Source organism: uncultured Bifidobacterium sp. (genome assembly GCF_959020145.1).
GTDB lineage: Bacteria > Actinomycetota > Actinomycetes > Actinomycetales > Bifidobacteriaceae > Bifidobacterium.
Genome location: NZ_CAUEQY010000010.1, coordinates 1 through 53,659, shown reverse-complemented (window position 1 = coordinate 53,659; position 53,659 = coordinate 1). Strand labels below are relative to the sequence as shown.

At 60.7% G+C, this 53,659-nt stretch carries 64 protein-coding genes, 2 tRNA genes, 1 pseudogene and 1 riboswitch (1 of these 68 cut by a window edge); of the genes and pseudogenes, 22 read left to right on the top strand and 45 right to left on the bottom strand.

The window, feature by feature from the left end:
* The 33 genes from Q5H33_RS05020 to Q5H33_RS04860 all read right to left on the bottom strand — a co-directional run.
* Nucleotides 1–1,164: the 5' portion of a hypothetical protein gene (locus tag Q5H33_RS05020; RefSeq protein ID WP_302423347.1), read on the bottom strand. It extends 54 nt beyond the left edge of the window; only the first 1,164 of its 1,218 coding nucleotides appear in the window; the start codon lies at nucleotides 1,162–1,164; its stop codon lies beyond the left edge, outside the window.
* Nucleotides 1,046–2,566, bottom strand: coding sequence for a phage portal protein (locus Q5H33_RS05015; RefSeq protein WP_302423345.1), 1,521 nt, complete (start codon nucleotides 2,564–2,566; stop codon nucleotides 1,046–1,048). Before Q5H33_RS05015 ends, Q5H33_RS05020 begins: the two co-directional genes overlap by 119 nt.
* Nucleotides 2,567–3,220 carry a terminase gene (locus Q5H33_RS05010; RefSeq protein WP_038444727.1) on the bottom strand — a complete coding sequence of 218 codons (654 nt, stop codon included), beginning with the start codon at nucleotides 3,218–3,220 and terminating at the stop codon, nucleotides 2,567–2,569. It abuts the gene before it with no gap.
* 1 nt (nucleotide 3,221) lies between these two features.
* On the bottom strand, nucleotides 3,222–3,545 hold the full coding sequence (locus tag Q5H33_RS05005) for a hypothetical protein (protein WP_148304133.1): 324 nt from the start codon (nucleotides 3,543–3,545) through the stop codon (nucleotides 3,222–3,224).
* Between the two features lie 44 nt (nucleotides 3,546–3,589).
* The gene (locus tag Q5H33_RS05000) at nucleotides 3,590–4,192 is read right to left on the bottom strand and encodes a DUF4417 domain-containing protein (protein ID WP_302423339.1); all 603 of its coding nucleotides are present in this window, start codon (nucleotides 4,190–4,192) and stop codon (nucleotides 3,590–3,592) included.
* Nucleotides 4,193–4,318: 126 nt separating this feature from the next.
* Nucleotides 4,319–5,437: a hypothetical protein gene (locus tag Q5H33_RS04995; protein WP_021913322.1), complete on the bottom strand. Its 1,119-nt coding sequence runs from the start codon at nucleotides 5,435–5,437 to the stop codon at nucleotides 4,319–4,321.
* A gap of 1 nt (nucleotide 5,438) precedes the next feature.
* Nucleotides 5,439–5,990, bottom strand: a complete 552-nt coding sequence (locus Q5H33_RS04990) for a hypothetical protein (RefSeq protein ID WP_021913321.1) — start codon at nucleotides 5,988–5,990, stop codon at nucleotides 5,439–5,441.
* Between the two features lie 348 nt (nucleotides 5,991–6,338).
* Nucleotides 6,339–6,731, bottom strand: coding sequence for a hypothetical protein (locus Q5H33_RS04985; protein WP_085462041.1), 393 nt, complete (start codon nucleotides 6,729–6,731; stop codon nucleotides 6,339–6,341).
* Nucleotides 6,732–6,917: 186 nt separating this feature from the next.
* Nucleotides 6,918–7,062 (bottom strand) — tRNA-OTHER (locus Q5H33_RS04980).
* Between the two features lie 140 nt (nucleotides 7,063–7,202).
* Nucleotides 7,203–7,970 carry a hypothetical protein gene (locus Q5H33_RS04975; RefSeq protein WP_085462042.1) on the bottom strand — a complete coding sequence of 256 codons (768 nt, stop codon included), beginning with the start codon at nucleotides 7,968–7,970 and terminating at the stop codon, nucleotides 7,203–7,205.
* A gap of 37 nt (nucleotides 7,971–8,007) precedes the next feature.
* Entirely contained in the window at nucleotides 8,008–8,160 is a 153-nt protein-coding gene (locus Q5H33_RS04970; protein ID WP_302423335.1) for a hypothetical protein, read from the bottom strand.
* 106 nt (nucleotides 8,161–8,266) lie between these two features.
* Nucleotides 8,267–8,638: a DUF3310 domain-containing protein gene (locus Q5H33_RS04965; RefSeq protein WP_085462043.1), complete on the bottom strand. Its 372-nt coding sequence runs from the start codon at nucleotides 8,636–8,638 to the stop codon at nucleotides 8,267–8,269.
* Nucleotides 8,631–8,786, bottom strand: coding sequence for a hypothetical protein (locus tag Q5H33_RS04960; protein ID WP_021913200.1), 156 nt, complete (start codon nucleotides 8,784–8,786; stop codon nucleotides 8,631–8,633). The genes Q5H33_RS04965 and Q5H33_RS04960 overlap by 8 nt, the downstream gene beginning before the upstream one ends.
* Nucleotides 8,783–9,190, bottom strand: coding sequence for a hypothetical protein (locus tag Q5H33_RS04955; RefSeq protein WP_302423330.1), 408 nt, complete (start codon nucleotides 9,188–9,190; stop codon nucleotides 8,783–8,785). Before Q5H33_RS04955 ends, Q5H33_RS04960 begins: the two co-directional genes overlap by 4 nt.
* Complete coding sequence (locus Q5H33_RS04950) at nucleotides 9,187–9,468, bottom strand: hypothetical protein (protein WP_302423329.1); 282 nt, start codon at nucleotides 9,466–9,468, stop codon at nucleotides 9,187–9,189. The genes Q5H33_RS04955 and Q5H33_RS04950 overlap by 4 nt, the downstream gene beginning before the upstream one ends.
* A complete protein-coding gene (locus Q5H33_RS04945) occupies nucleotides 9,465–9,635 on the bottom strand; it encodes a hypothetical protein (protein WP_021913197.1) in 171 nt (56 codons plus the stop codon). Before Q5H33_RS04945 ends, Q5H33_RS04950 begins: the two co-directional genes overlap by 4 nt.
* Nucleotides 9,616–10,089 carry a hypothetical protein gene (locus Q5H33_RS04940; RefSeq protein ID WP_302423327.1) on the bottom strand — a complete coding sequence of 158 codons (474 nt, stop codon included), beginning with the start codon at nucleotides 10,087–10,089 and terminating at the stop codon, nucleotides 9,616–9,618. Before Q5H33_RS04940 ends, Q5H33_RS04945 begins: the two co-directional genes overlap by 20 nt.
* Nucleotides 10,090–10,123: 34 nt before the next feature.
* The gene (locus Q5H33_RS04935) at nucleotides 10,124–10,252 is read right to left on the bottom strand and encodes a hypothetical protein (protein ID WP_302423325.1); all 129 of its coding nucleotides are present in this window, start codon (nucleotides 10,250–10,252) and stop codon (nucleotides 10,124–10,126) included.
* Nucleotides 10,249–10,548, bottom strand: a complete 300-nt coding sequence (locus Q5H33_RS04930; RefSeq protein ID WP_302423324.1) for a MazG nucleotide pyrophosphohydrolase domain-containing protein — start codon at nucleotides 10,546–10,548, stop codon at nucleotides 10,249–10,251. The genes Q5H33_RS04935 and Q5H33_RS04930 overlap by 4 nt, the downstream gene beginning before the upstream one ends.
* A gap of 24 nt (nucleotides 10,549–10,572) precedes the next feature.
* Nucleotides 10,573–10,866: a hypothetical protein gene (locus Q5H33_RS04925; RefSeq protein ID WP_302423323.1), complete on the bottom strand. Its 294-nt coding sequence runs from the start codon at nucleotides 10,864–10,866 to the stop codon at nucleotides 10,573–10,575.
* Nucleotides 10,863–11,366, bottom strand: coding sequence for a hypothetical protein (locus Q5H33_RS04920; RefSeq protein WP_021913192.1), 504 nt, complete (start codon nucleotides 11,364–11,366; stop codon nucleotides 10,863–10,865). Before Q5H33_RS04920 ends, Q5H33_RS04925 begins: the two co-directional genes overlap by 4 nt.
* 138 nt (nucleotides 11,367–11,504) lie before the next feature.
* Complete coding sequence (locus tag Q5H33_RS04915) at nucleotides 11,505–12,077, bottom strand: exonuclease domain-containing protein (RefSeq protein ID WP_302423322.1); 573 nt, start codon at nucleotides 12,075–12,077, stop codon at nucleotides 11,505–11,507.
* 1 nt (nucleotide 12,078) lies between these two features.
* The gene (locus tag Q5H33_RS04910) at nucleotides 12,079–12,432 is read right to left on the bottom strand and encodes a hypothetical protein (RefSeq protein ID WP_302423320.1); all 354 of its coding nucleotides are present in this window, start codon (nucleotides 12,430–12,432) and stop codon (nucleotides 12,079–12,081) included.
* A 19-nt stretch (nucleotides 12,433–12,451) separates the two neighbouring features.
* Nucleotides 12,452–12,718 carry a hypothetical protein gene (locus Q5H33_RS04905; protein ID WP_038444744.1) on the bottom strand — a complete coding sequence of 89 codons (267 nt, stop codon included), beginning with the start codon at nucleotides 12,716–12,718 and terminating at the stop codon, nucleotides 12,452–12,454.
* Nucleotides 12,715–13,683 carry a hypothetical protein gene (locus tag Q5H33_RS04900; protein WP_302423319.1) on the bottom strand — a complete coding sequence of 323 codons (969 nt, stop codon included), beginning with the start codon at nucleotides 13,681–13,683 and terminating at the stop codon, nucleotides 12,715–12,717. Before Q5H33_RS04900 ends, Q5H33_RS04905 begins: the two co-directional genes overlap by 4 nt.
* Before the next feature lie 20 nt (nucleotides 13,684–13,703).
* Nucleotides 13,704–14,111 (bottom strand): hypothetical protein, encoded by a 408-nt coding sequence (locus Q5H33_RS04895; protein WP_021913280.1) that lies wholly within the window; start codon nucleotides 14,109–14,111, stop codon nucleotides 13,704–13,706.
* Nucleotides 14,111–14,656 (bottom strand): single-stranded DNA-binding protein, encoded by a 546-nt coding sequence (locus tag Q5H33_RS04890; RefSeq protein ID WP_302423360.1) that lies wholly within the window; start codon nucleotides 14,654–14,656, stop codon nucleotides 14,111–14,113. Before Q5H33_RS04890 ends, Q5H33_RS04895 begins: the two co-directional genes overlap by 1 nt.
* Before the next feature lie 8 nt (nucleotides 14,657–14,664).
* The gene (locus Q5H33_RS04885; RefSeq protein WP_021913278.1) at nucleotides 14,665–15,267 is read right to left on the bottom strand and encodes a hypothetical protein; all 603 of its coding nucleotides are present in this window, start codon (nucleotides 15,265–15,267) and stop codon (nucleotides 14,665–14,667) included.
* 303 nt (nucleotides 15,268–15,570) lie between these two features.
* On the bottom strand, nucleotides 15,571–15,828 hold the full coding sequence (locus Q5H33_RS04880; RefSeq protein ID WP_038444751.1) for a hypothetical protein: 258 nt from the start codon (nucleotides 15,826–15,828) through the stop codon (nucleotides 15,571–15,573).
* The gene (locus Q5H33_RS04875) at nucleotides 15,825–16,019 is read right to left on the bottom strand and encodes a hypothetical protein (RefSeq protein WP_021913276.1); all 195 of its coding nucleotides are present in this window, start codon (nucleotides 16,017–16,019) and stop codon (nucleotides 15,825–15,827) included. The genes Q5H33_RS04880 and Q5H33_RS04875 overlap by 4 nt, the downstream gene beginning before the upstream one ends.
* A 1-nt stretch (nucleotide 16,020) precedes the next feature.
* Nucleotides 16,021–16,221, bottom strand: a complete 201-nt coding sequence (locus Q5H33_RS04870; RefSeq protein ID WP_302423317.1) for a hypothetical protein — start codon at nucleotides 16,219–16,221, stop codon at nucleotides 16,021–16,023.
* Between the two features lie 20 nt (nucleotides 16,222–16,241).
* A complete protein-coding gene (locus Q5H33_RS04865; protein ID WP_021913274.1) occupies nucleotides 16,242–16,451 on the bottom strand; it encodes a helix-turn-helix domain-containing protein in 210 nt (69 codons plus the stop codon).
* A gap of 14 nt (nucleotides 16,452–16,465) precedes the next feature.
* On the bottom strand, nucleotides 16,466–16,708 hold the full coding sequence (locus Q5H33_RS04860) for a hypothetical protein (protein WP_021913273.1): 243 nt from the start codon (nucleotides 16,706–16,708) through the stop codon (nucleotides 16,466–16,468).
* 121 nt (nucleotides 16,709–16,829) lie between these two features.
* On the opposite strand from Q5H33_RS04860, the gene Q5H33_RS04855 reads away from it, so the two are divergent.
* A complete protein-coding gene (locus Q5H33_RS04855; protein WP_021913272.1) occupies nucleotides 16,830–17,189 on the top strand; it encodes a hypothetical protein in 360 nt (119 codons plus the stop codon).
* Nucleotides 17,190–17,274: 85 nt separating this feature from the next.
* Complete coding sequence (locus tag Q5H33_RS04850) at nucleotides 17,275–17,934, top strand: hypothetical protein (protein WP_021913271.1); 660 nt, start codon at nucleotides 17,275–17,277, stop codon at nucleotides 17,932–17,934.
* Nucleotides 17,935–17,974: 40 nt separating this feature from the next.
* Here the strand turns inward: Q5H33_RS04850 and Q5H33_RS04845 are convergent, their stop codons facing one another.
* On the bottom strand, nucleotides 17,975–19,243 hold the full coding sequence (locus tag Q5H33_RS04845) for a site-specific integrase (protein WP_038444753.1): 1,269 nt from the start codon (nucleotides 19,241–19,243) through the stop codon (nucleotides 17,975–17,977).
* A gap of 385 nt (nucleotides 19,244–19,628) precedes the next feature.
* Nucleotides 19,629–19,742: riboswitch (TPP riboswitch) on the top strand.
* Between Q5H33_RS04845 and Q5H33_RS04840 the strand changes: the two genes are divergently transcribed.
* From Q5H33_RS04840 to Q5H33_RS04795, 10 genes and pseudogenes are all read left to right on the top strand, one after another.
* On the top strand, nucleotides 19,733–20,617 hold the full coding sequence (locus tag Q5H33_RS04840; RefSeq protein WP_302423316.1) for a hydroxyethylthiazole kinase: 885 nt from the start codon (nucleotides 19,733–19,735) through the stop codon (nucleotides 20,615–20,617). It overlaps the preceding riboswitch by 10 nt.
* Nucleotides 20,618–20,760: 143 nt before the next feature.
* Nucleotides 20,761–21,510: pseudogene (locus Q5H33_RS04835) on the top strand (thiamine phosphate synthase); the annotation flags it as partial.
* 134 nt (nucleotides 21,511–21,644) lie between these two features.
* Nucleotides 21,645–22,487, top strand: a complete 843-nt coding sequence (thiD, locus tag Q5H33_RS04830; protein ID WP_003810900.1) for a bifunctional hydroxymethylpyrimidine kinase/phosphomethylpyrimidine kinase — start codon at nucleotides 21,645–21,647, stop codon at nucleotides 22,485–22,487.
* A gap of 97 nt (nucleotides 22,488–22,584) precedes the next feature.
* Complete coding sequence (locus Q5H33_RS04825) at nucleotides 22,585–22,950, top strand: thiamine-binding protein (protein ID WP_003810902.1); 366 nt, start codon at nucleotides 22,585–22,587, stop codon at nucleotides 22,948–22,950.
* A 102-nt stretch (nucleotides 22,951–23,052) separates the two neighbouring features.
* Complete coding sequence (locus Q5H33_RS04820; protein ID WP_033499933.1) at nucleotides 23,053–24,096, top strand: LacI family DNA-binding transcriptional regulator; 1,044 nt, start codon at nucleotides 23,053–23,055, stop codon at nucleotides 24,094–24,096.
* A 346-nt stretch (nucleotides 24,097–24,442) separates the two neighbouring features.
* The gene (locus Q5H33_RS04815; RefSeq protein ID WP_302423315.1) at nucleotides 24,443–25,774 is read left to right on the top strand and encodes an MFS transporter; all 1,332 of its coding nucleotides are present in this window, start codon (nucleotides 24,443–24,445) and stop codon (nucleotides 25,772–25,774) included.
* Between the two features lie 202 nt (nucleotides 25,775–25,976).
* Complete coding sequence (locus Q5H33_RS04810) at nucleotides 25,977–27,533, top strand: glycoside hydrolase family 32 protein (protein ID WP_302423314.1); 1,557 nt, start codon at nucleotides 25,977–25,979, stop codon at nucleotides 27,531–27,533.
* A 326-nt stretch (nucleotides 27,534–27,859) separates the two neighbouring features.
* A complete protein-coding gene (locus Q5H33_RS04805) occupies nucleotides 27,860–28,663 on the top strand; it encodes an ABC transporter permease (protein WP_021913263.1) in 804 nt (267 codons plus the stop codon).
* A gap of 270 nt (nucleotides 28,664–28,933) precedes the next feature.
* The gene (locus tag Q5H33_RS04800; protein WP_021913262.1) at nucleotides 28,934–30,001 is read left to right on the top strand and encodes an ABC transporter substrate-binding protein; all 1,068 of its coding nucleotides are present in this window, start codon (nucleotides 28,934–28,936) and stop codon (nucleotides 29,999–30,001) included.
* A gap of 171 nt (nucleotides 30,002–30,172) precedes the next feature.
* Nucleotides 30,173–31,501, top strand: coding sequence for a nucleoside hydrolase (locus Q5H33_RS04795; protein ID WP_302423311.1), 1,329 nt, complete (start codon nucleotides 30,173–30,175; stop codon nucleotides 31,499–31,501).
* A 157-nt stretch (nucleotides 31,502–31,658) separates the two neighbouring features.
* Here Q5H33_RS04795 and Q5H33_RS04790 read toward each other — a convergent pair whose 3' ends face one another.
* The 6 genes from Q5H33_RS04790 to Q5H33_RS04765 all read right to left on the bottom strand — a co-directional run bounded on the left by Q5H33_RS04790 (nucleotide 31,659) and on the right by Q5H33_RS04765 (nucleotide 39,259).
* Nucleotides 31,659–32,450 (bottom strand): isoprenyl transferase, encoded by a 792-nt coding sequence (locus Q5H33_RS04790; protein ID WP_021913260.1) that lies wholly within the window; start codon nucleotides 32,448–32,450, stop codon nucleotides 31,659–31,661.
* Between the two features lie 5 nt (nucleotides 32,451–32,455).
* Nucleotides 32,456–33,196: a DNA repair protein RecO gene (gene recO, locus Q5H33_RS04785; protein ID WP_080863114.1), complete on the bottom strand. Its 741-nt coding sequence runs from the start codon at nucleotides 33,194–33,196 to the stop codon at nucleotides 32,456–32,458.
* A gap of 83 nt (nucleotides 33,197–33,279) precedes the next feature.
* Nucleotides 33,280–34,905, bottom strand: a complete 1,626-nt coding sequence (locus Q5H33_RS04780) for a S9 family peptidase (RefSeq protein WP_003810918.1) — start codon at nucleotides 34,903–34,905, stop codon at nucleotides 33,280–33,282.
* 190 nt (nucleotides 34,906–35,095) lie between these two features.
* On the bottom strand, nucleotides 35,096–36,295 hold the full coding sequence (ispG, locus tag Q5H33_RS04775) for a flavodoxin-dependent (E)-4-hydroxy-3-methylbut-2-enyl-diphosphate synthase (RefSeq protein ID WP_003810920.1): 1,200 nt from the start codon (nucleotides 36,293–36,295) through the stop codon (nucleotides 35,096–35,098).
* Between the two features lie 64 nt (nucleotides 36,296–36,359).
* A complete protein-coding gene (gene dxr / locus Q5H33_RS04770) occupies nucleotides 36,360–37,538 on the bottom strand; it encodes a 1-deoxy-D-xylulose-5-phosphate reductoisomerase (RefSeq protein WP_003810922.1) in 1,179 nt (392 codons plus the stop codon).
* A gap of 167 nt (nucleotides 37,539–37,705) precedes the next feature.
* A complete protein-coding gene (locus Q5H33_RS04765) occupies nucleotides 37,706–39,259 on the bottom strand; it encodes a DivIVA domain-containing protein (RefSeq protein ID WP_021913258.1) in 1,554 nt (517 codons plus the stop codon).
* Nucleotides 39,260–39,467: 208 nt separating this feature from the next.
* On the opposite strand from Q5H33_RS04765, the gene Q5H33_RS04760 reads away from it, so the two are divergent.
* Nucleotides 39,468–39,541: transfer RNA gene (locus tag Q5H33_RS04760), tRNA-Val, on the top strand.
* 198 nt (nucleotides 39,542–39,739) lie between these two features.
* Here the strand turns inward: Q5H33_RS04760 and Q5H33_RS04755 are convergent.
* Together Q5H33_RS04755 and Q5H33_RS04750 are read right to left on the bottom strand one after the other, a co-directional pair.
* Complete coding sequence (locus Q5H33_RS04755) at nucleotides 39,740–40,165, bottom strand: DUF3052 domain-containing protein (protein WP_003810925.1); 426 nt, start codon at nucleotides 40,163–40,165, stop codon at nucleotides 39,740–39,742.
* A 109-nt stretch (nucleotides 40,166–40,274) separates the two neighbouring features.
* Nucleotides 40,275–41,180: a PDZ domain-containing protein gene (locus Q5H33_RS04750; protein WP_033499924.1), complete on the bottom strand. Its 906-nt coding sequence runs from the start codon at nucleotides 41,178–41,180 to the stop codon at nucleotides 40,275–40,277.
* 62 nt (nucleotides 41,181–41,242) lie between these two features.
* On the opposite strand from Q5H33_RS04750, the gene Q5H33_RS04745 reads away from it, so the two are divergent.
* Nucleotides 41,243–42,802: a zinc-dependent metalloprotease gene (locus tag Q5H33_RS04745; protein WP_038444814.1), complete on the top strand. Its 1,560-nt coding sequence runs from the start codon at nucleotides 41,243–41,245 to the stop codon at nucleotides 42,800–42,802.
* Here the strand turns inward: Q5H33_RS04745 and Q5H33_RS04740 are convergent.
* Nucleotides 42,785–44,293: an ATP-dependent helicase gene (locus Q5H33_RS04740; RefSeq protein WP_039775520.1), complete on the bottom strand. Its 1,509-nt coding sequence runs from the start codon at nucleotides 44,291–44,293 to the stop codon at nucleotides 42,785–42,787. The two genes, Q5H33_RS04745 and Q5H33_RS04740, sit on opposite strands and share 18 nt — an antisense overlap.
* Before the next feature lie 125 nt (nucleotides 44,294–44,418).
* Here Q5H33_RS04740 and Q5H33_RS04735 point away from each other — a divergent pair, with 125 nt between their 5' ends.
* Nucleotides 44,419–45,969, top strand: a complete 1,551-nt coding sequence (locus Q5H33_RS04735; RefSeq protein ID WP_302423305.1) for a phosphotransferase — start codon at nucleotides 44,419–44,421, stop codon at nucleotides 45,967–45,969.
* Between the two features lie 51 nt (nucleotides 45,970–46,020).
* Nucleotides 46,021–46,245: a DUF3107 domain-containing protein gene (locus Q5H33_RS04730; RefSeq protein WP_003810939.1), complete on the top strand. Its 225-nt coding sequence runs from the start codon at nucleotides 46,021–46,023 to the stop codon at nucleotides 46,243–46,245.
* 125 nt (nucleotides 46,246–46,370) lie between these two features.
* On the opposite strand, the gene Q5H33_RS04725 is transcribed toward Q5H33_RS04730, so the two are convergent.
* Nucleotides 46,371–47,273 (bottom strand): PHP domain-containing protein, encoded by a 903-nt coding sequence (locus tag Q5H33_RS04725; protein WP_085382640.1) that lies wholly within the window; start codon nucleotides 47,271–47,273, stop codon nucleotides 46,371–46,373.
* Nucleotides 47,274–47,430: 157 nt separating this feature from the next.
* Here Q5H33_RS04725 and Q5H33_RS04720 point away from each other — a divergent pair, with 157 nt between their 5' ends.
* Nucleotides 47,431–48,057: a vitamin K epoxide reductase family protein gene (locus Q5H33_RS04720; RefSeq protein ID WP_035011206.1), complete on the top strand. Its 627-nt coding sequence runs from the start codon at nucleotides 47,431–47,433 to the stop codon at nucleotides 48,055–48,057.
* An 88-nt stretch (nucleotides 48,058–48,145) separates the two neighbouring features.
* Here the strand turns inward: Q5H33_RS04720 and dapF are convergent, their stop codons facing one another.
* On the bottom strand, nucleotides 48,146–49,045 hold the full coding sequence (gene dapF / locus Q5H33_RS04715) for a diaminopimelate epimerase (RefSeq protein ID WP_003810944.1): 900 nt from the start codon (nucleotides 49,043–49,045) through the stop codon (nucleotides 48,146–48,148).
* A 96-nt stretch (nucleotides 49,046–49,141) separates the two neighbouring features.
* Here dapF and murI point away from each other — a divergent pair, with 96 nt between their 5' ends.
* From murI to Q5H33_RS04690, 5 genes are all read left to right on the top strand, one after another.
* Nucleotides 49,142–49,918 (top strand): glutamate racemase, encoded by a 777-nt coding sequence (murI, locus tag Q5H33_RS04710; protein ID WP_039775526.1) that lies wholly within the window; start codon nucleotides 49,142–49,144, stop codon nucleotides 49,916–49,918.
* A gap of 74 nt (nucleotides 49,919–49,992) precedes the next feature.
* On the top strand, nucleotides 49,993–50,841 hold the full coding sequence (locus Q5H33_RS04705) for a patatin family protein (RefSeq protein ID WP_117320147.1): 849 nt from the start codon (nucleotides 49,993–49,995) through the stop codon (nucleotides 50,839–50,841).
* Nucleotides 50,842–50,996: 155 nt separating this feature from the next.
* Nucleotides 50,997–52,223, top strand: coding sequence for a MalY/PatB family protein (locus Q5H33_RS04700; RefSeq protein WP_070122507.1), 1,227 nt, complete (start codon nucleotides 50,997–50,999; stop codon nucleotides 52,221–52,223).
* A gap of 200 nt (nucleotides 52,224–52,423) precedes the next feature.
* Complete coding sequence (locus tag Q5H33_RS04695) at nucleotides 52,424–52,969, top strand: DUF805 domain-containing protein (protein WP_011743501.1); 546 nt, start codon at nucleotides 52,424–52,426, stop codon at nucleotides 52,967–52,969.
* Between the two features lie 158 nt (nucleotides 52,970–53,127).
* The coding region (locus Q5H33_RS04690; RefSeq protein WP_368043741.1) for an ABC transporter substrate-binding protein at nucleotides 53,128–53,659 on the top strand (532 nt) is incomplete at its 3' end.

Sequence of the window (53,659 nt, the reverse complement as noted above, 5' to 3'; positions counted from 1 at the left end):
CGCTCTGGCCAGCACGTCAGGCGTGACCGGCGAATCCGGCTGGTACGGGTTGCGGCCGGCGAGCGCTGCTTCGTAGCGGAGTCGTGCGTTCTGGAGGCGTTTCTGGGCGGCGGTCTGTTCTTCGTGTCTGCCTTGGCGCCATTCGTTGTTGTGGAGCCATTGCTGGCGTCGGAGCGCTGGGACTTGGGTTCTCCAGTTGTCGGGGAGGATGTAGCCCTCGCGCTTCAGGAGTTCGATGGTCTGTTCGCGCGGGAGGTTGAAGCTGTAGATGCCTTCGGGTGTGAGTCTGCGGTGTTGCTGTTGTCCGTATTGGTATTTGCGAATCATGCGGCTCCATCCGTAGCGGCCAGTGCCTTCGGACGTGGTCATGTGGACGTTGCCGTGTCCGATTGGCCGCATGCCGCGGTGGGCGTTGACGACCTGGTAGATGTCGGCGCCGTCTCTGATTGCCTGTGCGTCGGCATGTCCGAAGACCTTGTCCTGCTCCTCTTCGCTCATATTGTTGAAGCGGTCCATCGGACTGGTGATCCAGCCTTGTTTCTCGGCCTTTTCCTTGCCTTTGCAGGGGATGGTGCGGCCGTGGCATTTCGGGTGTCGGAGGAAGTCGTTGTTGTGCCGGAAGTATTTTCCGGCGAGGATGGCGCATCGTGGGCAGCAGTCGGGTGATTCGACGCGCACGTAGCCGACGCCTGCCCTTTGTGTGATGCTGACGCCCATCGCGCTGATTGACGTGTCCTCGATGGCCTGCATGGCCATCTGGCGGAGCGTCGCGCGTCCAGCCTGCATGGCATCCGATTCGTCCATGCCGGACTTGATGGCCGACAGGGTGTGCGTGACCGGGATGCCGAAATACGATTCGAGGTCGATGCCGCTCGGCGCGAAGCCGGTTCCGAATGCGAGAGGATTCGCGATGCCGCCGTCTGGCTGGATGTAATCGCTCTGTTCGGCGAGCATCAGCGTGGATGAGTCCATCGCGTCGGCGGCGGCGCGCGTCTGCAGGGTGGCGAAGAGCGTCAGGAAGTCGGCGTTCGTCCGATTCCAGCTGTCACGCACCCGTCGCGGATCCACGCCCTTCCATGTTTTGTCCGCCGCCTTCACAGCCAGCAGGCATAGTCTGGCCAGGGTGTGCCGGCTGTCCGACAGGCTGTCCATCGTCACCGTCATCAGATGCACCTCCGACCTGCAGGGTTCGCGCTATCTCGGCCATCTCCGGGTCGCTGTTCTCCTCGTCGATCATGCGCATGATGCGCTTGATGTCCTCGGGGCTCTGGCCCATCTGTTCGGCGATCCACTGCAGCGGGTAGCCGAGCCGCCTGTATTTGAGCATCGCGTCGGCCATGAGGGCCTCGCTGCGGTACTGCGGCGTGGCGAACACGACCTTGGAGTCCTCGAGGATGCGCGCTGACTGCTCGTCGTCCTCGAGCGTCATGGCCATCTCGCACAGCTCACGCACCGGCTGGCGCATGAAGCTGATGCGCTCCAACGTCTTGCTGACCAATCCGGCTTCGGCGACCTCGTAGCCGGTGGCGGGCACCTCCGCGTTCGTCAAAAGATAATGGCCTGGCGTGCGCGTCTCGGCGGCGATGTGCTCGACCGCCTTCTGGATGATCGGAAGGAAGGCCTGCAGGTTGCTTGCCGTCCATTCGCCGATCGACACGTTGTCGCCGGTGATCTGCATGATGCGCTCCATGACCTGCTTGTCGAGGTTCACGGGACGTTCGCCCACCTGCTCTCCGGTGGCCTTGTCGAACACCGGTTCGGACAGGCTGTCGCCGCCGAGGATGACCCTCGCGGGCATGGACGCGAAGTCCAATGCGTTCAAGGTGTATGCCCAGCAGACGTTGACGGCGTCCTGCATGGATTCGACCTGCTCGACGTCGCTGATGGGAAGGTTGTCCAGGAGCATCTGGTTGCGGAATTCGACCAGTGGGACGCGGCCGAGCGGGTTCGGGCGGACGGAGTCCGGCAGGAACATCCATCCCTCGACGCCCGGCGGCAGACGGTCTCGTTCGTCGTCTCCGCCCGCGCGGACGCGCACCACGTCGAAGACCACGTCGGGCAGCAGCAGCGTGCCGAATTCGTGCTCCTCGTCGTATCTGACCAGGAGGCCGGCGTCGACCTCGCCGGTGAGCGGATCGTAGTGGACAGCCGCCGAGTCGGGGTGTTCGAAACTTATGCGCGCCCTGCCGTCCGGCATCGAGGTGACCAGGCCGAAGGCTCTGCCTGTGGTGGTCATCATCAGGGCGGTCTCCTGCAGTTTGCGGTCGCAGTCGTTGCGCTCCCACACGCGCATCACGTGCGAGTCGAGTTCGACGTCGCCGTATGGGATGAAGCCTCGGAAGTGGATGCGTTCCACGGGCGCCTGCGCCACAGGCAGGCACCAGTTATCGGCGAATCCGCTGAAACGATCCGACATGTAGCGTTTGAATTCGTCGGACGCGAATTTCAGGGTGCCACGCTTGCCGCGCACGTAGTCCGTGTGCTTCCTAATGTCCGAGCGTCGCTGCTCTATCTTCATGGCGAGCAGGTTCGCCATACGGTTCACGTCCGCGGCGGTGCGAATCATTCAGAATCCCCTTGTTGTCGAGCCGGTCAGCAGGTAGGCCTTGCGTTTCCTGCCCCAGCCGGCGGCGCGCGCGTCGCATGCCGCCTCATGTGCGAGCACGCTGGTGACCGCCGCGTCGATTTTCCTTGTCTGTTTTGGCTTGCCGAGCCCGTACCGTTCGCCGGACTTGGCGAAGCGTCTTGCGTTGCGCATGTGCGTGATGGTGATCGGACAGCCATCCTGGGTGATGGCGTGGTGCTCGAGGTCGGATTCGAAGCGTTTCAATGCCTCCCAGACGGCGGTGATGCGGCTGGAGCCGCTCATCGACCAGGGAATGTACTTCTTCGGCCCGTATTGGGAGTCCCATGCCTCGATCTGCGACTCCCACGACACCTCGTCGCGGAATCCGGGGTCGCAGTAGGCGCGCACGATCTTGTACCGGTCGTTGAGCTCGTCCATGGCGGCGTTGACCTCGCTGCGCGGGATTCGACCGCCCCATGTCTTCGGGTTCCAGATGGTGGGACGCCGGTCCTCGCCGTAGCGCGGAGTGAAGATGAAGCCCTCGCGTGTTTCGGCCTTGATGCATGTCCAGTCGTCGTTCTCGGAGCCGTCGAAGCCGAGGCACACCTCGGTGCCCTTCGACGGGTTCTCAAGCCAAAGCTCATGCTCGGACACGCTAATATCCCATGTTCCTCAAGACCGATTTTGACAAACTCTTCTGCGAGCGCTGGTAGTTCTGGTTTGTGATCTCCCTTGTTGTCGCTTCGCCGAAGGAATTGACGAATGCGTGGCTTGTGCCGCTTGATTTTGGTTGGCGTCGGATCTGTTCGTCGGAGATTCTGTCGCGCTGTGCCCTGGCGGTGCGGAATGCCTTGGAGGCTGCCCGGTATTTGTCGTAGTTCGCCTTGGTTGCCTCTGGAAAGACGCTTTCCGGCATGCGCTGGTTGTATTGCGTGGCTCCGTGCGCGGTTCTCTGCATGATTTCCGATGCGGTGTCCATGCGGTTTCCCGCGTCGCGCATCATCTTGGTGAGATCCGTGTCGCTTACGGATGAAAGGTCAGAGGAAGAGCCTCCCCCTCCGCCGCCATGTCCGCCACGTCCTGCGCCTGAGCTTGATCCTCTTCCGCCCATTTTTTCATCCTTTCCGCATTGCTGTTTTTGTATGTGACCACTTCGATGCCACTGAAGTCGAAAAACGGAATGGCATCTCCGTAGAGGAGAATCTTTTCCGGTGCGAGCCTGTCGATCGCGTATCGCATGCCGAGCCGCCAATAGAGTTCTGCCGTCGGATTGTCGTTCGTTCCGACCGTGCTTACCGCGACGGTGGAGTTGTTTGGAATGCCTGAAAAGCAGTACGGGAATGACTCTGGGCCCGCCCATTGAAGTGTTGGGATGACTTTCAGTCCGCAGGCCTGCCAGTATGCTCCGATCAGACGGCTTCGGAAGACGTTATAGATCTTCATCGCTTCCGGCATGTCCATGTATGTGCTGAAATCAGGTGTCAGCACGCACTGGAAGCGTTTGAGCGGTGCGATGTATCTGTCCGGCTGGTTCCAGACTCTCTGGAACTGGTAGTCATCGATGAAGAAATGGATTCCGCAATGCTTGACTGTCTTTTTGCCGGTCGCGTAATTGAAGCCTATCAACGTGTCAGGGGGGTGACGTCCTGTTTTGCAAGCATTGGCATGTCGTATCGGCCAACTGTCCGCACCTTTTGCAGCAGCGGAAGATTGTATTGCCTCATCGTCCGCATCCTTGATTTGTTGAGTGGTCTATTGTCCCGCATAGCAGCTCTCCCATAGTCCGTCCTCGAGCCATGCGCCGCCGCCCTGCACCATGCGGTTGCCAAAGAAGCGTTCCGCCTGCGCGGGATCCTTCTCCATGAGGGCCTCGGCCTCCGCCTCGACGGAATCCAAGGGCACCCAGGGGCTGCCGGCGTACACCCATTCGAGGATCTTGCGGCGTTCGCGCCGGTTGTTGAAGCTGTATGGCGTACCGTCCTTGTGGCGCAGGTCCGGGTTGAGGTCGGGGTTGCGGTAGAAGATCCACACATCCGATGCCGATGTCTCGAATTGCTGTTGGGCATAGGAATTTTCGCCGGGGTCGTAGGCGTTGGTCCAGAAGTGCGTTCTGCCGCCCATGCCGGCGGCGCCGCGGCGTTGGGTGTCGGCCACGTCGAGCATGCCGTTCGACTTGGTGTACAGGCCGGCCTCGTCCTGTTCGGCATCGCTGATCGGGTTGCCCAGACGGCTGGTGGCCGATGCGGTCACCACATCGATGCGGTCAAGGTCGAGATCGTCATCGTCCAAGTTGATTCCGGGGCGCAGGATGCGGATGAAGCCCTCGCGCACCTTGAGCAGCTGCTTCAACGGGCCGAGCCGGATCATCGCGACGAGTGGACGGTAGGCGTTGCGCACCTGGTCCTCGGAGTTCGCGGTCAGCTGGATGAGTGGCGAAGGGTGACGCATGCCTTTCGGTTCGCCCGGATTGTAGTGGTAGACCCATCCGCAGGGGCAGCCGTTGTCGGAGCATCGGTACACGTCGCCGGGCTTCGCCCAACCGGCGAACACGACGGGCCCGCAGGCCTCGAGTATCGCGCATGAGGCCTCGGTCGGTCCCTTGCCGGTCTTCTGTGGTCCGATGCATCCGGTCAGACGGTATTGGAAGGCCTGGTTGAGGACGAGCGGATTGTCTACCGTGACCTCCTCGGGAGGCACGAATTCCGCGTCCTCGCGCACACGCCAGCGGTGCGCGGCGTACCAGAATTGCCAATCGGACCAGCAGAATGGCTTGCCGCGGAGGATGCCGTCTGGCTGGCGCACATGCCGCTGCACCCACGCGTCCTGCAGGTCGGCCAATGTCGGGAAGTCGATGATCCAATCGTCGGCCATGTCACGCCCTCAGGCGTCGTGGGAACTGGACGATCTTGGTGTCCATTCCGCTGGCGGCGGCCTCCACGTCCGTGGCGGACACCTCGTGGGCGGCCATGTCGACGTTGTCTTCGGAGATCTTCCAGCCGAGCGCCTGCAATCCGGCCTCGGACAGGCCGATGCGATCCTCAAGCCTGATCTTCACGGCCACGTCCGCGGCCTTCGCCAATGAGCTCTCGCAGATCACACATTCGCGCACGTACGAGGCAATCTGGTAGTGCAGGTACTTCAGCTGCGGCTGTTTCCATGCGCGCGCCTGCGGCAGACGCCACAGCTGTTTCCACAGTTCGGCCTCCCGATTGTTCCAGGATTCCGAACCGGCGGTGTCCTCGACCCACTCCTGCGACTCCTTGTCGAAATCGCGGAGCACATACGGTGGTAGCGGGAATTTCGGCGGCCGGCCCTTGTATTCGGTGTTGGGCAGGCTGCGCAAAGTGTATCCCCTGCGTTCGCTCGCTCCGCTCGACGGATCCGGCATCGGACCGGATCTGACGCGTTTTCCTCCTCTTGGCATGTCTCCTCCATCGTCGGACGGCCTCGCGCCGTTCCTTCGCTGTCGGCGGCCGGGCCTTTCGCCCGACCCCCTCTGAAACCTTTGAACCCTCCGCACCTCGGAGACAGCTCTCCGGCGGTTCTAGCCACCAACCCGTTAGGGGGTACCCCCGTGGGTGTTTCGGCGGGTTGATTTCGTTGATTTTCCAACGTTTTCCAATGCCGCGCGTTCGGCTTCGCGGCGGGCTGCGAACCGAATTGAAAAAGACTTGATCGCTTTTGTCTTCCGCTTCGTCTCACGTTTGCGGCGCGCGTTGGACGTCGTCGGCTCGGCTCGACGGCATGCGTTCGTGGCGTCGATAGTGATGAATCAGCGAAGGCTTCGTCCGTTGAAGCCTGAAGGTTTCGTTCTTGCCGTCTTGCTGTCGTGGCAACGCTTGCACAGGCCGCGCATGCGTGTCGGGTCGTTGGGGTCCAGTCCGGCTTCGATGAGCTCGACTCGTTCGAGCGGCCAATGGTCGGCGATGGTGCTGGGGGCGCCGCACAGGCCATGGTGCCTGCCGCATCCGTCGGGTCCGTCACCTGGGCAGACGCATCGCGGATCCCTCGCCAGCACACGGGCACGTGCGAGCCGATGGGCTTTCGAGGTGTATGGATTGCGGCCGCGCGAGCGGCGCTTGTCCTTGGCTTTCCTGCACTCGTCGCACAGGGAGCCGGAGGAGACCAGATGCGGGCAGCCGGAGGTGGAGCATACCTTGTACATCGAATCCCCCATTGGTGGAGAAGGTCCGGCATGTCGGGGTACCCGCACCTCGAAAGCTCCCCCGCAAACCACTGCCAGATTCGCCATTCTCAAGCACATCAGGTGAACCACCCCATGGATGTGGCGCTGACGAGCCCTGGTGGCCGGTTCTACTAGTGGACCATGCCGGACACGGATAATCATAAGCGCTTCGGGCTGGAGTCGAACCAGCGACCCGCGGGCCGGCACATATCGTTGACGGGCAATTGAGAATTGGAAACCATGACCGGTTAGAGGTCCGCTCATTGGAATCCGTGCCGTCCCGCAGCTCTACCGCTGAGCCTACCGAAGCACGAAGGCCACCCGGCAAACGCCGGATGGCCTCCAATCACGAAAGGGCACGAACAAGGCAACCTGTGGCCACCCACAATTCGCGCTCACCATACACATTAAACGGCGAGCGGACATCGAACAAATGTTCGGCGTGTCGCATCAGCCGACATGCGACGCCGCATCAAGCAACTCACCCGCCACCACACGCCACCTGCCCGAGCCAAGGCGCTCGCAGCCATGCAGCCTGCCCGACCGCAACAGCCACTCGACCTGCTTGCGCGACACGCGCCGTCCGATGACATTGGAAAGCCACGACGCCAACTCGGCCGGACTGCCGTCCACGGTGCGCGAACGCGCGTCCCGCTCATGCTCCGTGACCAACGCCTCCAAATCCAGGCGAACGCCACAGGACGGACAGTCACCGGCCCTCATGCCGAACGGGGCCGCTATCCGCTGGCCGCACTCCGTGCAGGAGACCACCGTCACACGAGGATCGCGCTCGCGCATCATGCCGTCGAAATCGATGAGCGTGGCGTGCAGGTCGAGCATGAGGTCCGGCGTCCTGCCGCTGGCCGCCAGGCTGTTGCGGTTGGAGATGGCCTTGCGCCATGCCTTGCGCCATGATTCCGGCCTGAGCAGGCTGTAGCGGATGTCGACGGTGGAGGCGATGTCGAGCATGAGGCGCGAGGCGCGCTCCCACTGCTCCTGCCAGTGGGTGCTGATGGGCAGTGGCGCGACTCCGCGCGATGGCGCGTGCGAGCGTCCACCGATGCGGGCGGTGCGGTCGGCCAGCGCGCGGAGTGCCGGAATCACGTGGGCCAGCGAGCCGATGTCCTCGATATACCGGCGCAGGCAGGATTGGCAGATGGCCCATCCGGCCGTGGTTGGATTGCCGCAGTTCGGGCATGGCGTCTCAGTGTCCCTCATGACTTCCTTCGGTTCGAACGGATGTTCTGCTTAGATTCTACCGTCGGCGAGCGCCGTTTTCGGTGGGATGGTTGTTGATGACGGCGGTTATCTCGTCGGTGGTGCATTGCGGCATGATCCGGCGGATTTCAGCCACCGTGTATCCGCGCTCATGCCATCGGATGATGTCGTGTTCGGTGGATTTCCTCATTTCCGCCCTCGTCTCCTTTCACGGTGTTCGATGATGGCGAGCGCCAGGTAGATGGAGAGGAGCGCTGGGATCATGAGTATCTGCCTGATGGTCTGGATGATTCGTCTCATGATTCCTCCTTCGTCCGTCCGTTTTCGATTTCGGCGATTTTGCGTATGAGGATGGTCAGGGCATGCTGTCTGCATCCTCCTGCCATGACGGCCCATACGTCTCTCAGGTCGGCCCAGTCCGCTTCGGCGAGTGTGGATAGCAGGGCGACGACTTCGTCCCTGTGGCCTTCGTCGGTGAGCGGGACGCCGTGCATGATGGCGTCCTTGGCGTACCATACGGCCTTGTCCAGGTCTTCGATGCCGTTCTTGCCTTTCCATCTGAAGCAGTATTTGACCACGTTGCCCCATTCGAAGCTGAGCAGGCGCGTCAGCTCGATGCATTCGAACGGGCCGTTGCGGTAGTGGTCCGGATTGATGCTGTCACTCATCGGCGTCCTCCTTGAATGGATTGTCGGCGGTGTGTGGAGGGAAGTCGCATTGCTGATCGGTCCATCCGGCGGAGTATCCAGCCTCCCATGCCTGCGCGAGCTGCCGGCGGCGCTCGCCGGATTCGATGAGGTCGTACATGTCGCTCATGCGTCCTCCTCCGCGCCGGCCGGCCCTTCCTGGAGCCCGAGCCTCCTCTTGCAACGCGAGATGGCCGCGTAGAACGCGTCCATGCGTCCGAGACAGAACTGCAAGTCGCACATATCACTCCGATGCTGGATCAGATCGATGTACTCCTCGGTGGCCTCGCCCTCGAGCTCGGAAATCAGTCCACTCATCTCCGCCATGTCCCGTCGTTCTGCGCTCGCCGGCGGCTCCTTCGGTTCGAACGGATGTTCGGCGGCGATGGCGTCTCGTACCGCTATGGCGGTCTCGTCATCCTCGAAGACGAGGTCCACGCATCCGGTTTTGGCGCTCACGGTCGGCGTGCGCGAGCAGTTGGTGTCGATGATGCTGAGCATGTGGTTTCGCTTCGTGTATTGCGCTTTTATCACGATTCCTCCTTTTCGAGCGCCTCCGCCATGGCCGAGCACATGCCGGCCACCGCGAACTTCGCGGCCATGATGGTGATGCCCTCGCGCAGCAGTCCCTGGCGGAGCAGGTATCTGAGCGCGGCGGCCACCTCCACGTCCGACGGCTGGCGCAGGCTCCCGGCCGTGTAGCCGTCCGCGTACGCCTGGATGACCGCCTCGGCGATCGGCGAGCGCAACGACGGCGCCCTGCCGCGCAGGGTCTCCTTCTCGCGCCTGACTTCCTCTTCCAATCCGTTCATCGGCGATTCCCCTTTCTTGCTTGTTTGATGATGGTGCGTCTTCCGGTGACGAGATCAGCGATTTCGACCTTGCCCGCATGTTCGGCGAGCGCCTTGGCTTTGGCGAGCGCCTCGTCCATCTCGGTGAGGATGTCCACCAGCTCGCCGTCAACGATCAGATAGATCATCGGAGCACCTCCCCGCAGTCGGATGCTCCGACACCCAGCGCTCATACCGCCAATACGTCGCGAGCGGCACCGTCCTGACCGGCCTGAATCCAAGCCTCCACATGCAGTCGGCGCACACTTCGGACGCCACCCTGGACTGGTCCGCGTAGCACAGGCACACGCGGTACACGGGACCCGAACACCACCGGCCGCACAAATCGCAGGTGTGCATGTCCTGCGTGACCAACTCGTCACGCCGGGGCAGGAAAGGATTCCCCGCATCCCGCTCCTCCACGGCATCAGCGAGCGCCTCTTTGATCTTGTCCCTGGCGAAGGCATAGGCGTTGGATCTGGTCGTCGCGCATTCCTCGAGGGGCCTATTGCCTTGACAACTTCCGGCGCGTGCGGCCTTGAGTTCCTGGGTGATGAGTTTGTTGAGCGTGTTGATGGCGATGTCTGCGTCACTGTCTCTCATTGTTTTCCTTCCTTTTCCTGCGGTATTCGCGTTTTCATTCGGCTTCGTGGGCGAGTCTGATTTCGAGTGGCTGTTTGCCGTATCGCTTCTCGGTCTTCGTCCGCATGGCCGTGATGTCGTCCGCGAAATACCCGATGATCCATTCGGCGGATGGAGCGCTCATTCCGTGTCCTCGCTTTGATGGCCCTGCAGCGCGTTGCGCTTGCGCTGCCGTTCGGTCTTGCGGTCGATCCATGCGTGGACGTCGGCGTCGTCGACGTCGTACATGCGGGACAACTGGTAGAGGCAGACCGTCACGTCGGCCATCTCCTCGGCGAGGTTGTCCTCGATGTCGAGCTCGCCGCGCAGGCGTTTGCTGATCGCTTTGATGAGTTCGGAGCATTCCTCCATGCAGACGACGCTCTGTATTGCGACTCCGTTGAGCTCGATCGTCTTGTCCCAGACTTCGTGGTTGGTCATTTCCTTGTCCTTTCGTGGTTGGCGTCAGTCATCGCCGGCGATGATGAGGTTGTGGCATCCGTCGACGACGAATTCCCTGCATTCGGTCTTCCGCATGCGCGCCCTGCCGACCGCCCGCCATCCGTTGATGGCGAACAGCACGGTCAGCAGCAGGAACAGCAGGGACAGCAGCCAATGGCCGCCGGCGAGCGCCATTCCCGTGGCGGCGCCTTCCAGGCCGATGGAGATGGCTGTGAGGGTGTATGGTTTTGGGTCCATGTCGGCGTCTTCGGTGATGGTCATGATGATTCCTTTGTGTTCCGTGTCGTGGTCGGTCATCGGATGCTCCTTTCGGCTTGGCGCATGATGTGCATGGTGTCGGCGGCGGAGCGTTGGATGAATTTTTCGACCATCTGCGGGGTGGCGTTGCGTGGCAGTGGGTTGATGCAGGGGCCGTCGTCCAGGCGTTGCATGAGGCGGATGACCTTGCGGCGGCGTTTGGGCGTGAGGGTAACGTGTCTTTCGACGGCTCTGACGATCACCAGCCGGTCGCACCGGTAGCAGCCGTCGAAGTCCTCGTCGGAGGCTTCGAGTTCTCCGACTGGGCGCACCTGGTACACGTCGCCCTTGCCGTACATTGACGCGTAGAGGGCGGCGTAGTCGCGGTATCTGGTGCAGTACACCTGTTCGGGGTGTCCGGTGCCTTCGATGGCGTCCGCGCCTTTTTCGCGTCTGGCGCGGCAGATCGGGCAATCGTCGTAGTTGTCGCGGCTGTGGCCTGGTTCGATGCTGTCGCCGGGTTGGAGGTCGGGGGCTCCTCCGTGGTAGAGCACGCTCATTGTGTTTCCTTTCGTGGTTGGTGTCATTTCCGTGGTCCCGCAGGGCCGTCGTGGTCTCCGCCGAGCCATGCGATGAAGACCGCGGTGAGCAGGATGAATGCGGCTAGTCCGTCCATCGTCCGCGAGCGCCTTTCCGTTTCATTTGCCGCTGTCCTTGAGTTGGATGGTTTCGAGGTAGTGGCGGTAGTCGTGGATGTCTCTGGTGATGCAGTCCTCGACGCGGTGGCGTCCTTCGTGGTGGCTGGTGTATGGGTCGGGGCCTCCGAGGATGGCGACGAGGCGTCTGATGGTGGTCAGGTCGAGTTTTCGGCGGCTGAGCGGGCTGGTGTCGATGGCGAGGAGTCCGAGGAATCCGAGGTCGAAGTCGACGTTGGTGCCGGTTGGTACGAGCTGGAACCGTTGTTCGAGTGATTCGAGGTATTCCTCCGCGGCGTTGCCTACGGCGGCTGGGCCGTTCTGGCGCGTGCTGGCGGCGCGGACTTCGGCGATGAGGCCGTTGGCTGTGTGGTGCTCCCATGCCCAGGGTGTGATGCGGCTGATGTCGAGGATGTCGGGTTTGACGATCGCGTGGAAGGCGCCGTAGTCCTGGGTGGCGGTGCTGTCGGTGCAGGCCATGCCGATTTCGAGGATCTGCGCTGTGGTGCGGTCGGGGCCGGTGGTCTCCACGTCGATCCATAGGAGCGCTTCCGGCTTGGTGCTGGTGGTGGTCATGCTAGTCGTCCTCTCCGTCGAGCGGGATGGTGAGGATGTGGTCCATGAGGCTTTTCCTCTTGGCCTTCTCGGCGAGGAGACGGTCGGGTTGTTCGAGGTTCTCGCATGCGTTGCGCATGCTGTGCGCCCTGTCGGTGACCTTGCGGTTGAGGTGCAGGATGAGGCTGGCGGCCTCGTCGACGATGATGTCGTCGCTGCCGATGAGCGATGCCGCGTACGCGTCGAGGCGTCCGGCGGCCTGCTGCAGGCCGGTGACCAGCCTGTCGAGCTGGGCGGCCGCGTCGAGGCGTCCGAGGCTCCTGTCGAGGTCGGCCGCGGCCTGTCCGGATTCGGTGGTCTTGTTCTGTTCTTCCATGGTGTTTTCCTTTCGGTGTTCAGGATTTCCGTTCGAGCGTGAGGATCGATTCGAATGGCGGCAGGAGGATGTTGTCCCTGTCGGGCGCGGTCAGCAGGATGACCGGGAAGCCGATGGCCTCGTCGACCAGGTATGGCATCGGCAGGCCGTTGCGCGTCGGCATGGGCGCGAAACGTCCGTCGACCACTCCGGTCGGCGTGTATGCGACGTACCGCATGCCGTCGAGCTGGGATTCGTCCATGCGCCGCCAGTCGACGTGGGCGAACACGTGGCCGTTGCCCCTCATGCTCCGCCTCCCTCCGGCACCGGTGCCGCCATGTCGGCGAGCGCCTTGGATGCCTTGTCTGGGTCGAGGCCGTTGTTGAGCATGTCGGCGAGGGCGCAGGCGGTTTCGTCGGGTGTGGCGGTGGTGTCGGTGCGGTCGAGCAGGCCGAGGACGTGGCCGCATGCCCAGGTGTGCGTGTGTGGCTTCGGCTCGGGGGCGGGTTTGCCGGAGTGGGCGGGTCGGCCTTCGGCGAGTTGTCGGGATTCGCTGCGAATCCACTCGAAGAAGGCGTTGTCGAGTCCGTCGAGCGTGGAGCGGTAGCCGTAGTGTTCCAGTCCTTTGGCGTGGAGCTTGAGACGGAAGGTGGTGGCGAGTTCGTCGAGGTCGACGCGTGGCCTGCCCTGGGCGGCGAGTTCGTCTGCGACTCCCTGGTGGGCTTCGGTGGGCGTCCACGTGTCGATGAGCTCGCGTTCCTTGCGTTCCTGTTCGGTTTCGTTCACGGGCGCGCACTCTCTCACGACGTTAGGAGTGAGAGAGTTTTGGTTTTGGTTTTGGTTTTGGTTTTGGTTAAAGGTCACGCGTGAGTCACATGTGACCTTGGTTTCGGTCACGTGTGACTGCGTGGCTTCGGTGGTTTCGGTGTTCCTGCGGCGGCTCCTGGCCTTGCGCTGGCGTGCGTCCTCCTTGGATTTCTCCACGTCCGCCTTGCTGTTCTGCAGGTCGAGATAACCGTGGATGGTCCAGCCGTCATCGTCCTGGTCGAGCAGACCGAGGCCGACGAGCCTGCCGATGGACTCCTCGTCGAAGCCGAGGTTGAAAAGCATGTCGTCCTCGGTGAGTCGTCCGTCGGTGAGCTTGTCGCTGCAGAAGCTGATGGCCATGATCCAGTCGGCGAGCGCCTGTGGGTCCTTTCTGGCGATCTTGCGGATCTTGGTGTTGCGCCAGAGGCCGTTGGACAGGCGTGCGTATCCTTCGTTGTTTGCCATGTCGTGTCCTTTCGTGCCCGCTACCGGTGGTCGGCCTGTTCGATGCGGATGGTGATGTGGTAGGTGGTCTTGTCCGGGCTTGGCGTGCCGGGCCGGTAGTCGGGGCCGATGATGTATTCGGCGTTGTCGTCGGGCCACATGCCGGCCTGGGTTCCCGCGTCGAGGATGGCCTTGACCATCGGGGCGGCGTTTTCGGGGTCGAATCTGCCGTGTGTGAGCGGGTGGATGATGGCGGTGACGTGCACCGGCCAGTCGGTCTCCGTGTCCGCCGGACGCTTGCCTCCGTTCCGGTTGATGTGGTCGAGGAAGATGAGATGGGCGATGCGTTTGACGGTTTTCTTCCGCTGGTATGGCGTCACCCATGTGCGGCTTCGGCGGTTCTGGGTCCACCAGATGTGCCTACTGATCGGGATGTCGATTTCGATCATCAGAATTCGGGCTCCTTCTCCACGTCGTCTCCTGGAGTGCCGAAGGCTCCGAAGGCGGCTCCTCCGTCGGTGGGCTGTCCCCATGGGTCGGTGGCTGGAGCCTGCGGGCCGGCAGTCGGCACCGTGGCTCCGAAGGACGCGCCTCCGGTGTATCCGCCCGCCGGCTGGTGGCCCTGCTGACGGCTGATGCGGGTGACCTGCGCGGTGGCGTAGCGCAGGCTTGGCCCGATCTCGTCCAGCTGCATTTCGATGACGGTGTGGTTGGCTCCCTGCTCGTCCTGCCATGAGCGTTGCGTGAGCCTGCCTTGTGCTATGACGCGCATGCCTTTTGACAGGGTCGAGGCGATGTGCGTGGCGAAATCCCCCCACGCGGTGCAGCGCAGGAAGAGCGCCTGCCCGTCGGTCCACTGGTTCGTCTGCTTGTCGAAGACGCGTGGCGTGGACGCGACGGTCACGTTGCATACCTGCTTGCCGGACTGGGTGGTGCGCAGTTCGGGATCCGCGGTGAGGTTGCCGACGATGGCGAGTGTGGTTTCTCCGGCCATGGTGTCCCTCACGCCTCCATCGGACGGCAGGACGCGTAGACGAGCGTGGGTCCGTCCGGTTCCGGTGTGGTGATGACCGCATCGAAGCGTCCGCTCGGACGGAAGGCCGCGAGCTTGCCGGTGCGGATGCGCTGGCGCATCTGGCGGGCGCGTTCGCGCGGGTCCTTCTGGTCGGCGAAGGTCTTCACGCACGCCCACCGTCCGGCGTGGCGGCGGAGCTGCTCGGCAACGCCGAAGTAGCGTGGATTCGGCGTCCTGTTGGGCTGCATGTCGCGTGGGATCTGGTCGAAGTCGACGAACACGAGCTCATCCCCATCCCCGCCGAGCGGCTCATGCTCGGGTTCGGCGGTGACGACGATCGGCTCATGACGCTCCGGAGCCGGATACGGCACGGGCTTCGAGGCGTCCACCCGTCCGCCGGTCACCTTGGCGATGGCCTCGTCGATGCTGAGACGGTCGTTCTTGGCGATCGCCAGCGACGCATGCGCGGCCACGCTGGAATCGATCCGCCTGGACCTCCAGCGGAAGGCGCTGGTGTACTCGCTCTTGCTCAGATCTCGGCGCGGGGTCGCGCAGCGTTCTGCCTGTTCCTGGTCGCTTGCCTTTGGCATTTTTGTGTCCTTTCTGTTGTCGTTGTGACGTTTGGCGGATGCCGTCCGCTGGAGCCCCGAAGAGAAGTGACGAGAGAAGACTCCATCGTTCCCGCGCGGCGAAGCTGAAGGGAAAGCCGCCGGGTGGCGTTGACGGCCGGCATCCCAGTGCCGGAGGGAGGATTCGAACCTCCAGGGGCGTCGTGTCCGATTGGTCGTGGCTGTGTGTATGCAATCCGCGCAATGTGCGGGAAAGTAATGGATAAGGAGATTCAGCCACGCACCGTCGGACCGATTGGTCCCGTCCTTGTTCTCCGGCCGGTGTCAGACGCCGAGCATGGACTCGAGTCTGGCGGCCATGTCAGGCCTCCGTCCGGCCGCCCACGCCATCGCGATGGGCGGGGTGGCCACGGTCAGCCATACGAAGGCCGCGACGTGTTCGAGCGGGTGGTGGCACGCGTCGGTGCCGAACAGCACCCACAGGCACAGGCCCGCTGAGAGAGCTAGGAGGAGGATGGCCGCCATGCGCGGCTTCTCCGCTGGTTTCTCGTCGTCCTCTCGTCGGAAGTCGCTGTCGGTCATTTCCGTTCCCTTTTCTGGTCGAGTTCCTTGATGACACGTCCGCATTCGCGGCGGATGCGCTGCACTTCGGTCTTGCCGAGGATGATGTCGAAGTGTCCCGTGGAGGTGCGGAAGCTCATCTGCGCCATCGCTCGCCCGGCCTTGTCGGCGAATGTCCTGATCTCGAATCCGCCGTCGTCCATCCAGCTCATCTCACAGCTCCTTGTTGATCGCGTCGACGACGATGTCCACGAGGTCGGCGACGCAGATGTCGACATAGCCGACGATGTGGCCGAGCGGACGGCTCGCGTCGATCTCCTCCCATTCACCGTTGACGGCGGGCCTGATGGCGTCGCCGCACTGGTCAAAGTCGTCGAAGATTGCTTTGACGCATTCCTTCCTGATGTCCTTCATTTCGTGTCCTTCCGTGTTTTTCAGATTCCGTGTTTCGCTTTGGCGTCGAAGTCCTGCAGGCTCGCGACCTTGACGAGGCGCTTGCCGTGCGGGCCGTTTGGTTGTTTGATCTTGACCTTGCCTTCCTTCGCCATCTTCATGAGCGTCTTCTCGCAGAGCCCGACCATTTCCGCGGCCTCCTTGAGTGGCACCCAGATCATGTATTTCGGCGGTTCCATCACATCGGCCATCGTCCCCACCTCCCTCACGCCGCGTCGGCGAGCGCCACGGGGACCATGGGGACTCCGGTGGCGAGTCCGAATCCGTCGACGATTCTGGAAAATTCCAGATACGAGGGGCAGGCGCCTTCGCACAGTTCGTCGAACCTTTGCTGATTGAGTCCGCAGGCCGCGAGAAACGCTTCGTGGCTGAGGTTGCGTTCCTTCTGGAGGTTGTCGAGGAATCCAGGAGAGATTCTCAAAGCTTGCAGTTTGTTTTCGTCTGCCATGTCATCCGTCCTTTCAAACGTTTTCCGTTTCTGGAATACAAATTACCACTGATGGAAAAAATATGCAACTCGATGTGGTACAGTATTTTCCATAAACGGAAAATCTGGAAAGGAGGTGAACATGAAAAATTCATTTGAGGAATGGGTGCAGGAGATCGCCGAAGGCGCAAGCAATCGAGAGATCGCGATGAAGGCCGGTATCCCAATGACCACATTCCACCGCAAATGGACCAAGGGTGAATTCACCGCGGAGGATGCCGTGACGATCGCTCGAGCGTATGGGCGCAATCCAATCGAAGCGCTTGTCGAACAGGGGACGCTCACGCCGGACGAAGTCCACAACGCCGGTGTCCACCCAATCGAGGAATTCACGATGCTCGAGCTCAGCCGTGAGATGCTCAGGCGCGTGCAGCAACAAGCCGCCGTGCCGGATTATCTCTCGGAGCCAATGGATGGCACGAGCGGAAAGAAGTCCGACTGAACGACACACCCCTGCAGCTACTTTGCGGCAGGGGTGTTGTCTTATCTAAGCTTGGAACGGGCATCAGAGAAGAGAAAGGGACGCCATGTCATCGAAGAATGGTCTGAAAATCCACCAGCCACACAAGCTGGAAACGAAAATCAAAGCTCTGACGAAAAGCGACGTAAGCTTCAAGTCCGCGGCATGCGTATGCGTCGCCTTGTTCTGCGCCGCCGTACTGGCCACGGCTCCAATCGCCTACACTGCAGGCACCAAGTCGGCGGCCACGAAGGAAGTGGCACAGAGCATGGCGGCGGACAACAAGGATTACGCGAAGCTCATCAAGAAATACAACAGCCTCGTGGATGAGTACAACGGGGTCGCCGACGACTACAACGACGCCAAGGATGCAATCGCCGAAGCAGACAACGTGAAGGCCGGCATCAAGGACCTCAATTCGCAGCATGACGAGCTGCAGAAGAAAGTGGACGCGAAGAAGGCCGAGCTGCAGTCCCTGACCGGTCAGGTGGACCAGGCGAAAAAGAATTCCATCTCCGACGGCGTGTGGCAGGTCGGCAAGGACATCGACGCCGGCACATACCGCGCCACAAGCCAGGTGGGAAGCGACTGCTATTGGGAGATCTCCACCGATAACGGCGACAACATCATCCAGAACGACTTCCCTGGTGGCGGTTATCCGGAAGTGACGGTGAGTAATGGTCAGCAGTTAAAGATCAGCTCATGCGGCACTCTCACCAAGCAGTAATCACGAAGCCCGGCCCGATGAAAGCCGGGCTTTACCGTATCTACTCCCCCATCGCCTCTAGTTCGGCGAGCCGCGCGCGCAGCCTGGCGATCTCCTGGTCACGCTCGGACGCCTTCGACGCCTTGGACGGATCGAGCGTGGCGGCCACCTTGTCGGCGAGCGCCCGCTGTCTTTTTTCGGTGGTGCGCTGGTAGTGGATGGCCATGTTGGGTGTGGTGTGTCCGGCGGCGGCCATGAGTTCGCGGACGGTGGCGCCCTGTTGTGCGAGCATGGTGAGCGCGGTGACGCGCAAATCGTGGAATCTGAGGTCGTCGCGTCCGGCCTTGTGGCGGGCGGCTATGAAGTCGCTGCGCATGCTCGATAGTGCGATCGGCGAATTTCGGTCGTGGATGATGCTGATTCGTCCACGGAAGATCCATGCGTCCGGTTTGTCCTGGACCCATCTGTCGAGGTGTGCTTTGATTTCCGGGATGACGGATTCCGGCAGTGGCTCCGTGCGTCGGCTGGCCGGCGTCTTCGGGTCGCCGGCGATCGAGCGTTTCTCGGCGAGTCTGGTCCGGCGGATGGTGATGGTGCGGCGATCGAGATCGATGTCCTGCCTTTGCAGTCCGCAGACCTCTCCGATGCGCAGTCCTCCGGCGGCGATGGCGAGCGTGATGGCGAGGCGCAGATGGCGTGGCATGGAATCGTGGATGACTCGGAGCTCTTCCGCGGTGGCCGGTTCGGTCTCACTTCGGCGACGGACTGGTGGGATCCTGACATCGAAAGGCGAGCGCTTGATGACGGAATGGCCGTCGGCGTCCGGTTTGGCGGCGGCGGCGAGTATCTGCCGAAGGTAGAGGAGCCTGACGCGCCGCTCGTGGTCCGTGGTCTCGGCGGCAAGCTCTTGGTCGTATGCTTCAATGTCTTTCGGGCCGATGCGGTCGAGCACCATGTGGCCGAAGCGTCTGCAGAGGATGCGTCCGTAATACTCCGACAGCCGCGTCGTGCCTTCGTGCAGCACTCCCGATTCCAAGCGGACGCGGTTCCACTTGTCCACGAATTCGGCGAAGGTCATGCCTTTCTCCCGCTCACGCCTTCGGATGATCCTCTCGGGCTGCCAGACTCCGGCATCGATTCTTTTTCGCGCTGCGGAGAGCCATGCGGCCGCATCGTCGCGGCCTTCCGGTGTGAGCGGGAAGGTGGTGGTCTGCCTCGCCGCCAGTCCGGGCCATTGTCCGAAGGCGTCCACCGGTGTGGGGTAGGATGCCTCGATGTATTTTGGATTCGACTTGTTTGGCTTGACGACGATCTTGCCGAACCTGCGCATTTCGATTTTCCTTTTTCGTGTCTTCTCGTGATTGGTGGTACCACTCGAGATACCACCTCTAGACTACCTCAGGAGTGGTTTTAATGCGCTTTTTTTCCTAACGTTTCCGTTTGACACGGCGTGGGCGACTGCTTGGAATCGTTGGAATGAAGCCGTTTCTTGGACTTCATTTTATTACGGCAGGCAAAATGTCACGTAAAGCGACTGACTGCGTTCCGTAGGTGATTTTTGCGTTCCGTAGGCGGTCAGCTTCGAATCCGGACACGAGCAAACGCCTAATTCCAGGCATCTCGCCGATGCTTATCCGGCAGCAACCACCTACGGAAGCCCAAAATCACCTACGGAATCGCGCCTGTCAAGGGACGCAGATAGATTAAGCACTGTTGTAAACATGCGGGGGTGCTTGATGGCCAAGTCCATCAAGCTGAGATAGGCATGAACGCCTGACCCTTTGAACCTGTTGGTTAGGACCAACGTAGGGAGCAGATCATGAGCGATGACTCATCCGCCAATGACGCACTCGGCGCATTGCGTGCCGCCATCAAACAAGCCGTCATGGACGTACGCGAGCAGACGCCGCTGGCGCAGTCGTTCACCAATTTCGTAACCATCAATCTGGTGGCCAACGCGCAGCTTGCGGCGGGCGGCACCGCGGCCATGAGCTATCTGCCGGATGATGTGATCGCCACCGCCGAAATCGCCGGATCGAACTACATCAACATGGGCACGTTGCTGCCGTTCTTCAAGGACGCGCTGCCGGAAATCGCGCGCAAACTGCACGAAAACGGCAAGACGTGGGTGCTAGACCCGGTTGCTGCGGGCATTGGCGAAACACGCACGTTCATTCTTGAATCGTTCCGTGACGCGCCTCCGACCATTGTGCGCGGCAATGCGAGCGAGGTCATCGCGCTTGATGCGATGTGGGGGCTGGCCGACGCCGACAGCACTGATCCGACCACGCGTCCGGCTGGAGTGGAGGCCGTTGACGAGGTCGACGCGGCCATCGACGCGGCCAAACGTGTGGCCCGCCATTTGGCGAAGCACTCCCCCGTCGGCAAGGGCGCGGTTGCGGTGTCCGGCGCGGTTGATCTGGTGACCGACGGCGAGCGCACGTTCCGCCTGCCCGGAGGCAGCGCGATGATGACGAAGATCACCGGCGCCGGCTGTTCGCTCGGCGGCGTGACCGCAACGTATCTTGCCGTGGCCGAGCCGCTGGTCGCCGCCCTTGCCGCGTCGCTGCTGTATGATCGTGCGTCCGAAATCGCCGAAGTCAAATCCGATGGCCCCGGTTCGTTCCAGGTGGCGCTGCTCGACGCGCTGCGGAACGTCACCGCCGACCAGGTGGCCGCGTCCGACATCATCGAAACCAACTGACCGCAACGTTCCGTGGATGGTTTCGCACCATCGCAATCGTATATACGGAATATATACGTTCAGTGCGGTGCGACGGAAAATAAACGGAAAATAACAAGACTTCTTCTGGAGCACTTACCCAAAGAACAACAAAGGGGAAACCAATGAATAATTATCCATTCGCCTCGATGCGCGACTGCTTTGATATGAGCGCGTATTTCGTGGTCGGTCCGCAGGATTGCAAGGGCCGGCCGGTGACGGATGTGGTGGATGACGCGTTGCGTGGGGGCGCGACGTTCATCCAATTGCGCGCCAAGAACGCGGATGCGAAGGATATCACCGAAATGGCCCGCGATATCGCGCAGGTCATCAAGAACAGCGGCAAGTCCGATTCCGTGGCGTTTGTGATCGACGACCGCGTGGATGTGGTGTGGCAGGCGCGCGACAAGGGCATCAAGGTGGATGGCGTGCATATCGGCCAGACCGATATGGAACCGCAGGAGGCTCGCGCGCTGCTCGGCGAGGATGCCATCGTGGGCCTGTCCGCCGAGACCGAAAGTCTGGTGAAGCTTATCAACGAGCTGCCGAGCGGCTGCATCGACTACATCGGCGCCGGCCCGCTACATGTGTCCACCACCAAGCCGGAGGCTTCCGTGGGCGGCAACGACGGTTCCGGGCACACGCTTGACGAGGAGCAGATCAACGCGATTTGCGCGGCGAGCGAGTTCCCGGTAGTGGTCGGCGGCGGCGTACATGCCGACGATATGGAGATGCTGGCCCGTTCGAAGGCGGCCGGCTGGTTCGTGGTGTCCGCGATCGCCGGTGCCGACGATCCGGAAGCGGCCACCCGCGAAATGGTGACGCGCTGGAAGGCGGTGCGCGGCGACGCGAAGCACGGCTATGCGCCGCGTGTGAAGTAGTCCGTCGTACAGGAAATCGACAAGCCCGCTGAGATGAGCGAGAAGTTCCGCAAGGGTGGTTCTACACTGTATCAGTGAGCTCAGTGAAGATAATCAATGAATCAGTGAGCCTAATAAGGAGAGTTACCATGACTAGCACATTGCCACCGGTATTGAGCATCGCAGGATCGGATTCGTCCGGCGGTGCCGGCATTCAGGCGGATTTGAAGACCATGCTCGCCAACGGCGTGTTCGGCATGACCGCGATCGCGGCGCTGACCGCGCAGAACACCACCGGCGTGACGATGGTCACCAACACTCCCCCGGAAATGCTTGCGGCGCAGATCGACGCGGTGTTCGAAGACATTCCGCCGGTGGCGGTGAAGATCGGCATGGTGTCCAGCGCCGAGCTCATCACCGTGATCGCCGACCGTCTGACCGCGCACAACGCGAAGAACGTGGTGCTCGACCCGGTGATGGTGGCCACGTCCGGCGCGAAGCTCATCGAGGATGATGCCATCGCGGCGCTGACGTCCAAACTGTTCCCGCTGGCCACCGTGATCACGCCGAACATGCCGGAGACCCAGGTACTGTGCGACTTGGCCGTAGAGCAAGGTGCGGGCGCAATCGACTATGAGAACGGCGAATCCATCTCCACCGAGAACGACATGGTGACCGCAGGTCATCTGCTCGCCGGCCATTTCGGCTGCGCGGTGCTCGTCAAGGGCGGCCACGGCACGCATGACGCGAGTGACGTGCTTGTCGAGCCGGATGGCAAGATCACCTGGTTCCGTTCCCGTCGCATCAACAACCCGAACACGCACGGCACCGGCTGCACGCTGTCTTCCGCCATCGCCAGCCATTTGGCTCTTGGCGAGGCGCTGCCGACGGCCGTCGACCATGCCAAGCTGTACCTGACCGGCGCTTTGGAAGCGCAGCTCGATCTTGGACATGGTTCCGGTCCGATGGACCACGCGTGGAAGTGGCGTTGAACCAAGCCACGCAAACCACGCGAACCACGGCAGCCGTTGGAACAGTACAACAAGTAATCGCACGAAAACACACGAGACAACGCTGAGAAAGGTAATCATGACGCTCGATCGCAACGCAGAAAAGCAGGAAGTGCCCGTCAATCCGGAAACCGGCAAACCGTATATCAACACGCTTGCCGCAGTAGCCATCTCCCCCGCCGGAGCCAGCCCGGAGAAGTCCACGTACGTGGCGCAGGCCGTGGACGTAATCCGTGAATCCGGCCTGCCGAACGAGACGAACGCCATGTTCACCAACATCGAAGGCGACATCGACGATGTGCTCAAGGTGATCCGCGACGCCACCATGAAGCTCGCCGGACAGGGCTACCGCACCGACGTGGTGATCCGTCTCGACATCCGCCCCGGTTTCGAAGGACAGATCCACGCCAAGCAGGAACTGGTAAACGAGATTCTGTCGAAATAACCCCCTTTACAGTGGTGAAACGAAACCATTCCATGTAAAAAAGCACGCTTTTTCTCGAAAAAGGCGCGCTTTTCGTGTTCATTTGGGTATAGTGTTGCGATTATGACGACAATGAAGGAAATCGCCGAACAAACGGGGGTATCCATCTCCACTGTATCCCTGGTGCTCAACGGACGCGACGAAGGCAGGGTAAATCCCGCGCTCGCCAAACTCGTACGCAACAAAGCGACCGAGCTCGGGTACAAAATCAATCCGTTGGCGCGAAGCCTGCGTACCAACAAAACCCGAATCCTCGGCTTCATCAGCGAGGAAGTCGCCACCACACCGTACGCGGGCGGCATCATTCTGGGCGCGCAGGACGCGGCCAGCGCCTACGGCTACATGCTGTTCACCGTCAGCACCGACGGCAAGGCGAGCGAGGAAAACGAGATCGCCACACTGAAAAGGTACGGCGTGGACGGATTCTTCTATTCGAAGATGTCGAACCGCATCGCACATGTTCCCGAATCGTTGAACGAATACCCCGTGGTGATGGTGGACGCCACCGACCACGAGAACAAAGTGCCCAGCATCGAGCCGGACGAGTTCATGATCGGCTACGACGCCACGAATCGGCTGATCCAGGCCGGATGCAAACGCATCGCATACGTGGGTTGCGCGGAAAACATGATCGCGCAGGACGGTCGTCTTGCCGGCTACCGCACCGCGTTGCAGGAGGCCGGACGTGCGTTCAACCCATCGCTGGTATGCAACGTAGTGCACAACGGTCCAGCTTTACGCGCCGTGAACAAGTTGTTCGACGACGAGCATCCGGACGGCTTCTTCTGCTTCAATGATGCGCGCGCCTGGTATGTGTACGAATGCGCGGCAAGAAGAGGGCTTACGGTAGGCAAGGATATTTCCGTGGTCGGCGTGGACAACCACCGCGTGTTCGCAGAGACACTTGAACCGCAGCTGACCACCGTCGAACTGCCACATTACGAAATGGGCTATTGGTCAGCCTGCAAGCTGATTTCCATGATTGAAGGCAAGGATGTGGATACCAGTTCATGTCCATCCGCCAGAGCTTCCCTGCCGCCGCTTGATGCGCCGATTCCGGCGAAGATCCACTGCGCATTGTTGGAAAAAGATTCCGTCATATCCTGATTTTTCTGTTTTTACAACGATTCAAATGCTTACGATTGTTCGCACAGCCATTTTCTATACATGAAAATTGTGCGTTTGTTCACGACACGCCGAATAAAGCAATCGTGCCAACAGTCCGCCAGCAGTTGATTCAGGCTTAATTTCAACTATCCGCAAATCCTTACAAACGTTTGACGTCAAACGATTGACGTCAAACGTTTGACGTAGCAGTTGCAACATGCTATCTTGAAGCCATGTTCGCTTTTCGGCACGGCAGCTGAAATCCGAGCAGACGCAAGCCAAAACAACATCGGAAGCGATCGCTGCCGCGCGGCAGCGGCACCGTGAAGAGAAAAAGAGAATCAAAATGGCAAGTAAAACACGTTCTGTATGGAAGAATCCTTCCTATCTGCAGAGCTCCTTCGGCATTTTCATGTTCTTCTGCTCCTGGGGCATCTGGTGGTCCTTCTTCTCCCGCTGGCTCACTGACCCGACCCACGGTCTGGGCATGAGCTCCGCGGAACAGGGCCAGATCTACTCCATCAACTCCTTGGCCACCCTGGTCATCATGTTCGTTTACGGCACCATTCAGGACCAGCTGGGCATCAAGCGTAAGCTCGTGATCTTCATCTCTGCGGTCGCTGCATGCGTTGGCCCGTTCGTCCAGTTCGTGTACCAGCCGATGCTGACCGCCGGCGGCACCACCCGATTCATCGGCGTGCTTCTCGGCTCCATCGTGCTGTCCGCAGGTTTCATGGCCGGCTGCTCCCTGTTCGAAGCCGTCACCGAACGTTACTCCCGTAAGTTCGGCTTCGAATACGGCCAGTCCCGCGCTTGGGGCTCCTTCGGCTACGCTGTCGTGGCACTGTGCGCAGGCTTCCTGTTCAACATCAACCCGCTGCTGAACTTCTGGGTTGGTTCCATCTGCGGCCTCGGCATGCTGTGCGTCTATGTTTTCTGGGTTCCGGCCGAGCAGAGGGAAGAGCTCAAGAAGGAAGCCGATCCGAACGCGGCTCCGACCAACCCGTCCTTCAAGGAGATGCTCGCTGTTCTGAAGATGCCGACCCTGTGGGTGCTCATCGTCTTCATGCTGTTCACCAACACTTTCTACACCGTGTTCGATCAGCAGATGTTCCCGAACTACTACGCTTCCCTCTTCCCGACCACTGAAATCGGCAACGCCACCTACGGTACCCTGAACTCCTTCCAGGTGTTCCTTGAGTCCGCTATGATGGGCGTCGTCCCGATCATCATGAAGAAGATCGGCGTGCGTAACTCCCTGCTGCTCGGCGCCACCGTGATGTTCGCCCGTATCGGTCTGTGCGGCGTGTTCCATGACCCGGTCTCCGTCTCCATCGTCAAGCTGTTCCACTCCATCGAGGTACCGCTGTTCTGCCTGCCGGCGTTCCGTTACTTCACCCTGCACTTCGACACGAAGCTGTCTGCCACCCTGTACATGGTTGGTTTCCAGATCGCTTCCCAGATCGGCCAGGTGATTTTCTCCACCCCGATGGGTGCTCTGCATGATGCCATGGGCGACCGTCCGACCTTCTTCACCATCTCTGCCATCGTGTTTGCGGCTCTGGTCTACGGCTTCTTCGTCATCAAGAAGGATGATCAGGAAGTCGGCGGCGATCCGTTCTACACTGACAAGCAGCTCAAGGCCATGAAGGCCGCTGGTGCGGAAGTGAAGGCCTGAGTCTCAGCCCGTACTAAGTCGGCGTACGGCGTCGATGGTGGTCGCAACCTACATCCCTTCTCCCGCGATCATCATCGGTACCGTACGCGTCATAACAACAATCGTGGTGTCCGAAGCGTTTCCCTTTTTCCGCTTTGGGCACCATCTTCAAAAAGCTTTTTACCCAACAATTCATAACCCAGATTCAGAAAGGCATTCAACGATGACTGGCTTTACTCCGGACGCACCTGTCCTTCACGAAATCAAGAACCACGGCGAGGAACTCACCAAGGCAGAGGCCGGTGTCGCGGCCTTCGCAGCCAAGCGTAACAACCGCTGGTATCCGAAGTTCCACATCGCATCCAATGGCGGTTGGATCAACGATCCGAACGGCCTGTGCTTCTACAAGGGCCGTTGGCACGTCTTCTACCAGCTGCACCCGTATGGCACCCAGTGGGGTCCGATGCATTGGGGTCACGTCTCCTCCACCGACATGGTCAATTGGAAGCGTGAGCCGATTATGTTCGCCCCGTCTCTGGAAGAAGAAAAGGACGGCGTCTTCTCTGGCTCCGCAGTGATCGGCGACGATGGCAAGCTCAAGTTCTACTACACCGGCCACCGTTGGGCCAACGGCAAGGACAACACCGGCGGCGACTGGCAGGTACAGATGCTCGCCGAACCAGACAACGATGAGCTGACCAGCGCCACTAAGCGCGGTATGGTCATTGATTGCCCGACCGACAAGGTGAACCACCACTACCGCGACCCGAAGGTCTGGAAGACCGGCGACAAGTGGTACATGACCTTCGGTGTCTCCTCTGCCGAGAAGCGCGGCCAGATGTGGCTGTTCTCCTCCGATGACATGGTCAAGTGGACCTATGAGCAGGTGCTGTTCGAGCATCCGGATCCGGACGTGTTTATGCTTGAGTGCCCGGACTTCTTCCCGATCAAGGACGTCGAAGGCAACGAGAAGTGGGTTATCGGCTTCTCCGCCATGGGCGCTCAGCCGTCCGGCTTCATGAACCGCAACGTCAACAACGCCGGCTACATGATCGGCACTTGGACTCCGGGTGAGCAGTTCAAGCCGGAAACCGAGTTCCGTCTGTGGGATTGCGGCCACAATTACTACGCGCCGCAGTCGTTCAACGACGGCAAGCGTCAGATCGTCTACGGTTGGATGAGCCCGTTCGTCGAGCCGATTCCGATGCAGGACGACGGCTGGTGCGGCAACCTCACCCTGCCGCGTGAGATCACGCTGGGCGCCGACGGCGACCTGCACACCGCGCCGGTGGCCGAAATGGAAGGCCTGCGCGAGGATACCGTCGATTTCGGTGCGATCGATCTGGACGTCAGCGGCGAGAAGACCATTGTGGACGATGCCGAAGCCGTGGAAATCGAAATGACCATCGACCTGGCCAACTCCACCGCCGAGCGTGCCGGCCTGCGTGTCCACGCCACCGAGGATGGCGCCTACACGTCCGTTGCGTATGACGATCAGATCGGCCGCGTGGTGGTCGACCGGCAGGCCAACGCTCAGGGCGATCGCGGCTACCGTACGGCACCGCTGTCCGAAGCCGAACTTGCCGCCGGCGAACTCAAGCTGCGCGTGTACGTGGACCGTGGCTGCGTGGAGGTGTACGTCAACGACGGCCGTCAGGTGCTCAGCTCGTACAGCTACGCGTCCGAAGGTCCGCGCGCCATCAAGCTCGTGGCCGAATCCGGCACGCTCAAGGTCAAGTCCCTGGTGCTTCACCACATGAAGTCCATCGGACTGGAATGATAGACGTCTGTCATGGTTGACAGGCAAACAACCATAAGACAGTAGCAAGGGGTATATGGGAAGGCCTCCGCATCGGAAGGGTGCGGAGGCCTTTCTATATCTGTCTCTCTATATCTAAAGTGATATCTGGAATGGTATCCAACGCACGTTATCTCTCGTTACTGCCGTACTTGCTGTGCGGGTTTGCCTACGTTCCGCCCCACCGTCTATACTGGCGAGCCGGTAACAATCTTTTCTGGCCGATTGGCGGGCAGGCTCCTCACCTTACTGATTTCCCGCAGTCGGTCACGTGCGCGTCCACTTTGACGCAGAAAGCAAGGTGAACGATGGCGGAAGCGCACGTTCAACACAAACTACTCGGTATGGCGAAGCGTCGTATTCCAACGCTGATCGCCGTCATCACACTGCTTGTCGTATGGGAGGCATGGGTGCGATTGGGGCACGTGCCATCCACGATGATCGCCGCCCCCAGCGAAATCGCGCAGGCGACCGTCGAAACATGGCCGACCCTGTGGCCCGCGACCGAAGTCACGCTGTTGGAAGGCACCGTCGGCTTCCTGTTCGCCGTGACATGCGGCATTCTGATCGGCATTCTGCTGTACTGCTCCCGTATTGCCGATGCCGCGTTGTTCCCGCTGCTGTCGGCCGCGCAGACGATGCCGTTGATTTCAATCGCGCCACTGTTTCTGATCTGGTTCGGTTTCGAGATTTCCGGCAAAATCGTGATCGTGGCCGTGTTCGGCTTGTTTCCGATCGCCGTGCAGACGGTTCGCGGGCTTGAGGCGGTGCCGCAGTTCTATTCCGATGTGGCGTTGACATGCGGCGCGACCCGCGCATGGACGCTGTGGCATGTGAAGCTTCGCGTCGCCGCACGGCAGATTTACGGCGGCATCCGCGTATCCGCCGCATACATCTTCGCCACCGCCACCACTGCCGAGTATCTGGGTGCGCGCAAGGGTCTCGGCATCTGGCTGCAGGCAGCCTACAATTCGTTCCGCACGCCGCTGATCTTCTCGGCCACGCTGGTCATCATCGTCATCACCGGCATACTCATGTGCCTCGTGAATCTCAGCGAACGCCTGCTGCTCGGCCCAGCCGACGCGGACGCCGATCCGGACGCGGACCAGTGAAAACGCAACAATCACCATTGCGGCCCTCATCATCGTCATGCACACCCGTATAATGGGACTCGCTGTTTAGCCAATGTGTGGCAAACCGGCAATGTTCCACAGCTTCGGCGTCAAACGGTCAACCGTGTGGCGGCAGGCACCATAAGGAACGTCGGGGGCATTGGACGAGCGGGGGCCTTAGCCCTTCGTATCGTTTTCTGCCCGAACCCCGCCCGCAGCGTCATCCCTAGAAAACGGTAGAGAAGCAAGATTCAAGGGAAATCGCAAGGTATGAAGAAGACCATCTTCAGCAAAGCAATCGCAATCCTCGGCTCGATCGCCATGCTCGTCGGCGTGGCCGCATGCGGGCAAAGCAACGACTCCACGAAAACCGCGACGGACGGCAACGACCTCACCAAGGTGACGTTCATGCTTTCGTGGGCGCCCGACACCAACCATATCGGCGTGTATGTGGCGAAGAACAAAGGCTATTTCAAGCAGGCCGGTCTTGACGTGGACATCGTGGCGGTGGCGCAGGCCGGCGCGGAGCAGGCCGTGAACAACGGCATGGCGGATTTCGCGCTGTCCAACCTCACCAACGTGGGCATTTACACGCTTAAGGGCGCGAAAATCAAACAGGTCATGCAGGTGCAGCAGAAGCCGAGCGCCATCTGGTGTTCGCTCGCGTCGAACAAGGACATCAAGTCCCCGAAGGATTTCGACGGCAAGACCTTCGCCACGTTCGGCTCCAACGAATCCGACGCAGTGATCCGCCGCATGATCCAGACCGACGGCGGCAAGGGCACGTTCGACAAGGTGACCGTCGGCACGTCCACGTTCCAGACGCTGTCCAGCAAGAAGGCCGATTTCGGCGGATTTTACGCCACATGGGAAGGCGTACAGGCCGACATGTACGGTCCAAAGCTCAACTGCTTCACCGAGCCGGATTACGGCGTGCCTGGCAATGCGGACACCATCGGCGTGATCACCAGCGACAAGACCATCTCCTCCAACCCAGGACTTGTGAAGAAGTTCGTACAGGCCACCAAGAAGGGCTACGAATACGCCTACTCGCACCCTGATGACGCCGCTGCGATTCTCGTCAAGGAGGCTCCGGACGCGAATCTGAAGCTCGACTTCGTCAAGAAGAGTATGAAGACTATCGTGGACGACCAGTATTGGGGCGATCCGGCCAAGATCAAGGACGGCTCGTTCACGTTCGGCACCAACGACACAGCCGGCGCGCAGAAGTACTTTGACTTCCTCGCCGAAGAGAACGCCTACACCGACTCGCACGATAAGGTGATTCACACCGCGCCTGTGGCCAAGGACATCTCGACCGACGAGTTCTTGAAGTAAGCAGTCGCCTGCTCCATCTTCAGCTTTCATAGTGCCAAACATGTGAAACGCGCCCGAAATCACGGGTCGAAGCGCATGTTTGGCACTATTGGTTATTGAGGTGCTGACGCTGTTGGCACATATGGTACCGTACATTTTTGTGCTGGAAAATCGCAGTTGGAGGTTGTGACTATGGCTGTGCCTATGAAAACCACGAACGGCAATCGCAAGCTAATTCTCGATGTCGATACCGGCATTGACGACGCGCTTGCACTGGCATATCTCGCCTCGTTCAACAACATCGAGATACTGGGCGTCATCGGCACCTACGGCAACGTTGCAGCCGACACTGCCGTATACAACACGGCTTACGTACTGGAACGGTTGGGGTTCCGGAACGTTCCGGTATTACGTGGTTCGACACGTCCCTCCTGGGCGGCCTCGTTCATTCCCGACGCAGGTTGCGCGCAGTTCCATGGTACGGATGGGCTGGGCGGATTCGGTCCGGCTGTTGGCTCTCCTGCCGTTGCTTGCGTGTCCGATTCTGGTGAAACGGACATCTGGAAGTCCGATTCGGCACCCTATGTGTCCGATTCTGCAGAATCGGACATTCAGAGCACCACGAACACCGTCTATGCGTCCGATTCGGGTGAATCGGACATTCCCGGTACCCTCAGCACTACTTATGTGTCCGATTCAGGAGAATCGGACACTCGAGTGAGGCACGGGCTGATTTCCGTCGGCGGATACGACGTACACGACCCGCACGCGAATCCTGCCGCCGATTCGTTCTCACTTTCGTTCACGACCTGCGATGGCGCTGCCCACTCCCCTGCGTTACCGGAAGGTGTGCGATTCATCGTCGATATGGTCCGTAAATACGGCAGCGACGTCACGGTAGTGGCGACCGGCCCACTGACTGACGTCGATGCGGCACTTACTGCGGCGCCGGAAATCGCAAGCAAACTGCGATTGGTGATGATGGGCGGAACGCTCACGCAGGAAGGCAATTGCTGGGACACGACCGCCGAAACGAATATCATCCAGGATCCGGAGGCTGCCGACCGTGTATTCCATTCCGGCGCGGACGTGACCATGGTCGGCTTGGACGTGACGCACCAGTGCCTGCTGGGTTCCGACGCGACTATGCGGTGGCGCCAGGCAGCATCGCAATCGCATGATCCGCGTACCGATGCGCGGACGTTTCTTGCCGATATCGTCGACTTTTCGATTGCCGCAAATATTCAGGCGGACGCACGCCTTTTCTCAACGGGCATGCCATTGCACGATCCGCTCGCCGCAGCCGTAGCGGCGGATCCGAGTTTGGTGGAATGTTTCGATCTGCCGATGAAGGTCGAAACGGAGACAGGCGATTTTCATGGCACGCGCGGCCGCACCATCGGCGATCCGGCCGGACTGATTGACCCGTCGGCGCCACGCGTGCACGTGGCGCTCACCGTGGATCATGATCGTTTCATAACTGATTTCACGTGGCGAATCGCGCAACTGGCAGGCGATTAAAAGCCGTTTTAGGAGCAGAATAGAAAAAGACCCCCGCGGGGGTCTTTTTCTTATTTCTTCACGTCCTGCAATTATTGACGGCCTACGGCCGGCTCAACATTACCCTCGCGGCATAGCCGCTCGGGCGTGAAGCTGGAACAGCCCACCGGGCTGTTCCTTATCGCTTCACGCCACCGAAACGACGATCGCGGTGGATGTAGTGGTCGATAGAACGCCACAGCACCTCACGGCCGCAATCCGGGAACAGTTCCGGCACGAAATCAAGTTCCGCGTAGGCGGCTTCCCACGGCAGGAAGTTGGAGGTACGCTGCTCGCCGGACGTGCGGATCACCAGATCGCAGTCGGGAATATCCGGGTTGTACAGGTGCTCAGCAATCATCTTCTCCGTCACGCGATCGCCAGAGATCTTGCCGTCACGAACCTCGCGTGCAATCGCTGCGCACGCGTCCGCGATTTCGGCGCGACCACCATAGTTCAGGCAGAACACCACATCGATGGTCTTGTTGTTCTTCGTCTTCTCCTGTGCCACTTCCAGCTCGTCGATCACGGACTTCCACAGCTTCGGCCGGCGGCCCGACCAGCGCACGCGCACGCCCCACTCGTTCATCTGATCGACGCGACGGTGGATGATGTCACGCGAGAAGCCCATAAGGAAACGCACCTCCTGCGGTGAACGCTTCCAATTCTCCGTAGAGAACGTGTATAGGGACAGGTACCGTACGCCCGCTTCGATGGCACCTGCGATGGTATCGAACACCACCGGTTCGGCCGCCTGATGGCCGTCGGTGCGGATGAGTCCGCGCTGCTGTGCCCAACGGCCGTTGCCGTCCATGATCACGCCCACATGTCGCGGAACCTTGTTCTTGGGAAAATCGGGAATGATCGACGGATCGGAAAATGGTGCCGCCGGAATGTCAAGGGATTTGTAATCCACGTTCTCAAAAGCCATACCCGCTAATCTAGCAAGCGCATGGAACGAATCGGCCGCTCCAGATAGTATTCGCCCCATTCTTCCACTATTTGGTGGGTTTCCCGTTGAATCGACGCGGCCGCCGGAACACCGTCCAGCTCCCCCCAATCGCCATCGACAAGCGCCGAAAGCCGGCAAATCGCATCCCACGACACCGCTTCCGATTCGGGGGTATGGTCGGCGGCGCACATCAGGCCGCCGGCGGGAATCGAAAAATACCAGGACAACGTGGACGAAATCGGCTCGCCGCACACCACGCAGACGCGCAGACGGGGTGTCCAACCAGCGATCGCCAGTGCGCGCAGCACGTACGAATCGCCAATCGTGGATGGCTCGTGCGCATGTTTGGCAAGCGCGTTCAACGCGCCCAATACAAGCCGGTATTGTGCGACCGCAGGCTCCTTTTCCGTGGCGACCAGATTGTCGGCGGTTTCGCAGATCACGTTCGCCGCCGTATACGCTTGAAAATCGGCGCAAATCGGCCCTGCATACGCGGCGATCGATTCGGCTTGGGACACGACGTCGAGTGAACGACCTTCCGCAATGAGCAGCGCCACGCGCATGAACGGTTCGAGTCGGCCTCCGAAACGCGATTTGGTACGGCGCACGCCTTTCGCGACGGCGCGTACTTTGCCATGGTCACGTGTGAGCAAGGTGAGTATGCGGTCGGCTTCGCCGAGTTTGGCGGTGCGCAGCACCACGCCTTCGTCTTGATACAGCGGCATCGCACCTCCTTTTCTTGCCGTTCATCGCATCCTGTTATGCATACGCTCGCCGCACGTGCGCGTTCCGAGATACATTCGCCCCGTCAGTAGATGAACAGCCCCCAGAACGCGAACACCAGCAATACGCAGAACATGGCGGCCACGGTCAGCCAGAACATCACGCGTCCGAACCGCGTGGAAGCCAGCACCGGCTGCCGTCCGCTGACGATTTCGCCGATAGCACCCTTACGTGGCGGCCACTGCGCGATGCCTCGATGGGTTGCCTCTTCGATCAGCCGCATAAACACGCGGGACCATGCCCACACCACGGCGACGCACACGATCTGGATCACCGGCCAGCTCCAATACATCACGCCCGGATTCTCCACTGGGGCACTGCCCCATGCCAGTTTGACCACACCCATGATCACATCGCCAAGGCCGGCGCAGAACAGCACGAACGTGGCCATAGTGGCGATAGTCAACGTGACCAGCGAGTTTTTGAACCCTTGCGCAAGCCCCAGCCGATACCGTCGTCCGTGGGCACGCGCCCAGATCTTACGCATCAGCACGGCGAGCCACAGCACGCCTGCGGCAAGCAGCAGCACCAGCATGCTGGCATGCAACGCGACCAGGTAGATGGTCAGGCCGCGATTGGCTTTGAGGTCCAATGGCACTGCGATTGACTGGTACATTCTGGTGCCGGCCACGCGTTCGCTGGTCTGTTTGAGTCCGTGCGTGGTGCCGACGGCCCAGTCGACCACATCGTCCACGTACGCGTCGGCGAACGGGGTTCCGGAATTGGCTTCGTCGCCGAGCCTCAGCACATGGTTGGCGATAGGGTACGTGCGTATGGTGACGTCCCAGTTGCCGGCCTGGTGAGCCAGATCGACGATTTTCTCCGTGCCTTCCACCTGCGCGGTCATGACGTCTTTCGTGCCATATGCCACCAATGTCGGAATGGCATACGCTTTCGGCGTCAACGTGTCGATGTCGAGGTTGGTGAGTCCGAACAGGGACGCGTCGATATTGAATACGCGGCGGACGATCGACTGGTAGCCGTCATGCGCGCCGACGAGCGCGAAGTCCTGTGCGGCGAGGAAGCCCAGCGAATACCGCGGCTCGTAGACCATCGGACTGAGCAGCACCTGAAAAGCGACGTCCGGATCGCGCTGCAGCAGATACGATGAGATCCATGTGCTTTCGGAAGTGGCGTAGATGCCCACTTTGGAGGCGTCCACCGTATCCATTTTCCGCAGGAGGTTGATGACCTGGTCGTAGATGGCGGCGGAACCCGGGTAGTCGCGATTGGCGTCGTTGGTGGACCAGACCGGCTTGTCAAGCACCGCCGTCACGAATCCCGCCGAAGACAGGTCGGAGGCCATGTCGCCGAAGGAATTGTCGCAGGTGCCATAGCCGGCGCCGTGCATGAAAACCACACCGGGACGTCCGTTCCCAGCCCCTTTCGGTTTGCGGATCAGCACTTTGATGTTCTGTATCTCACCGGTGGAAGGCCGTTTCGCTTTGATGGTGACGTACCGTTTCGCCACCTCGTAATCGCCTTTTTTCGCCAGTTTTTCGCCGGATGGATTGGCGAAGGTCACGGCGGTGTTGGCGTCAAGCGTTTCGATGGTCTGCTCGGTCGGCTCGTAGTTCCATGTGGATGCCGTCAAATTGGCCACGGACACCAGAATGCCCAGCAGCATGATGAAAATAGGCAGGTTGACCATGAGTCGCCGCCCGCGCGTCCACGGTTGATGTTGCGGTTGCGGACGCGCGGGCGATGAAGCCGATTCTTGCCGTAATGACTGGCTGGCGGCTGATGATTGACGTTCCTGCTCTGACACGCCGCTCATTCTACCGGCCTTTGCTGAGAAGCCTGCGATTGCATGCTACCGACGGCACGCTGGAACATGGCTTTCAGCAGTTGCCGTTTTGCGTCACCGGCACGACCACCGGACCGGTGGCGGTGGCAGGCAACTGGCCGTCGGCCTCCATCTGCGCGGCGATCTCCTGCGCCTTGGCGAGCAGGGTTTCCACGATCTGGTCTTCCGGCACGGTCTGGATGACCTTGCCCTTGATGAAAATCTGCCCCTTGCCGTTGCCGGAGGCCACGCCCAAATCGGCTTCGCGAGCCTCGCCCGGACCGTTGACGATGCAGCCCATGACGGCCACGCGAATCGGCGCGGTCACGTCCTTCAACCCTTCGGTCACCGCGTTGGCCAGCTGAATCACGTCCACCTGGGAACGGCCGCAGGACGGGCAGGAGATGATGTCGAACTTACGCGGGCGCAATCCCATGTATTCCAGCAGCTTGCAGCCCACCTTCACTTCCTCCACGGGAGGCGCGGACAGTGAAACGCGGATCGTATCGCCGATGCCTTCGGCCAGCAGCGCGCCGAATGCCAGGCAGCTTTTGATTGTGCCCTGCCAGGTCGGGCCGGCTTCGGTGACGCCCAAATGCAGCGGCCAATCGCCCTTGGAAGCCAACAGACGGTACGTCTGCACCATGGTGACCACATCATGGTGCTTGACGGAAATCTTGAAATCGTGGAAGCCGACGTCTTCGAACATGCGCGCTTCCTTCATCGCGGACGCCACCAGCGCCTCCGGTGTCGGGCCGCCGTATTTGGCGTACAGCTCCTTATCGAGCGAACCGGCGTTCACGCCGATGCGCAGGGAAATGCCCGCATCCGTGGCGGCCTTGCAGATCGAAGGGCCGACCTCGTCGAATTTGCGAATGTTGCCGGGGTTCACGCGCACGGCCGCGCAGCCGGCGTCGATGGCCTGGAACACGTACTTGCTTTGGAAGTGGATGTCCGCAATCACCGGAATCGGCGATTTTTTGACGATTTCCGGCAATGCGTCGGCATCATCCTGGCTTGGCACGGCCACACGCACGATATCGCAGCCGGCCGCGGTCAGTTCCGCGATCTGCTGCAGGGTGGCCGGCACGTCAGCCGTCAGCGTATTGGTCATGGATTGCACTGAAATCGGCGCTCCCCCGCCGACCGGCACCGGGCCGACCATGATGCGGCGGGACTTGCGGCGCGGATGCAGCGGGCTTTCGCTGATGGCCGCGTCACCGGTTTTGCGGAACGGTTTTTCGATTTCTGGCATACGTGATCCTTGCATGTGCGAGGCGCGTTATGCGCCCCGCGATGGTTCTTACGGCTTGTGCTCTTTACTTGTTTATCAGCTTGTCGGCGCGGGCGCGAGCCTCCTGCTCGAGTCGGCTCATTTCCTCCACGGAAGCGAACAGCGGGTTGCCGCGCAGTTCGGCGTCCATCTCGTCAAGCACTTCGCGCACGGTGTCGACGATGCCGAGGTATGGCAGACGGTGTTCGAGGAACGCGTGGACGGCCTGCTCGTTGGCCGCGTTGAGCACGGCCGTATGCTTTTCGGACGATTCGAGGCAGTGCCGGGCCAGGTTCACCGCGGGGAACGCCTCGTTGTCGAGCGGCTCGAACGTCCACGTGGCCGCCTTCGTCCAATCGCATGCGGCGGCGACGTTTCCGAGACGTTCCGGCGCGGACAGGCCGAGGGCGATCGGCAGGCGCATGTCCGGCGGCGAAGCCTGCGCGATGGTGGCGCCGTCGCGGAATTCCACCATGGAATGCACGATGGATTGCGGATGCACGGTCACGTCGATGCGGCTCGGTGGCACATCGAACAGTCGGCTTGCTTCGATGACTTCAAGACCTTTGTTCATCAGCGTGGACGAGTTGATGGTCACGACCGGCCCCATGTTCCATGTGGGGTGGTTCAAGGCCTGTTCCGGCGTGATGTCGGTCATTTGGTCGCGCTTCCAGCCGCGGAACGGACCGCCGGACGCGGTGACGACGAGCTTGGACACTTCGCCGTGCGTGCCGGAACGCAACGACTGCCAGATGGCGGAATGTTCGGAATCGACCGGATTGATCTGCTTGTCGCGTACCTGCGCGCTAAACAGCAGGTGTCCGCCGGCCACCACGGATTCCTTGTTGGCCAATGCCAGCTGGGAGCCTGCCTGCAGTGCCGCGATGGACGGTTCGAGGCCGATGGAGCCGGTGATGCCGTTAAGCACCACGTCGGCGCCGGAGCCTGCCATGGCGATCACCGCGTCAGGGCCGGCTGTGATGTTGACGTTGCCTGCGCCGACCTGTTCCAACGCCTCACGTAGCGCGGGGACGGCTTCCTTGTAGAAGATCGCGACGGTTGGCACATGGAATTTCGCCGCCTGCTGCGCAAGCAGTTCGACATGTGCTCCGCCCGCGGCGAGACCCGTCACGGTGAAGCGGTCGAGATGACGTGAGATGACGTCAAGGCCTTGGGTGCCGATGGATCCGGTGGAGCCCAGAATTACTACGGTTGATGGTTGCATGGGTTATGCGCTGCTCTCCGTATGATATGCCGATGTTCCGGCATTGGTTTGGACTATGTAAGTTTGGACTATGTAAGTTGGGACTGTGTAGTCGAGGCTGTGTAGTTGGGATTGTGTAAACGCGAGAACAGGCTGACGATTCCGCCAGCCTGTTTATTACCGTTGGTTCACTCGAAGGACGGGAACGACAGATCCGGAATATCGAGATTGTCGTCGTTGCCCGACGCCGGGAAAATCGACCTGAAAGCCGGGCTTGGTTCCGGCTTTTTGTCCTCCTGCTGCTTGTCCGCGTCGGGTTCGGCGGACGGTTCAGTTGCCGGGACAACTGCCGGTTCTACGGCAGGTTCAGCCGGAGCGGCCGGCTCGGCCGGAGCCTGTTCAACAACCGGAACCGGAGTGGCCGGAGCGGCCGGTTCAGGCGTGAAGGATGGCGGCACCGAGGCTGCGAGGGAGCTCAGGCTCGTCGAACCGGTGGTGACCTGAGGCAAGTCGGACGCGGACAGGCTCGGAACCTGCGGCGTGAACGTGTTTTCCGTCTGGTTCGTCTCATTGATGGTGTGGGCCAGATGCGCCAACGCGGCCAAAGACGGATCCTGCTGCGGCTCGGGTTCAACCGGAGCCGGCGAGAATGCCGGAGCGGCTGGAGCCTGCGAATCGGTCGCGGTCGGAGCCGGAGCCTTTGGCGCGGCATCTTCCATCGCATCATCGGCAAGCGGATCGAACGCCTGGGTCTCTTCAACGGCGCTCGGCGCGGAAGAAGCGGAATCGGTCTGCGGCTGGAACACCGGCGGAACCACCGGAACCGCAGGCGGAGTGTTCATCGGCGTGGCAGGCACGCTCACCGGGGAGGTGACCGCGGACGTGAAGATCTCATGCTCGGCCTTGTTCAGCGCGTCGAAGGAATCCTCTTCGCTCGGCGTGACGGTTGGCACAGTAGGAAGAACCGGAGCAGCCGGAACCGTGGCGGAAGGAGCTGCGAACAGCGGTGCGATCATCTGGGTTTCGCCAGCTGCGGAATCGCCGGAAGCCGGGGCAACGGACGGTGCGGCCGCGGCCATCGCCTCTTCGGAGGGTTCACCGACGAAATCCGCGACGCGCGCATACGATTCGAGTCGGGTCAGCAACTGCGCGCAGGCGGCCAGATAGTAATCCACCTGACGTTCGTCGTATCCCCTCTTGCCTTTGCGCTGAGTGAAGATCACGTTGCTCAAGGTCTGGGAATTCGTGTCGGCGATCGCCTTGGCGTCCGCTTCACTGACTTCCTCAACACCCAGCTCGCCGGCGGCTTTCGTCAGGCACTTGTCGATCACGCTGTCGACCTGCTTGCGGTCGTAGCTCGGATTCTTGCCCTCGCCCGGCTTGAACCGTTGGCCGTGCTCGCGTTCGGCATGCGCGTCGAGCTTCTTGAACAGGTCCTCGGTCTGCGCCTTCCATGCCACACGGCCATGCTGGGAGATTTCCCACGTGGTCTGCTTGTCGACCACGGCACGTTCCAGACGGGCAAGCGCGGCATCCACTTGGGCGATCACATAGCCGCCCTTGACCAGTTCGAAGGAGACGTTCTGAATATCATGCTGGGTGAGTTGCGCGCCCTCACCTTCATACAGCATGTGCGCACGTTCAAGGAAAGCATCCACCTGTTCCGCATCGTAGCCCCACTTTCGCTTCGCGGCATGAGCGATTCCCGATGCGTTCTTCTCGGTTTCAGGTTCCTGTGCCATTGGCGTTCGACCTCCTGCTACACGTATTAACGTCACTACTTTACGTGATTGATTCGACGCAGACGCCGCAAAAGATGAAAATTCAGTGAATCGACACGTGCGGCTCATCGCTCACACGGCGGTTTCGTACCGATCAAGCGGCATCATATCCGCCATGCCGACACACGAGTGCGGCTCATCGCGCGGATACGGTACAGTAGTTCGTTGCGGGCGATTAGCTCAGTTGGTTAGAGCGCCACCTTTACACGGTGGATGTCGGGGGTTCGAATCCCTCATCGCCCACTTTTCGCAACGCCGTGAAAAATCAAGGAATCGCATATCATCCCGCGTAATATCAACGCGCGCACCCGTGTTTTGCCCACATTCCGCCCACGTTTTGTTTGTGTTTTGCCGGAAAGTCCACGTAATAGCGAAATCCCCCAAGCCCAATGGGCCCGGGGGATTTTCGTATACGCGAGAAAAATCGCGAAAAGTCTTGGTTTACTTGCCCTTGCCGAACGCGCGCAGGTGAATACCGTTCCAATCGGAGCTGACGGTCAGCGGAGTGGCGGCGTTCATGCCGGCGGTCTTGGCCGCGGACTGCACGGTGCTGGAGCTTGCGGCACCCGGACGTCCCGGCTTCGGGGTGAGCACCCACAGCGGGCCGTCATCGCCGAGAACCGCATAAGCATCGACAATGGTGTCGGCCAGTTCGTCCTCGTCATCGCCATCACGCCACCAGATGATCACACCGTCGACTGCGGAGTCATAATCCTCGTCGACCAGCTCCTCACCGGTCAGTTCCTCGATCTTGGCGCGGATCGAGTCATCCACATCATCGTCCCACAGCCATTCCTGTACCAGGTCGCCGGCGTGGAAACCGAATTCTTCAGCGTTATCAGATGCCGTTTGATTCACGTTCGTCAATATACCAACACTGCTCGAACATATACGTTACGAACGCCGGAATCGCCCACTTTTCGAGATGAAACGGCGATTTCCGCCTGTATCACGCCTATCTCCTTCCGCCGCACGCTCATTGCTTGACGGTGCATTGCGGCAGTGAACCGCCTTTACCATCGCGGATGGCGACCAGCGCGTCGTACGCCTCGTCCAACGTGCCCACCTTCACCACGTGGAGGCCCTGTGGCACGTGCCCAACCACGTCGGAGCAGTTGGATTCCGGGGCAAGGAACCACGTGGCCCCGTCACGCTTCGCGCCGATCATCTTCAACCGGATGCCGCCGATCGCGCCAACCTTGCCTTTGGCGTTCATCGTGCCGGTACCCGCGATGGTCTTCCCGCCGGAAAGCTGCTCTCCGGTCACCTTGTCGATCAGACCGAGCGTGTACATCATGCCCGCGGACGGGCCGCCGATGTCGTCGACGTGCATGGACACCTTCATACCGGACACGTCATAACCGTGCGCCTTGAGGAACCGCTTCGCGGCCGTGGCCGCGGCGTTCTGCGATGAGGACATCTCCTTGTTGCTTTCCTTCGCATAGTCCTTGGCGCTTTGTCCGACGGGGAACACGGCCTCCTGCGGAATCACCGTGGCCTTCGGATTGGCCCATGCCAGCAACGCCTGCGCGTTGGTCACAGGATATCCGGGAACGCCTGAGGCGTTGACGGTGACGAGCAGTAGTTTGCCGGAGTCCTTATGCGTCTTCACGCCGGACACGTCGATGACCTGCTTGCCTTCGACTTTTCCGAGCACGTCCTGGGTCGGTCCCGGCTCCTGCACCACGTACGCGCTGGGCGCAATAAGCACCAGCACGCAGAGCACAGCCACGATCGGTCCGGCGAGATATCGCCAAGGGCGAACATCGAACCACCGTCCGACCTGACGCCAACGTCGTCTGATACGTGGCAGAAGGCCTTGAGACGACCCGTTACGTGTGCTTTTGGCGTGAACTCGCTGTGTTTCCTGCATATCGGCCATGCCTCCCATACTATGGAAGGCAACGAACTTAACAATCGCGTGGAACAAAGGCAGGAAACGGTATGGATGAGAATGCGATCCGCCAGTGGCTTATCGATTGCTTCGGACCGATTCAGGGCGAGATGGCATGGAACCAGCTTTCCAACATGCCGGAAGCCGTACGCGACCAGCTGATGAGTCAGGATCCGAGCACGCTGCCCAAGCCCGAAGAGGTCAAGTCCATGATGCAGGCGTTCACCGCCGGCGGACTCAACACCATGGGAGATATGCAGCAGGCCGTGGAACAGGGGCCGATCAACATCAAACTGGCGAAATCGCTCGCGTTGCAGCAGGCGAATGGTGCCGGATCGGACAGCAGCGTGAACGCCGAAACCGGCGAAATCGCAAGACGTGCCATCAGCGAGGCGAACCTGTGGCTTGATACCGCTTGCGAGTTCAACCCGGCGCAAGGCGAGACGCAGCTGCTCACCCGCGCCGGCTGGGTGGAGGACACAATCGACGCGTGGGCGCAGTTCGCCTCCCCCGTGGCCGAATCGATGAACGACGCTCTGGCTTCGATTCTGTCGCAGCGTTTCGGCGACGGCGAAATACAGACCGAGATTTCCGGGGTTTTCGCAGGCCCCATCGAAATTCCGATTCCGGACGAGATGAAGAATCCGGCGAAGCTGATGCGATTCGTCGGCAACACGTCGTTCGCCATGCAGTTGGGGCGTGCCGCCGGCGACCTGTCCCATGAGGTGCGCGGCAGCTTCGATCAGGGCATCGCGCTGCTGAAGAATCCCGCCGGCGGACTGATCGTGCAGAACGTGACCGAATACGCGAAGTCGCTGGATATCGACGTGAACGAAGTGATAGGCTATCTTGCGCTGCAGGAGCTTGCGCATGCCAGGCTGTTCGCCTCCGTGCCGTGGCTGATGCCCCGCTTCGAGGCGCTGCTGGGCAAATACGCGCGTGGCATCACCATCGACATGGATGCCATGGAGGAGCAGATCCGTGAGGCGGAGTCCATCGATCCGGATTCCATGGCCAGCGCGGTGAACATCACCAAGGTGGCGTTCCCGGACACTCCGGAGCAGAAGCAGGCCATGAAGGCGTTGGAGAATCTGCTTGCCTTGGTGGAGGGCTGGGTGGATGCCGTCGTGTGGCGTGCGGGCATGGCGCATATTCCGCATATCGAACAGCTTCGTGAGATGTTGCGCCGCGAACGCGCCATCGGAGGCCCTGCGGAACGCACGTTCGAAAGCCTGATGGGCATGCAATTGCGCCCCAAGCGCATGCGTGAGGCGGCCGCGCTGTGGGAAAGCATCGGCGCGCAGGAAGGCCCCGAGGCGCGCGACGCGAAATGGTCGCATCCGGATCTGCTGCCGCAACTGCCGGACGAACAGTCCGAGGATAGCTCCAACGAAGAGAACGGCGCCGCATCCGCCACTACCGGTACGGAACAGACCACGGCGCAACAGGATATTCCGGACAGCATCGATTGGGATGCCGAACTGTCCAAGCTGCTCGACGAGGAAGAGCACAAGGGCGATGACGCCGATGGCACGAACGACGCCGACGGTACAGATGACGCCGGCGATACGAACGCTTCCGGCGACCCGCAGTCACCGGAAGAAGCGTGATTTCCTGCGCCCGCGATCGGACCCATCGTCCTCGCGGGCGCGTGCATAGGATACGTCGAGCGTGTCTTCGGCACGCGTGACCGCCACGTACATCAATCGCCGTTCCTCTTCCAGAAGGTCGCCTTCGGGCGGTGAACCGTATGGAATCAGCCCTTCGGAGCACCCGATCAGGAACACGTGTTTGAATTCCAGGCCCTTGGAGGCATGGATGGTGGAGATGGTCACGCCTTTAACGTCGCCGCCTGCGCCAAGTGCTTCCAACATGGCCAAGCGGGTCTGAGCGTCATCCGCGAGCGCGGAGTTCTGCCATCCGCTGTCTCGTTTGACGCGGTAGCGCAGGTGTTGTTCGCCCAGTGCCCGGCAGAGGATTTTCTGCTGCGCGTTGACTCGGGTGAGGATGGCGCAGTCGCCCGGAGATGCTCCCTCGTCCACGAGTCTGCGGATGCGTGCAGCCACGCCCCGGGCTTCTTCGAGATCGCTGTTGTAGACGGTTTGCGCGACTCGGCGGCCTTGGTCTCGCTTGGAGTTGAGTTTGAGATAGTCGGCGCGTTGCGGTGAGACTTCGAGCACGCGGTTGGCGTAGTTGACGATCTGCGGGGTGGAACGGTAGTCGTTGTTGAGTCTGACGTCGGCGGTGAGGGGTCCGAATTCGGAGGCGAAGTTGAGCAGGTTGTAGCTGCTGGCTCCGGCGAACGAGTAGATGGTCTGTGCCGGGTCGCCGACCACGCAGATGTTGCGGTTGTCACCGAGCCATCGGGTGAGCAGCCGATGCTGCAGGGGCGAGACGTCTTGGTATTCGTCGACGGTGAGCCATGTGATGCCGGAGCGGATGTTGGCCGCCACGTCTTCGTCGCTTTCGATGAGGTGGCAGGTGATGAGCAGGATGTCGTCGAAGTCGATTTCGTTGCGATTGGTTTTTTCGGTTTCGTATGCTCTGTAGATGTCCACGAATTGGCTTGGTTCCAGTCCTGCCGGCGGCTGGTGGTGGATGGCCGCGCAGACGCGTTCATAGTCTTCCGGCGCGATGAGTGAGATTTTGCACCAGTTGATTTCGGCTTGCAGGTTGCGCACGGTGTCGTCGTCCACCTGCTGGGTGGTGACTCGGCGTAGGGAATGTTCCACGATTTCGCGCGGATTGCGTGAGATGAACGGCATGGGCCCTTCGCATACGTCTGGCCAGATCCGACGGAGTTGGTGTAGTGCCGCGGAGTGGAAGGTGGCGGCTTTGACGTCGGATGCGACGTCGAGTTGGGATAGTCTGTTGCGCATTTCCGCGGCCGCTTTGACGGAGAAGGTCACGGCGAGCGTGGCGCGCGGATCCCATGCCTTGGTGGCGCATGCGTAGGCGATTCTTCGGGTGACGGTCCGCGTTTTGCCGGCACCTGCGCCGGCGATGATACGGACGGGTCCGCGCACGGCGGTCGCCGCCATGCGCTGCGCATCGTCCAGTCCGTCGAGAATCGCTTCCGCTGTTGCATCCATATGCTCCATTGTGGCAGATTGCGTGACGAGACGGACGCCATCGGCGCGATTAACCGTGAATTCGTGGCAAGTCGCGCCCTTATTAGCCTTCAGTGTGTATTAAGGTTGGAATTGTGACCGAACGAAGCAGATTTATGATGGCCGCCTTGGCGAGCGCGGCGATGCCGAACGCCACCATCGCTGGCACGCGTGACAGCGAGCAGGTCAACGCCACCGACAAGGGGTATGGCATTGATCATGCCGTGGTGCAGGACGCCGCGGGCAAGTTGTATGACACGTTCGCTTCGAACACACCGAAGGGACGCAAGCGTCTCGTTGGTCGCGTGCGTGCCGCGCAGACGTTGATGGGCAACCGCGAGTTGGGCGGATTGGGGTTCGACGTCGATCGCGTTCTGGCGTTCTCCAACGGCGAACAGGAGAGGTCCGTCACAGGAGACGTTTCCGTGATGATCGCCACGCATCATGATGGTCAGGCGCGTCCGCTGACGCTGCTGACGTTGGACGACTGTGCCAGCGTGGGCACCGCGTTGGGCGCGATACACCGTCTTCGTCCGGATTTTCTGCAGGAGGCCGGCTATCCGGTGTTCTCCACGGGGCAGATTCGCGCGCAGCTGACCGCATGGATCAAGCGTTTGCGTCAGGCTGGCCATGTGCCGCAGGAAATCACGACGAGCTGGTCCGACGTTCTTGAAACGGACGGCCTGTGGTCGTTCGCCACTTGTCCGGTGCATGGTGGCCTGTCCGACGGCGATGTGCTGTTCTCGGGCTCGTCGATCACCGCCATCACGAACTGGCAGGATATGCAGGTCAATGATCCGGCACGTGATTTGGCGTGGATTTTCTCCAAGCTTGACGAGAACCACCGTAATGCGTTGCTCAGCGCGTATGGACGTATGCTGGGCAATCGTCTGGATGATCTGATCATGCTGCGCGCCAACCTGTGGCTGCAGATGGAACAGGTGGGCGATTTCATCAGCGCGTTGAATCAGGCCGATAGCGTCAAGATCATGCAGTTCAAGGCGCAGGTGGAACGTTTGGCTCACCAGTTGGGTATGCTCACCGCGAAGAACCACAGGCCGAGCGAGACGCGTCAGGACGAGCAGAAGGCCGGCAACCGTCCGCCGAGCACCATCACCGTGGGCACGTTGCTGGACGAATCGGAACGTCGCAGGCAGGCGGCGGCGCAGCAGAATAACGATGCCGACGCGACCGGCGAACGTCATATCGACGCGACCGATATGGATGATGACAGGACCGGCGATTTCGATGTCACCGGCTCCCAGCCCGTCCGTAAGACGAAGCAGATCGTCGATGACGCCACGGAAGCGTTCGATGTGACTGCCGCCGAACATATCGCCTCCGCCGGCATGGTTTCCGGCAGTGCCGATTCGGACGATACGAGCGAACGTGAGGAATCCCCCGTCAGCACGTTCGTTCCGGAGCAGTCCGCGAGGGAGCGTCACGAGTCGTTGCCGTCCAGTTCGACCATTGTGATCAGCACGTTGCAGACCGCCGATGGCAGCGACGACACGAACGAGGAGGAAATTCCTCAAGCCCATAGCGAAGCGGCGACCATGCTCATTCCGCTGCTCGAACGCGATGAGGCCACTATGCAGAAGGCCAAAGCGGAGGTCGACCGGCTGCAGGCCGAGGACGCCACCGATGAGAAACCGCGCGTAGAATAAGCGCATACATTGCAAACGAATTTGCACACGAACACCCTTACAAGGAGCATCATGGATATCGAACTGGGCATTCAGAACGTGGCGCGCACCGTCACCTTCAGCACCGAGCAGAGCGCCGACGAGGTGAACAACGTCATCGCCGAGGCCGTGGAGAATGGCAAGACCATCAACCTGACCGACGACAAGGGCCGTCGCATCGTGGTGCCGGCCGGTTCTCTCGGCTATGCCATCATCGGTTCCGAAACCAAGCACGCCGTCGGCTTCGGCAATCTCTGATCGTCACCAACAAACGCGTTGGACACGTTCCATATGAAGAAGACGTCGGACCATATCAGGTTCGGCGCCTTTTTCATATTCGATTCATGTATCCGGTTCACGCTTGGAAATTCCATATCCGGATTTCATGCGGCATGTGAGCTGCCGACGCGACCGATCAAATCCACACCCCGATGCAGGATTTCGCGTACGGTGTCGTCGTCGGTAAGGTTCTCGCCCAGACCGTTCGGCTTGCCTTTGCCATGCCAGTCCGAGCCGCCGGTCACCAGCAGATCGTGCCGTGCGGCAATCGTCAGCAATCGTTCGCGCTGTTCCGGAGGATTGCCGCGATGCCATATTTCCAAGCCGTCCAAGCCGTCGGCGATCATCGCGTCAAGCTGCTCGTCGGACAGCAGCCGGCGGTTGCGTTGCGGATCGCCCGCATGCGCGGCGACCACCACACCGCCCGCCCCCTTGACGGCGGCGATGACCTCGTGCGTCGACGGCGACGGCGTGGGAATGTAATACTTGGATTTGGCGCTCACCGCGTCGGCGAACGCGTCGGAACGCGTCTCGTATACGCCCGCCGCGACCAGCGCGTCGGCGATGTGCGGACGGCCGATTGTGGTGCGCTCCCCTTCCTTCACTTGGGCGAGCACATCGTCCCACGTAATCGGAAAATCCTGCGACAGCCGCTCAACCATGCGTTTCGTACGCCGCAATCGCGCCGCACGCGTGTTGGCGAACATGCTGGAAATATGCTCGTTGGACGGATCGTATTGGAAGGCGAGCATGTGCACGGACACATCTTCGTCGACGGCGGTGATTTCCGTGCCCAGCAGCAACGGCAAACCGATTTCCTCCGAGGCTTCCGTCGCCTCGCCCCAGCCGGCGGTGGTGTCATGGTCGGCAATCGCCACACCATGCAAGCCAAGCTTCCTTGCCTGCTCCACCAGCGTGCGCGGCGTCTCCGTACCGTCGGAAAAGACGGTATGGCAATGAATATCCCAACCTTGTGCGGGTGGTTCCGCGTAACTCACGTGACTCATATGACTATCGTAAGCTCGAATCCGCGGTTTTTCGCGTAGACTGAGACATGACAACGTTTGTATTTTGATTTTCCAAGGATTGACGATGAGCGATTTTGAAGGCCAGGCCGCTGTGGACGCAGCCGATGACGAAACGAGCGTCGGCACAGCCGTCGCCATGGACGACGACTACACGAAGCCGCGCGGGTGGCGTCACGGCGCAACGTGGACGTATCTGATCATGCTGCTCGCTTCGGCGGTGGCATTGCTCGTATCGTTCATTCTGTCGGCGGACACGCTGAAAATGGCACGCAATCCCGGGCAGAAGCTCAACTGCGATGTGAACGCCGTGCTGTCCTGTTCCACGGTGGCCGAATCCTGGCAGGCGGAGATCGTGAAGTTCGCCGGATTGAGCTTTCCGAACGCGTTCTTCGGCATTGCCGCCGAATCGGTGTTCGTGACGATCGCGGTGATCGGACTGGCCAAGGTGGCCGTGCCGCGTTGGTTCGCGCTGTGCACATGGCTTGGAGGCCTTGCCGCGTTGGCGTATTCGTATTGGCTGACCACGCAGTCGCTGTTCGTCATCAACGCGATGTGCCCGTGGTGCCTGGTGCTGATGTTCTCCACCACCGTGCAGTTCATGGCGTTGTCGCATGCCACGGTGGCCGTGCAGGACATGCCGTCCGGCCATGCTGGATTGCGCAAGTATTACCGGCTGAATTTCGATCTGATGGTCGATGTGGTGTGGATTGTGGCGCTGATCGTGGTCATTCTCGTCAAGGACGGCCCGATGCTGTTCGCCTGATACGGTTTGCATCGAGCCTTTTACGATGAAGGCCGACCCTGCGGGGCCGGCCTTTTGCCTATCCGCTTTTCGTTTGCTGCCGCAGCGGTTACAGCAGTTCGATTTTGCCTACGATGGTGGCGCTGCCGGTAAGCTTCACGTCTTCGTCGGTCACGTCGACGCGCAAGGTGCCGCCACGTACGGTGATGGTCCAATGGTCGATGCCGGTTTTGGCACGCAACGTGATGGCGGTGGCGCATAGGCCCGTGCCGCACGACAGGGTTTCGCCGCAACCGCGTTCGTTGACGCGCATGGTGGCCTCGCCCGCATCGTCGCCTTCGCTTTGCTCGTCGATGCGCACGAACTCCACGTTCTGGTCCGACGGAATCTCGGGCGCGACGACCGGCTTGGTGACCAGATCAAGGTCTTCGACGTTCGGCAGGCTGGCGAACGCGTCTTCAAGTACGGCCACGACGTGCGGATTGCCCATGTCCACGAACGTGCCACGTGCGGAACCGGACGTGCCCGGAATGGTCACTTCGTAACCGTCGACGTCGCCACGCTTCCATGCGCCCATCTCCACTTGGAACACGTCCTTGCCAAGGCCCGGCACATCGCCGAGCGAAGTCAGGATCTTCACGCCGGCGCGGGTGCCGAGATGGAATGGCTTGCCGCCCGGCTGGTCGGCGATGCCCTGCCGCTGCGCGAACAAGGTGATCGCACGTGTGCCGTTGCCGCACATCTCGGCCAGCGAGCCGTCCGCGTTGCGGTAGTCCATGAACCAGTCCGCATCGCCCGCCGCGCAATCGGCGATCTGCCTTTCGTTCACATCGGACACCGCCTGCGGATGCGCCAGACGGATCAGACCGTCGCCGCCGATGCCGAAATGGCGGTCGCACAGGAATCGCACTTCATCGGCGGTCGGCTCGTGCGTACCGTCTTCGTCGAGATACACCACGAAATCGTTGCCCGTGGCGTGCGCTTTGTAAACAATGCTCGGAATGCTCATACCGATTCACTCTACACGCGGTAGGCTATTGAAGTGTTTGGCTCGATGCGCGCATGGCATTTCCGCGCACGGAACAGGCGGAGCAAGGGAGGACGTATGGCTTCAACGGCACCGATCGGCGTTTTCGATTCCGGCTTGGGAGGAATCTCCGTGGCACGTGAGATCCGCCGCGATATGCCGAACGAGCGCGTGCTGTATTTTGGCGATTCCGCGAACGCGCCGTACGGCACGAAATCGCCCGAACAGGTGCGTGAGCTATCCGACGCCATTGTGAAACGCTTCGTGGAGCAGGGTGTGAAGGCGGTCGTCATCGCCTGTAATACCGCCACTTCTGCCGCGGCCAACGAATTGCGCGACAGATACGACATTCCGATTATCGGCATGGAACCTGCGCTGAAGGTGGCATGCGACCGCGGTCATGGCAATCGTCAGCGTGTCATCGTCGCCGCCACTCCCCTGACGTTGCGGGAACGCAAGTTCGCGGTGCTGATGGATCGTTTCAAAGCCGACCATACGATTTTCCCGGAGCCTTGCCCCGGCTTGGTGGAGATCGTGGAGCACGGCCAGCTCGACGATCACGACGTGGTGATGCGTACGCTGCACCAGTATTTCGACCAGTACGACCTATCCACGATTGACGCGGTTGTGCTCGGCTGCACGCATTTCGTATTTTATCGCGACTATTTCCGCGAACTGTTGCCTGATACAGCGGAGATTATCGACGGCAACGAGGGTACCGTACGTCACCTTGGCGTGGTACTCGAATCGCTTGGCAAGCTCGCTCCGGAAGACACGGAAGGTGATATTAAACTAGCCAATTCCGACACTTCTGTACGAATCGCGCAGTTGGCACAGTCACTACTTAATCGCTGAACGCGAATGTCCCGACAAGGCGCGTAAAGTCAGGGGAAACCCGAAAAAGGGACGACGCGAAAGGACAGGTGCGTATGGCCAACAGAACAGCGATGATCGACGTCGGTGGCGGTTTCCGCGCGATTTACGGCGCGGGCGTGATGGACCGCATGCTGGAGGACGGCATACATGTCGACCATTGCTATGGTGTTTCCGCCGGCAGCGCCAATATGGTTTCCTACATTTCCGGACAGCACGGGCGAAACCACACGTTCTACACGCAGTACGCGTTCCGTAAGGAATACGCGAGCTTCGACAGCTATGTGAAGAACCACAATTACGCGAACCTCGATTATGTGTACAGCACGCTGAGCAACCACGATGGCGAGAATCCGGTGGATTACGAGGCGTTTGCGGCGAATCCGACCGAATTCACCGTGGTGGCCTGCAATGCGGACGATGGTTCCACGAAGTATTTCGACAAGTCGGACGTCGGCTACGACAATTACGACATCATGAAGGCGTCATCGGCGGTGCCGGTGGCGTGCGAACCGTATGTGATCGACGGCGTCCCGTATTACGACGGGGGCATCGCTGATCCGATTCCGGTGCAGAAGGCCATCGATGACGGCTATGACCGCATCGTGGTGATTCTCACCCGTCCGAAAGACACCGTACGCGAACAGAAGAAGGACATCGGCCCGGCCACGATCCTGAAGCGCACGCACCCGGAGGCCGCGGAAAAGCTGATGAACCGCTATCAGACGTACAACGACGAGGTGGCGTTGGCCAAGGAATACGAGAAGGATGGCCATGTGCTCATCCTCGCGCCGGAAAGCATGTACGGCTTGAACACGCTGAGCAAATCGTTCGAAGGTCTGGAACGCATGTACCGCGCCGGATATGCGGCGGCGGCCGCGATTCCAGCGTTCCTGGAAAGCTGAAATCCGTTCTTCCGCAGCGCTGTCATGCGTTTCCAACGGCCCTAACGGCAACCATATGACAGTGATCGCATGACAGCAATCGCACATACGACGATTACATGGCAGCCGTCATATGTGCGTTACGGCATCGCAACACGCGTAACCGGGCGGCGGCTATGCTGGAACGCATGGAAAAGCAGAATCGTATTTTTTCCGGCTTTGATGCCGATGCCATCGATCGCACCACCGCCGCAGATCTGGCCGAAGTCGGTTCCGACAAGTGGACCCGCTACCCCGGCTGTATCGGCGCGTTCATCGCGGAAATGGACTACGGCCTGGCGCCGTGCATCCAGCAGGCCATCGACAGCGCCTGCGACCATTGCAAACTCGGTTACATTCCCGAACCGTGGAAGCGCCGCGTGGCCGAGGCGTGCGCCGGCTGGCAGAAAAGCCACTACGGCTGGGACGTGGATCCGGACATCATCCGCGTGGTGCCGGACGTGTTGGAAGCGTACGAGATCTTCCTGCGCGAGCTGGTCGGCGCCGGCAATGCCGTGGTCGTGCCGACGCCCGCGTACATGCCGTTCCTGAGCGTGCCGAAGCTGTACGACGTCGACGTGATCGAAATCGAAATGCTTCAGGGAACCGACGAAACGACCGGCGAGCGCGAATGGCTGTTCGATTTCGACGCCATCGAACGCGCGTTCGCGGCTGGCTGCCATGCGTTCGTGCTGTGCAATCCGCACAATCCGATCGGCAAGGTGCTTACGTTGGCCGAGGAGCAGCGGCTGTGCGAGCTGGCGGAACGGTACGACGTGCGTATTTTCAATGATGAGATTCACGCGCCGTTCGTGTTCGAGGGGCGTCATATTCCGTATCCGACCATCAGCGAGGCGGCCGCGCGGCAGTCTATGACCGCCACCAGCGCGTCGAAGTCGTTCAACATTCCGGGTACGAAGTGCGCGCAGGTGCTGCTGACGAATCCGGCGGACCGTGAGATGTGGGCGGAACGTGCGGAGTGGAGCGAGCATCAGACCGCCACGATCGGTGCGATCGCCACCACCACCGCCTACAACGAGGGCGATCCGTGGTTCCAGGACGCGCTTTCCTACGTGCGACGCAATCTTGGGTTGTTCGATGAGCAGATGAGCACGCGGTTCTCGGGCGTTGGCTATATTCGCCCACGCGGCACGTATATCGCATGGCTGGATTTCGGCCCGCTCGGCATTGACGATCCGGCCGCGTATTTCCTTGAGAAGGCGAAGGTGGCGCTGACCGACGGCCGTTCGTGCGGCCGTGCGGGAGCCGGCTGCGCGCGTGTGAACATGGCGATGCCGTATCCGCTGCTGGAGGATTGCCTCAACCGCATGCATGACGCGTTGCAGGCGGACGGTTTGCTTTAAAGTTTTCCGTCTTTCGTGTGTGACCGACGCTATGGTCGGCCACACACGCCATATTGCGGGAAAAGCCGCCGAATCATTGCGATTGCAACGGTTGCGCTATGGGCGAATAGCAGCATGTTACGATGGCCGCACACCACCGTCGGTGGACGCGCGACGCGAATCCAGCGTATGCGTTTCATTGAGAAGAAGGCTTTACGAATATGCGATTCCCCTACAGCGGCAACGGCACATGGACGCCCGACTACCACTGCGGTTTCATTGATGCCGTCAAACGTTTTTTCATCGGCTACATGGAGTTTCGGGGGCGTTCCAGCAGACGCGAGTTCTGGCTCGCCATGCTGTTCTTCATTCCGGTCAGCGTGCTGATATTCCTTATTCCGGCTGCCGGAACGGTGTCCGGAATACTGTGGATGCTGGCCACCATGGTACCGATCATGGCCATCTCCTTCAGAAGGCTGCATGATGCCAACCGCACCGGCTGGTGGTTTCTGCTTGGGCACGTCGGCACCATTCTGGCCCTTGCGATGCTGGTCGTCATTGCGTTCGGCCTGGTCATCATCGAAATCGGCATGATCATGGTCATCCCCCACGAGCCACCGAAACTCGACTTTCATGACCCGAACAGCTTCCCGGGAATGCTGCTCACGCTGTTCTATGTCAGCCTCGGCATGGCCGGCATCTCGCTGATCATCCAAGCATTCCTGTACTCGCTGCCCAGCAAGCCCGAGGGCGTCCGCTTCGACTGATGTTCTCAGCGGCATCCCGCCCCTCTTCCCTCCCTGCATTACCCTCTTAGCCCTTTTGTATGGAAACGTTCCATCTCACATTGAGACAGAGCAGTGAGCTCGGTTAACAAAACTCCTATAATCACGTCTATTGTCTTTCCGCCGTCATAAGCGACGGAATGTCAACATCAGAGGAGAAAACAATGAAGAGAAACATGCTCCACCGCCTGGTCGCCATGGCCGCGGCGGGAACCATGCTGATGTCGGTCGCCGCGTGCGGCTCGTCATCCGATAACAACGCCACCACCAGCAATTCCAGCGACACCTCGCTGATTTCCGTGAACAACAGCGAGCCACAGAACGGTCTGATTCCGAGCGACACCAACGAAATGGGCGGCGGCAAGGTCATCCGCTACCTGTTCGAAGGTCTGGTGAGCTTCGACGCGAAGGGCAAGCAGCATCTTGAAGTGGCCGAAAGCATCACACCGAACGAGGACGCCACCAAGTACACGATCAAACTGAAGAAGGGTTGGAAGTTCACCAACGGTGAGGCTGTGACCTCCCACTCCTTCGCCGACACCTGGAGTTTCGCCGCCAATGTGAAGAACGCGCAGAAGACCTCGAGCCGCTTCTCCACCATCAAGGGCTATGACGAGCTGCAGGATCCGAACGTCGATCCGAAGGCCACACTTTCCGGTCTTTCCACCCCGG

Excerpts from the sequence above, each read along its gene's own strand:
- Q5H33_RS04875 (WP_021913276.1), bottom strand. The coding sequence starts at position 16,019 with ATGAGCTGGATGGACGACGGCGGATTCGAGATCAGGACATTCGCCGAC.
- Q5H33_RS04895 (WP_021913280.1), bottom strand. The coding sequence starts at position 14,111 with ATGATCGAAATCGACATCCCGATCAGTAGGCACATCTGGTGGACCCAG.
- recO (WP_080863114.1), bottom strand. The coding sequence starts at position 33,196 with ATGCCGCTGTATCAAGACGAAGGCGTGGTGCTGCGCACCGCCAAACTC.
- Q5H33_RS04885 (WP_021913278.1), bottom strand. The coding sequence starts at position 15,267 with ATGCCAAAGGCAAGCGACCAGGAACAGGCAGAACGCTGCGCGACCCCG.
- Q5H33_RS04995 (WP_021913322.1), bottom strand. The coding sequence starts at position 5,437 with ATGGCCGACGATTGGATCATCGACTTCCCGACATTGGCCGACCTGCAG.
- Q5H33_RS04965 (WP_085462043.1), bottom strand. The coding sequence starts at position 8,638 with ATGAGTGACAGCATCAATCCGGACCACTACCGCAACGGCCCGTTCGAA.
- Q5H33_RS04820 (WP_033499933.1), top strand. The coding sequence starts at position 23,053 with ATGACGACAATGAAGGAAATCGCCGAACAAACGGGGGTATCCATCTCC.
- Q5H33_RS04855 (WP_021913272.1), top strand. The coding sequence starts at position 16,830 with ATGAAAAATTCATTTGAGGAATGGGTGCAGGAGATCGCCGAAGGCGCA.
- Q5H33_RS04910 (WP_302423320.1), bottom strand. The coding sequence starts at position 12,432 with ATGGAAGAACAGAACAAGACCACCGAATCCGGACAGGCCGCGGCCGAC.
- Q5H33_RS04730 (WP_003810939.1), top strand. The coding sequence starts at position 46,021 with ATGGATATCGAACTGGGCATTCAGAACGTGGCGCGCACCGTCACCTTC.
- murI (WP_039775526.1), top strand. The coding sequence starts at position 49,142 with ATGGCTTCAACGGCACCGATCGGCGTTTTCGATTCCGGCTTGGGAGGA.
- Q5H33_RS04805 (WP_021913263.1), top strand. The coding sequence starts at position 27,860 with ATGGCGGAAGCGCACGTTCAACACAAACTACTCGGTATGGCGAAGCGT.
- Q5H33_RS04970 (WP_302423335.1), bottom strand. The coding sequence starts at position 8,160 with ATGAGGAAATCCACCGAACACGACATCATCCGATGGCATGAGCGCGGA.
- Q5H33_RS04915 (WP_302423322.1), bottom strand. The coding sequence starts at position 12,077 with ATGACCACCACCAGCACCAAGCCGGAAGCGCTCCTATGGATCGACGTG.
- Q5H33_RS04735 (WP_302423305.1), top strand. The coding sequence starts at position 44,419 with ATGATGGCCGCCTTGGCGAGCGCGGCGATGCCGAACGCCACCATCGCT.
- Q5H33_RS04905 (WP_038444744.1), bottom strand. The coding sequence starts at position 12,718 with ATGAGGGGCAACGGCCACGTGTTCGCCCACGTCGACTGGCGGCGCATG.
- Q5H33_RS05015 (WP_302423345.1), bottom strand. The coding sequence starts at position 2,566 with ATGATTCGCACCGCCGCGGACGTGAACCGTATGGCGAACCTGCTCGCC.
- Q5H33_RS04750 (WP_033499924.1), bottom strand. The coding sequence starts at position 41,180 with ATGGCCGATATGCAGGAAACACAGCGAGTTCACGCCAAAAGCACACGT.
- Q5H33_RS04845 (WP_038444753.1), bottom strand. The coding sequence starts at position 19,243 with ATGCGCAGGTTCGGCAAGATCGTCGTCAAGCCAAACAAGTCGAATCCA.
- Q5H33_RS04810 (WP_302423314.1), top strand. The coding sequence starts at position 25,977 with ATGACTGGCTTTACTCCGGACGCACCTGTCCTTCACGAAATCAAGAAC.
- Q5H33_RS04870 (WP_302423317.1), bottom strand. The coding sequence starts at position 16,221 with ATGAAGGACATCAGGAAGGAATGCGTCAAAGCAATCTTCGACGACTTT.
- Q5H33_RS04900 (WP_302423319.1), bottom strand. The coding sequence starts at position 13,683 with ATGGCAAACAACGAAGGATACGCACGCCTGTCCAACGGCCTCTGGCGC.
- Q5H33_RS04850 (WP_021913271.1), top strand. The coding sequence starts at position 17,275 with ATGTCATCGAAGAATGGTCTGAAAATCCACCAGCCACACAAGCTGGAA.
- Q5H33_RS04920 (WP_021913192.1), bottom strand. The coding sequence starts at position 11,366 with ATGAGCGTGCTCTACCACGGAGGAGCCCCCGACCTCCAACCCGGCGAC.
- Q5H33_RS04890 (WP_302423360.1), bottom strand. The coding sequence starts at position 14,656 with ATGGCCGGAGAAACCACACTCGCCATCGTCGGCAACCTCACCGCGGAT.
- thiD (WP_003810900.1), top strand. The coding sequence starts at position 21,645 with ATGACTAGCACATTGCCACCGGTATTGAGCATCGCAGGATCGGATTCG.
- Q5H33_RS04865 (WP_021913274.1), bottom strand. The coding sequence starts at position 16,451 with ATGGCCGATGTGATGGAACCGCCGAAATACATGATCTGGGTGCCACTC.
- Q5H33_RS04950 (WP_302423329.1), bottom strand. The coding sequence starts at position 9,468 with ATGAACGGATTGGAAGAGGAAGTCAGGCGCGAGAAGGAGACCCTGCGC.
- Q5H33_RS04790 (WP_021913260.1), bottom strand. The coding sequence starts at position 32,450 with ATGGCTTTTGAGAACGTGGATTACAAATCCCTTGACATTCCGGCGGCA.
- Q5H33_RS04705 (WP_117320147.1), top strand. The coding sequence starts at position 49,993 with ATGGCCAACAGAACAGCGATGATCGACGTCGGTGGCGGTTTCCGCGCG.
- Q5H33_RS04840 (WP_302423316.1), top strand. The coding sequence starts at position 19,733 with ATGAGCGATGACTCATCCGCCAATGACGCACTCGGCGCATTGCGTGCC.
- dxr (WP_003810922.1), bottom strand. The coding sequence starts at position 37,538 with ATGCAACCATCAACCGTAGTAATTCTGGGCTCCACCGGATCCATCGGC.
- ispG (WP_003810920.1), bottom strand. The coding sequence starts at position 36,295 with ATGCCAGAAATCGAAAAACCGTTCCGCAAAACCGGTGACGCGGCCATC.
- Q5H33_RS04930 (WP_302423324.1), bottom strand. The coding sequence starts at position 10,548 with ATGACCAACCACGAAGTCTGGGACAAGACGATCGAGCTCAACGGAGTC.
- Q5H33_RS04795 (WP_302423311.1), top strand. The coding sequence starts at position 30,173 with ATGGCTGTGCCTATGAAAACCACGAACGGCAATCGCAAGCTAATTCTC.
- Q5H33_RS04695 (WP_011743501.1), top strand. The coding sequence starts at position 52,424 with ATGCGATTCCCCTACAGCGGCAACGGCACATGGACGCCCGACTACCAC.
- Q5H33_RS04960 (WP_021913200.1), bottom strand. The coding sequence starts at position 8,786 with ATGAGCGACATGTACGACCTCATCGAATCCGGCGAGCGCCGCCGGCAG.
- Q5H33_RS04860 (WP_021913273.1), bottom strand. The coding sequence starts at position 16,708 with ATGGCAGACGAAAACAAACTGCAAGCTTTGAGAATCTCTCCTGGATTC.
- Q5H33_RS04945 (WP_021913197.1), bottom strand. The coding sequence starts at position 9,635 with ATGATCTATCTGATCGTTGACGGCGAGCTGGTGGACATCCTCACCGAG.
- Q5H33_RS04745 (WP_038444814.1), top strand. The coding sequence starts at position 41,243 with ATGGATGAGAATGCGATCCGCCAGTGGCTTATCGATTGCTTCGGACCG.
- Q5H33_RS04985 (WP_085462041.1), bottom strand. The coding sequence starts at position 6,731 with ATGTACAAGGTATGCTCCACCTCCGGCTGCCCGCATCTGGTCTCCTCC.
- Q5H33_RS04725 (WP_085382640.1), bottom strand. The coding sequence starts at position 47,273 with ATGAGTCACGTGAGTTACGCGGAACCACCCGCACAAGGTTGGGATATT.
- Q5H33_RS04765 (WP_021913258.1), bottom strand. The coding sequence starts at position 39,259 with ATGGCACAGGAACCTGAAACCGAGAAGAACGCATCGGGAATCGCTCAT.
- Q5H33_RS04825 (WP_003810902.1), top strand. The coding sequence starts at position 22,585 with ATGACGCTCGATCGCAACGCAGAAAAGCAGGAAGTGCCCGTCAATCCG.
- Q5H33_RS05005 (WP_148304133.1), bottom strand. The coding sequence starts at position 3,545 with ATGGACACCGCATCGGAAATCATGCAGAGAACCGCGCACGGAGCCACG.
- Q5H33_RS04925 (WP_302423323.1), bottom strand. The coding sequence starts at position 10,866 with ATGACCGACCACGACACGGAACACAAAGGAATCATCATGACCATCACC.
- Q5H33_RS04940 (WP_302423327.1), bottom strand. The coding sequence starts at position 10,089 with ATGAGAGACAGTGACGCAGACATCGCCATCAACACGCTCAACAAACTC.
- Q5H33_RS04975 (WP_085462042.1), bottom strand. The coding sequence starts at position 7,970 with ATGAGGGACACTGAGACGCCATGCCCGAACTGCGGCAATCCAACCACG.
- Q5H33_RS04935 (WP_302423325.1), bottom strand. The coding sequence starts at position 10,252 with ATGAGCGCTCCATCCGCCGAATGGATCATCGGGTATTTCGCGGACGAC.
- Q5H33_RS04700 (WP_070122507.1), top strand. The coding sequence starts at position 50,997 with ATGCTGGAACGCATGGAAAAGCAGAATCGTATTTTTTCCGGCTTTGAT.
- Q5H33_RS04990 (WP_021913321.1), bottom strand. The coding sequence starts at position 5,990 with ATGCCAAGAGGAGGAAAACGCGTCAGATCCGGTCCGATGCCGGATCCG.
- dapF (WP_003810944.1), bottom strand. The coding sequence starts at position 49,045 with ATGAGCATTCCGAGCATTGTTTACAAAGCGCACGCCACGGGCAACGAT.
- Q5H33_RS04880 (WP_038444751.1), bottom strand. The coding sequence starts at position 15,828 with ATGACCGACAGCGACTTCCGACGAGAGGACGACGAGAAACCAGCGGAG.
- Q5H33_RS04740 (WP_039775520.1), bottom strand. The coding sequence starts at position 44,293 with ATGGAGCATATGGATGCAACAGCGGAAGCGATTCTCGACGGACTGGAC.
- Q5H33_RS04815 (WP_302423315.1), top strand. The coding sequence starts at position 24,443 with ATGGCAAGTAAAACACGTTCTGTATGGAAGAATCCTTCCTATCTGCAG.
- Q5H33_RS04780 (WP_003810918.1), bottom strand. The coding sequence starts at position 34,905 with ATGGTCAACCTGCCTATTTTCATCATGCTGCTGGGCATTCTGGTGTCC.
- Q5H33_RS04720 (WP_035011206.1), top strand. The coding sequence starts at position 47,431 with ATGGACGACGACTACACGAAGCCGCGCGGGTGGCGTCACGGCGCAACG.
- Q5H33_RS04800 (WP_021913262.1), top strand. The coding sequence starts at position 28,934 with ATGAAGAAGACCATCTTCAGCAAAGCAATCGCAATCCTCGGCTCGATC.